Source organism: Phyllobacterium sp. T2-21 (assembly GCF_055378485.1).
Genome location: NZ_AP027913.1, coordinates 57672 through 114846, shown reverse-complemented (window position 1 = coordinate 114846; position 57175 = coordinate 57672). Strand labels below are relative to the sequence as shown.

General features: G+C 56.3%; 52 protein-coding genes and 2 pseudogenes (2 of these 54 only partly in view). 17 read left to right on the top strand and 37 right to left on the bottom strand.

Annotated elements, in window-relative coordinates:
• A protein-coding gene (locus ACZ5FP_RS18680; protein WP_464663512.1) for a hypothetical protein crosses the window boundary here: on the top strand, window positions 1-48 show its 3' end. Its footprint begins 303 nt before the window's first position; 48 of the gene's 351 nt are visible here — the last part of the coding sequence; its start codon lies beyond the left edge, outside the window; its stop codon occupies window positions 46-48.
• An 18-nt stretch (window positions 49-66) separates the two neighbouring features.
• Here ACZ5FP_RS18680 and ACZ5FP_RS18675 read toward each other — a convergent pair whose 3' ends face one another.
• A complete protein-coding gene (locus tag ACZ5FP_RS18675; protein WP_464663511.1) occupies window positions 67-234 on the bottom strand; it encodes a hypothetical protein in 168 nt (55 codons plus the stop codon).
• 101 nt (window positions 235-335) lie between these two features.
• Here ACZ5FP_RS18675 and ACZ5FP_RS18670 point away from each other — a divergent pair.
• Window positions 336-1016 (top strand): annotated as a pseudogene (locus ACZ5FP_RS18670) (NAD-dependent epimerase/dehydratase family protein).
• Between the two features lie 172 nt (window positions 1017-1188).
• Here ACZ5FP_RS18670 and ACZ5FP_RS18665 read toward each other — a convergent pair.
• The 7 genes from ACZ5FP_RS18665 to ACZ5FP_RS18635 form a co-directional block, all read right to left on the bottom strand.
• Window positions 1189-2739 carry a L,D-transpeptidase family protein gene (locus tag ACZ5FP_RS18665; protein WP_464663509.1) on the bottom strand — a complete coding sequence of 517 codons (1551 nt, stop codon included), beginning with the start codon at window positions 2737-2739 and terminating at the stop codon, window positions 1189-1191.
• A gap of 4 nt (window positions 2740-2743) precedes the next feature.
• Window positions 2744-3766 (bottom strand): ABC transporter ATP-binding protein, encoded by a 1023-nt coding sequence (locus ACZ5FP_RS18660; protein WP_464663507.1) that lies wholly within the window; start codon window positions 3764-3766, stop codon window positions 2744-2746.
• Entirely contained in the window at window positions 3759-4739 is a 981-nt protein-coding gene (locus tag ACZ5FP_RS18655) for an ABC transporter ATP-binding protein (protein WP_464663505.1), read from the bottom strand. The genes ACZ5FP_RS18660 and ACZ5FP_RS18655 overlap by 8 nt, the downstream gene beginning before the upstream one ends.
• Entirely contained in the window at window positions 4739-5557 is an 819-nt protein-coding gene (locus ACZ5FP_RS18650) for an ABC transporter permease (RefSeq protein WP_464664003.1), read from the bottom strand. Before ACZ5FP_RS18650 ends, ACZ5FP_RS18655 begins: the two co-directional genes overlap by 1 nt.
• 59 nt (window positions 5558-5616) lie before the next feature.
• Complete coding sequence (locus tag ACZ5FP_RS18645) at window positions 5617-6549, bottom strand: ABC transporter permease (protein ID WP_464663503.1); 933 nt, start codon at window positions 6547-6549, stop codon at window positions 5617-5619.
• A gap of 164 nt (window positions 6550-6713) precedes the next feature.
• Window positions 6714-8315: an ABC transporter substrate-binding protein gene (locus tag ACZ5FP_RS18640; protein WP_464663501.1), complete on the bottom strand. Its 1602-nt coding sequence runs from the start codon at window positions 8313-8315 to the stop codon at window positions 6714-6716.
• Window positions 8316-8354: 39 nt separating this feature from the next.
• Window positions 8355-9257 (bottom strand): serine hydrolase, encoded by a 903-nt coding sequence (locus ACZ5FP_RS18635; protein ID WP_464663499.1) that lies wholly within the window; start codon window positions 9255-9257, stop codon window positions 8355-8357.
• Between the two features lie 126 nt (window positions 9258-9383).
• Between ACZ5FP_RS18635 and ACZ5FP_RS18630 the strand changes: the two genes are divergently transcribed.
• The gene (locus tag ACZ5FP_RS18630; protein ID WP_464663497.1) at window positions 9384-10337 is read left to right on the top strand and encodes a LysR family transcriptional regulator; all 954 of its coding nucleotides are present in this window, start codon (window positions 9384-9386) and stop codon (window positions 10335-10337) included.
• A 176-nt stretch (window positions 10338-10513) separates the two neighbouring features.
• Here the strand turns inward: ACZ5FP_RS18630 and ACZ5FP_RS18625 are convergent, their stop codons facing one another.
• Window positions 10514-11305: an SDR family NAD(P)-dependent oxidoreductase gene (locus ACZ5FP_RS18625; protein WP_464663496.1), complete on the bottom strand. Its 792-nt coding sequence runs from the start codon at window positions 11303-11305 to the stop codon at window positions 10514-10516.
• A gap of 341 nt (window positions 11306-11646) precedes the next feature.
• Here ACZ5FP_RS18625 and ACZ5FP_RS18620 point away from each other — a divergent pair, with 341 nt between their 5' ends.
• Window positions 11647-12555 (top strand): LysR family transcriptional regulator, encoded by a 909-nt coding sequence (locus ACZ5FP_RS18620; RefSeq protein ID WP_464663495.1) that lies wholly within the window; start codon window positions 11647-11649, stop codon window positions 12553-12555.
• Between the two features lie 16 nt (window positions 12556-12571).
• On the opposite strand, the gene ACZ5FP_RS18615 is transcribed toward ACZ5FP_RS18620, so the two are convergent.
• On the bottom strand, window positions 12572-12751 hold the full coding sequence (locus ACZ5FP_RS18615) for a hypothetical protein (protein WP_464663493.1): 180 nt from the start codon (window positions 12749-12751) through the stop codon (window positions 12572-12574).
• A 554-nt stretch (window positions 12752-13305) separates the two neighbouring features.
• Here ACZ5FP_RS18615 and rnk point away from each other — a divergent pair.
• Complete coding sequence (gene rnk, locus ACZ5FP_RS18610) at window positions 13306-13755, top strand: nucleoside diphosphate kinase regulator (protein WP_464663492.1); 450 nt, start codon at window positions 13306-13308, stop codon at window positions 13753-13755.
• Window positions 13756-13971: 216 nt separating this feature from the next.
• Here the strand turns inward: rnk and ACZ5FP_RS18605 are convergent, their stop codons facing one another.
• Window positions 13972-14412 (bottom strand): MarR family winged helix-turn-helix transcriptional regulator, encoded by a 441-nt coding sequence (locus ACZ5FP_RS18605; RefSeq protein ID WP_464663490.1) that lies wholly within the window; start codon window positions 14410-14412, stop codon window positions 13972-13974.
• A gap of 79 nt (window positions 14413-14491) precedes the next feature.
• Between ACZ5FP_RS18605 and ACZ5FP_RS18600 the strand changes: the two genes are divergently transcribed.
• Together ACZ5FP_RS18600 and ACZ5FP_RS18595 are read left to right on the top strand one after the other, a co-directional pair.
• A complete protein-coding gene (locus ACZ5FP_RS18600; protein ID WP_464663489.1) occupies window positions 14492-16294 on the top strand; it encodes a chloride channel protein in 1803 nt (600 codons plus the stop codon).
• Between the two features lie 48 nt (window positions 16295-16342).
• On the top strand, window positions 16343-16645 hold the full coding sequence (locus ACZ5FP_RS18595) for a hypothetical protein (protein WP_464663487.1): 303 nt from the start codon (window positions 16343-16345) through the stop codon (window positions 16643-16645).
• 174 nt (window positions 16646-16819) lie between these two features.
• On the opposite strand, the gene ACZ5FP_RS18590 is transcribed toward ACZ5FP_RS18595, so the two are convergent.
• From ACZ5FP_RS18590 to ACZ5FP_RS18570, 5 genes are all read right to left on the bottom strand, one after another.
• Window positions 16820-17566, bottom strand: a complete 747-nt coding sequence (locus ACZ5FP_RS18590) for a hypothetical protein (RefSeq protein ID WP_464663485.1) — start codon at window positions 17564-17566, stop codon at window positions 16820-16822.
• 103 nt (window positions 17567-17669) lie between these two features.
• Window positions 17670-19184 carry a DUF6212 domain-containing protein gene (locus ACZ5FP_RS18585; RefSeq protein ID WP_464663483.1) on the bottom strand — a complete coding sequence of 505 codons (1515 nt, stop codon included), beginning with the start codon at window positions 19182-19184 and terminating at the stop codon, window positions 17670-17672.
• The gene (locus tag ACZ5FP_RS18580) at window positions 19184-21226 is read right to left on the bottom strand and encodes a glycosyltransferase family 2 protein (protein ID WP_464663481.1); all 2043 of its coding nucleotides are present in this window, start codon (window positions 21224-21226) and stop codon (window positions 19184-19186) included. The genes ACZ5FP_RS18585 and ACZ5FP_RS18580 overlap by 1 nt, the downstream gene beginning before the upstream one ends.
• 146 nt (window positions 21227-21372) lie before the next feature.
• Window positions 21373-22359: an NAD-dependent epimerase/dehydratase family protein gene (locus ACZ5FP_RS18575; RefSeq protein ID WP_464663479.1), complete on the bottom strand. Its 987-nt coding sequence runs from the start codon at window positions 22357-22359 to the stop codon at window positions 21373-21375.
• 172 nt (window positions 22360-22531) lie between these two features.
• On the bottom strand, window positions 22532-23437 hold the full coding sequence (locus tag ACZ5FP_RS18570; protein WP_464663478.1) for a LysR substrate-binding domain-containing protein: 906 nt from the start codon (window positions 23435-23437) through the stop codon (window positions 22532-22534).
• A gap of 105 nt (window positions 23438-23542) precedes the next feature.
• On the opposite strand from ACZ5FP_RS18570, the gene ACZ5FP_RS18565 reads away from it, so the two are divergent.
• Window positions 23543-24943, top strand: a complete 1401-nt coding sequence (locus tag ACZ5FP_RS18565) for an FAD-binding oxidoreductase (protein ID WP_464663476.1) — start codon at window positions 23543-23545, stop codon at window positions 24941-24943.
• 265 nt (window positions 24944-25208) lie between these two features.
• Here ACZ5FP_RS18565 and ACZ5FP_RS18560 read toward each other — a convergent pair whose 3' ends face one another.
• The 3 genes from ACZ5FP_RS18560 to ACZ5FP_RS18550 all read right to left on the bottom strand — a co-directional run bounded on the left by ACZ5FP_RS18560 (window position 25209) and on the right by ACZ5FP_RS18550 (window position 28612).
• Window positions 25209-26120: a nucleotidyltransferase and HEPN domain-containing protein gene (locus tag ACZ5FP_RS18560; protein ID WP_464664001.1), complete on the bottom strand. Its 912-nt coding sequence runs from the start codon at window positions 26118-26120 to the stop codon at window positions 25209-25211.
• 611 nt (window positions 26121-26731) lie between these two features.
• Complete coding sequence (locus ACZ5FP_RS18555; RefSeq protein WP_464663474.1) at window positions 26732-27589, bottom strand: PA3715 family protein; 858 nt, start codon at window positions 27587-27589, stop codon at window positions 26732-26734.
• A 381-nt stretch (window positions 27590-27970) separates the two neighbouring features.
• Complete coding sequence (locus ACZ5FP_RS18550) at window positions 27971-28612, bottom strand: FMN-dependent NADH-azoreductase (RefSeq protein WP_464663472.1); 642 nt, start codon at window positions 28610-28612, stop codon at window positions 27971-27973.
• A 140-nt stretch (window positions 28613-28752) separates the two neighbouring features.
• Between ACZ5FP_RS18550 and ACZ5FP_RS18545 the strand changes: the two genes are divergently transcribed.
• Together ACZ5FP_RS18545 and ACZ5FP_RS18540 are read left to right on the top strand one after the other, a co-directional pair.
• Entirely contained in the window at window positions 28753-29703 is a 951-nt protein-coding gene (locus tag ACZ5FP_RS18545) for a LysR family transcriptional regulator (RefSeq protein ID WP_464663470.1), read from the top strand.
• A gap of 225 nt (window positions 29704-29928) precedes the next feature.
• Window positions 29929-30603 carry a hypothetical protein gene (locus tag ACZ5FP_RS18540; RefSeq protein ID WP_464663469.1) on the top strand — a complete coding sequence of 225 codons (675 nt, stop codon included), beginning with the start codon at window positions 29929-29931 and terminating at the stop codon, window positions 30601-30603.
• A 240-nt stretch (window positions 30604-30843) separates the two neighbouring features.
• Here the strand turns inward: ACZ5FP_RS18540 and ACZ5FP_RS18535 are convergent, their stop codons facing one another.
• The 4 genes from ACZ5FP_RS18535 to ACZ5FP_RS18520 form a co-directional block, all read right to left on the bottom strand.
• Window positions 30844-31470, bottom strand: a complete 627-nt coding sequence (locus ACZ5FP_RS18535) for a class I SAM-dependent methyltransferase (RefSeq protein ID WP_464663468.1) — start codon at window positions 31468-31470, stop codon at window positions 30844-30846.
• Between the two features lie 322 nt (window positions 31471-31792).
• Entirely contained in the window at window positions 31793-32215 is a 423-nt protein-coding gene (gene arr, locus ACZ5FP_RS18530) for an NAD(+)--rifampin ADP-ribosyltransferase (protein WP_464663466.1), read from the bottom strand.
• A 282-nt stretch (window positions 32216-32497) separates the two neighbouring features.
• Complete coding sequence (locus ACZ5FP_RS18525) at window positions 32498-32977, bottom strand: SRPBCC family protein (RefSeq protein ID WP_464663464.1); 480 nt, start codon at window positions 32975-32977, stop codon at window positions 32498-32500.
• The gene (locus ACZ5FP_RS18520) at window positions 32961-33317 is read right to left on the bottom strand and encodes an ArsR/SmtB family transcription factor (protein ID WP_464663462.1); all 357 of its coding nucleotides are present in this window, start codon (window positions 33315-33317) and stop codon (window positions 32961-32963) included. The genes ACZ5FP_RS18525 and ACZ5FP_RS18520 overlap by 17 nt, the downstream gene beginning before the upstream one ends.
• Window positions 33318-33465: 148 nt before the next feature.
• Here ACZ5FP_RS18520 and ACZ5FP_RS18515 point away from each other — a divergent pair, with 148 nt between their 5' ends.
• Complete coding sequence (locus tag ACZ5FP_RS18515; RefSeq protein ID WP_464663460.1) at window positions 33466-34107, top strand: dihydrofolate reductase family protein; 642 nt, start codon at window positions 33466-33468, stop codon at window positions 34105-34107.
• Between the two features lie 248 nt (window positions 34108-34355).
• On the opposite strand, the gene ACZ5FP_RS18510 is transcribed toward ACZ5FP_RS18515, so the two are convergent.
• From ACZ5FP_RS18510 to leuA, 13 genes are all read right to left on the bottom strand, one after another.
• Complete coding sequence (locus ACZ5FP_RS18510; RefSeq protein WP_464663458.1) at window positions 34356-35669, bottom strand: type II toxin-antitoxin system HipA family toxin; 1314 nt, start codon at window positions 35667-35669, stop codon at window positions 34356-34358.
• Window positions 35669-35923 carry a helix-turn-helix domain-containing protein gene (locus ACZ5FP_RS18505; protein ID WP_464663456.1) on the bottom strand — a complete coding sequence of 85 codons (255 nt, stop codon included), beginning with the start codon at window positions 35921-35923 and terminating at the stop codon, window positions 35669-35671. The genes ACZ5FP_RS18510 and ACZ5FP_RS18505 overlap by 1 nt, the downstream gene beginning before the upstream one ends.
• Before the next feature lie 133 nt (window positions 35924-36056).
• A complete protein-coding gene (locus ACZ5FP_RS18500) occupies window positions 36057-37334 on the bottom strand; it encodes an ABC transporter permease (RefSeq protein WP_464663454.1) in 1278 nt (425 codons plus the stop codon).
• On the bottom strand, window positions 37331-38017 hold the full coding sequence (locus tag ACZ5FP_RS18495) for an ABC transporter ATP-binding protein (protein ID WP_464663452.1): 687 nt from the start codon (window positions 38015-38017) through the stop codon (window positions 37331-37333). Before ACZ5FP_RS18495 ends, ACZ5FP_RS18500 begins: the two co-directional genes overlap by 4 nt.
• Window positions 38018-38021: 4 nt before the next feature.
• On the bottom strand, window positions 38022-38486 hold the full coding sequence (locus tag ACZ5FP_RS18490; protein WP_464663450.1) for a hypothetical protein: 465 nt from the start codon (window positions 38484-38486) through the stop codon (window positions 38022-38024).
• 67 nt (window positions 38487-38553) lie between these two features.
• Window positions 38554-40308, bottom strand: a complete 1755-nt coding sequence (locus ACZ5FP_RS18485; RefSeq protein ID WP_464663448.1) for an alkaline phosphatase — start codon at window positions 40306-40308, stop codon at window positions 38554-38556.
• 906 nt (window positions 40309-41214) lie between these two features.
• Window positions 41215-42375, bottom strand: a complete 1161-nt coding sequence (locus ACZ5FP_RS18480) for a hypothetical protein (RefSeq protein WP_464663446.1) — start codon at window positions 42373-42375, stop codon at window positions 41215-41217.
• A gap of 127 nt (window positions 42376-42502) precedes the next feature.
• A complete protein-coding gene (locus ACZ5FP_RS18475; RefSeq protein ID WP_464663444.1) occupies window positions 42503-42934 on the bottom strand; it encodes a hypothetical protein in 432 nt (143 codons plus the stop codon).
• A gap of 147 nt (window positions 42935-43081) precedes the next feature.
• Complete coding sequence (locus ACZ5FP_RS18470) at window positions 43082-43819, bottom strand: hypothetical protein (protein ID WP_464663443.1); 738 nt, start codon at window positions 43817-43819, stop codon at window positions 43082-43084.
• The gene (locus tag ACZ5FP_RS18465; RefSeq protein WP_464663441.1) at window positions 43806-44930 is read right to left on the bottom strand and encodes a hypothetical protein; all 1125 of its coding nucleotides are present in this window, start codon (window positions 44928-44930) and stop codon (window positions 43806-43808) included. Before ACZ5FP_RS18465 ends, ACZ5FP_RS18470 begins: the two co-directional genes overlap by 14 nt.
• Window positions 44920-47769 carry a sensor histidine kinase gene (locus ACZ5FP_RS18460; RefSeq protein ID WP_464663439.1) on the bottom strand — a complete coding sequence of 950 codons (2850 nt, stop codon included), beginning with the start codon at window positions 47767-47769 and terminating at the stop codon, window positions 44920-44922. Before ACZ5FP_RS18460 ends, ACZ5FP_RS18465 begins: the two co-directional genes overlap by 11 nt.
• A 190-nt stretch (window positions 47770-47959) precedes the next feature.
• Window positions 47960-48154 (bottom strand): hypothetical protein, encoded by a 195-nt coding sequence (locus ACZ5FP_RS18455; protein ID WP_464663438.1) that lies wholly within the window; start codon window positions 48152-48154, stop codon window positions 47960-47962.
• A 354-nt stretch (window positions 48155-48508) separates the two neighbouring features.
• Window positions 48509-50179: a 2-isopropylmalate synthase gene (gene leuA / locus ACZ5FP_RS18450; protein ID WP_464663437.1), complete on the bottom strand. Its 1671-nt coding sequence runs from the start codon at window positions 50177-50179 to the stop codon at window positions 48509-48511.
• A 293-nt stretch (window positions 50180-50472) separates the two neighbouring features.
• Here leuA and ACZ5FP_RS18445 point away from each other — a divergent pair, with 293 nt between their 5' ends.
• The gene (locus tag ACZ5FP_RS18445; RefSeq protein ID WP_464663436.1) at window positions 50473-51240 is read left to right on the top strand and encodes an AraC family transcriptional regulator; all 768 of its coding nucleotides are present in this window, start codon (window positions 50473-50475) and stop codon (window positions 51238-51240) included.
• Window positions 51241-51287: 47 nt separating this feature from the next.
• Here the strand turns inward: ACZ5FP_RS18445 and ACZ5FP_RS18440 are convergent.
• Window positions 51288-51575 (bottom strand): annotated as a pseudogene (locus ACZ5FP_RS18440) (ISKra4 family transposase); the annotation flags it as partial.
• 407 nt (window positions 51576-51982) lie between these two features.
• On the opposite strand from ACZ5FP_RS18440, the gene ACZ5FP_RS18435 reads away from it, so the two are divergent.
• The 5 genes from ACZ5FP_RS18435 to ACZ5FP_RS18415 form a co-directional block, all read left to right on the top strand.
• On the top strand, window positions 51983-52450 hold the full coding sequence (locus ACZ5FP_RS18435) for an N-acetyltransferase family protein (RefSeq protein ID WP_464663434.1): 468 nt from the start codon (window positions 51983-51985) through the stop codon (window positions 52448-52450).
• A gap of 24 nt (window positions 52451-52474) precedes the next feature.
• The gene (locus ACZ5FP_RS18430; RefSeq protein ID WP_464663433.1) at window positions 52475-53236 is read left to right on the top strand and encodes an alpha/beta hydrolase; all 762 of its coding nucleotides are present in this window, start codon (window positions 52475-52477) and stop codon (window positions 53234-53236) included.
• Window positions 53237-53492: 256 nt separating this feature from the next.
• Complete coding sequence (locus ACZ5FP_RS18425; RefSeq protein WP_464663431.1) at window positions 53493-54584, top strand: hypothetical protein; 1092 nt, start codon at window positions 53493-53495, stop codon at window positions 54582-54584.
• Between the two features lie 451 nt (window positions 54585-55035).
• Window positions 55036-56793: an ATP-dependent nuclease gene (locus ACZ5FP_RS18420; RefSeq protein WP_464663430.1), complete on the top strand. Its 1758-nt coding sequence runs from the start codon at window positions 55036-55038 to the stop codon at window positions 56791-56793.
• On the top strand, window positions 56780-57175 hold the beginning of the coding sequence (locus ACZ5FP_RS18415; RefSeq protein ID WP_464663428.1) for a UvrD-helicase domain-containing protein. Its footprint extends 1023 nt past the window's final position; the window shows 396 of its 1419 coding nt (coding positions 1-396); the start codon lies at window positions 56780-56782; its stop codon lies off the right edge, out of view. The genes ACZ5FP_RS18420 and ACZ5FP_RS18415 overlap by 14 nt, the downstream gene beginning before the upstream one ends.

Sequence of the window (57175 nt, the reverse complement as noted above, 5' to 3'; positions counted from 1 at the left end):
TTGAGGGAGGTTTGGCGTCTTTTGATAAGCCTGATCGCTTACTCATAAGCAATCCCTATACCGAGTTCATGCCTTGTCGATCCGAAACAGTCCGGTTGAAGGAACAATGCATATCCCGCCGCCGAGAATGTCCACGCGTGACGCGTTGCTGGCTGGCCAGTCCTCTCTGTCAGCCTGCACTAACACCAAAGCTGGATCACCAAAGGCGCAGGCCACGAACAATTCTTCAACCATGCGAAAGCTTAATGGAAGGGGAAGTATATCGCTACCGCCATCAGCGTGCTCCGGACGGCGACCGAGCGGCTCGATAATTTTTCACAAAAGGGAAGCGAAGCATGACGATTCTTGTGACCGGTGCGACCGGCCTTGTAGGAACGCGGCTTCTATCGCGCCTCGCGGAGGCAGGCATGGATTGTCGCGCGCTCGTACGCAGCGGCAGAAACCTTCCTGCCGGCGTGACCGCCGTGGAGGGCGACCTCTTTGACCCTGCGTCGCTCGTGCGGGCGGTGCGGGACGTCTCGGCGATCATCCATTTCGCCGCAGTTTTCCGCTCGCCCGACACCGACCTGATCTGGAAGAGCAACCTCGAAGGCACGCGCAACCTCATTGCCGCGACGAAGGCTCATGCGTCCGGAGCGCGTTTCATCATGTCGAGTACGAGCAACGTCTATAATACGGACAACGCGCACCCCGGTCGGGAGGGTGATGCCCGAGGCAGCGATCAATGCCAAATGGTATCCGGCTCAAAAGATGAGCATGATCCATCATCGCGACATTGCCACGGCCATGACCCTCGCCCTGACCGGGGCAATGGACGGGCGTGTTGTCAATATCACTGACGATGCGCCGACCCCGATCTATGAACTCGTCAAGCTGGCCGGCGAAACGATGGATCCATCGTCCGAACCGCTAGCGAACCCTTGGTACCTCCACATGAATGGTTCGCTTGCCCGTAGTCTCGGCTCCAGCCGACTGTGAGAACCATATTTCAGGCCGTGCAGGAGAGGCTGCTGTGACGCGGCTCCGGCGGCTGGGCTAAAACGTCAATGTCCACAGCGCTAGATGGAGAGCCTCAACAGTTTGTCCCGGGCAGACCGAGTCTGCCCAAGGCACTGCAACTTACGAATGGCCGCATAATCCCGCAAAAATCAGAACGCCAGATCGGAAACTCCCGTCTCGATCATCCCGCTAGTTTTGCAGGCGCTCGCTCGGTTTGCAAAGGAAGCAAAGCTCGCTGTGCAATGGCGCCGTTAGCCCGGCGAAAATGATCGCCCCATCATAGGGCATCAAAATCTCGCTGCCATCGGCACGTCTTCCGATGAGTTCACCTTTGTTCACTGGTTCGCCAGCGGCAAATTGTTTTACCAGATGATCCTCGTCATGATCGGCGAGAATGGCATCGCAAATTTCCAGCACACGTGGTGTTTGGGCTTGTGGCCGCGCATCCGCAATCAGACCAAGAGACGCCATGCCATTGACGACGCAGTCATAACCAACCTGTGGCCCCTTCGGGTCTAGATGCTGGCCGCATTCAACAGTAACCCCATAGCCGCCGGCAAAGCGCATAAACTCAGTTGTGCCTATCCCATGCAGTGACGACAGGCCTTCGGTTACGCCTGCATCGCGTTTTTGCTTTAGTGCTTTTTCATGCGCAGGCAGCCAGCCATGCACAACCAGCGGAAGATCAAGTGCTTTCGCCAGTGTATTCTCTGCCGCTTCATGGGCAAAAGGCTCAAGCGATCCGTTATTATCCCGTGGACCTATCAGTGCGAAAGCTTCGCCTTCCGAGCTGAAAGAATGCAAATCAATCAACACATCATGGGCACGGAGCAGAGGGCACATGATGTTGGCCACGCGATCTTCATTGTCCTGCGGCATGGCACTTTCCGCAAGATTGCGATTAAAATTGCGGTCTCCGATACGGGTATTCTTGCGGAAGGCAAGCCCGTTGACCACCGGCACAAAAGTAACTTTGCCGCATTCCAGTTCTCTTTGACCTGTACGAAACTCACTGATCAAACGGCCGATCGCATAAGGGCCGGCTGGCTCGTTGCCATGGACAGAACCCGTGACAATCAGACGAGGGCCAGGTTTCATGCCGTGAAACGTAACGCTCTCAATGGATTTTGGCGGCGCGCTGACAAAGGGTGCGAGCGGCGTCACCGGATCATCAATTGACGTGATGTCAACGACCATGCCGGGGCGCAGACGCCGTGCCAGTTCCATCAAATGCTCATGCGCGACGACCACGCAGCCGGATGTGCCGCTGTAATCCGGCCGCGCCGTGTGCATGAAAATGGCTGAGCCGCCGCGAGCGTCAGGCAGTGCGTCGTTCCAGCCGACAGGTATGATCAGATCAAACAATCTTTCGCCGCGGCGTGAAGCTTGTGTTTCATCCGTTTCGAACACCAGCTGATTATAGAAGGGGCTGTCGGCATCTTCTATCCAGCGGTAATTTTCAGGCTTGGGCAAAAACGGAAAATCGAAGCTACGAGGCTCGTCACCGAAAACCGTCGGATCATAAAAGCCATAGCGCAAAGGATGACGGCCACGCGGCGTTTTACCGTCGCCTTCGCGTTTCAACTGCGGATCCACCAGCCCGTTACGGCCAATGGCGCATTTGACGGTCCAGTCACCTATGGTCAGCTGACCAATATGCGGAGTTTGCGGGTCATACCCTGTGCGCACAACAATTGTGGGCTGTTCGAGTGTTCCGACCATAAACGGGTTTTGACTCATGGGATTAGCCTTGCTCTAACAAATGGCAACGGGCGCGATGAAAATGCTCACCGGACGAATTGATAAATGACGGGATATCGCCCTCGCGGCATTTATCGAATGCGGAAGGGCAACGCGGATTGAAGGCACAGCCAGGCGGGGGATTAAGCGGCGATGGCGCTTCACCCTGCATCCGGCGCTGGCGCGTCATGGGGGCCAGGGGATCGGGGATGGAAGCGATCAAAGCCTGCGTATAGGGATGCAGCGGACTGGTGAAAATATCACTCCATACGCCCTCTTCAACGATGCGGCCCAGATACATCACTGCGATGCGGTCGCTCATATGTTCAACGACACCCAGATCGTGCGAAATCATCAAAAGCGCGATACCGAGTTCGTCTTTCAATTCCAGCAGCAAATTGATGATCTGTGCGCGGATCGACACATCGAGAGCAGAAACGGGCTCGTCGCAGACAAGCAGTTTCGGTTGAACAATCAAGGCGCGCGCAATGCAAATACGCTGTCTTTGGCCGCCGGAAAACTCATGTGGCTTGCGATCCGCCGCTTCAGGTTTCATGCCAACCTTGGCCAACATGTCCGTCACACGGGCTTCGATCTCCGCACTATCTTTCATACCGTGGAGACGCAAAGGCGCGGCAAGAGCCTCTCGCACGGAACGGCGTGGATTGAGCGACGCAAACGGATCCTGAAACACCATCTGCACATTGCGGGCCTGCGCGAGCGGATCGTTTTTAACGGCTGTCGGCACATCCCGCCCTGCCACACGCACCGAGCCGGACGTAATGGGGATGAGCCCCATAATGGCGCCGGCAAGCGTGGATTTTCCGCAGCCGCTTTCGCCTACCAGACCAAGGCATTCGCCGGCTCTGAGAGAGAGATCGATTCCGTTGACGGCCTTCAGTGTCTTTTTTCGAAAGCCTTCGCGGACAGAATAATGAATGCGCAGATCATGAATGGCGAGCACTTCGGCGGTGTTGCCGTTCTTGTCGCTATCTGTTGGCGTCAAAGTGGTGATCTGTTCAGTCATGATGGAAACACCTAATCGAACCCAGCGCATCAAGGGACGCTGCGGGCGGCATAACCTCCCTGCACTCTTCGGTGACACGCGGACAACGCGAAGCAAAACCGCACCCGATATCGCGCTCCATCAAGCCCGGAACGACACCCTTGATCTCGGTTAATCGGGAGCGGCCTTCCCGCAAACGACGGCCGAGGAGCGGCAAAGAGGCTACAAGCCCATGCGTATAAGGGTGACGCGGATCGGTGAAAATCTCGCTGGCAGGACGCTGTTCGACAATGTGGCCTGCATACATAACCGCCACCCGATGGCACATGCGCGCAACAAGTCCCAGATCATGCGAAATCATCAGGACTGCCGTGCCCCGGGCGGTGCACAGATCAAGTATGAGTTCAACAATTTCTGCCTGAATGGTCACATCCAGTGCGGTCGTCGGCTCATCGGCAATCAGCAATGCCGGGTCGCAGGCCAGCGCGATAGCAATCATCACGCGCTGGCGCATGCCACCGGAAAGCTGATGCGGATAATCCTTGATGCGCCGTTCCGGGCTTGGAACCTGTACCTGCTCCAGTGCCTCTATGGCTTTGATCCGGGCCTGACGGGCGCTCATGCCCCTATGCAGCACGAACATTTCGCCGATCTGGTCGCCAATCGTCATCAGAGGATTGAGCGAGGTCATCGGCTCCTGAAAGATCATGGCCACACGGTCTCCGCGCAGACGGCGCAAATCCTTATTGGGCAAGCGGTTTATATCCTGCCCTTCCAGAAGCACACGTCCCTGCGTGACGTTCATCGGGTCGCGCAGCAAACCCGCAATCGTCAGGGCACACAGACTCTTACCGCAGCCGGACTCTCCGACAAGCCCGAACACTTCACCGGCTCGAATGGAAAAATCAACCTGGTTTACCGCGGGAAAGTTCTGTCCCTTGGCGTGCAGTGCAATCGAAAGATTTTCGACCTGCAGAATAGGATTGTCAGCCATCAGCGTTTTGACCTCCCGTGCGGATCAAGCAGGTCACGCAAGCCGTCGCCCAGCATATTGAAGCCGAGCACGGTGATGAAGAGCGCCATTCCCGGAAAAATCGCGACCCATGGCGCAACCATGAGCTGCTCGCGTGCCCGTGCCAGCATACCGCCCCAGCTCGGTGCAGGCGGAACAACACCCAATCCCAGAAAAGACAGTGACGCTTCTGCCATAATGGCCGATCCGATGCCCATTGTGGCCACCACAATGAGCGGCCCGCCAATGTTCGGCAGGATTTCACGCAGCATGATGTAGAATTTACCGAAGCCGAGCGTGCGGGCTGCCTGCACATAGTTTTGTGACTTTTGCGTTAGAACCTGCGCCCGCGAAATACGGCAGCTATAGGCCCAGTCCGTCAAACCAAGGGCAATCAGCAGACTGAGCAGTCCAGGCCCAAGAACCGCCATGAGAGCCAAGGCGAACACAATGGTTGGAATGGATAGCATCAGATTTGTCAGGCCTTGCACAAACTCGTCCCACCAGCCGCCGAGATAGCCGGCGGAAAGACCAAGCAGAACGCCTATGCAGGTGTTCATCGTCTGCACGGCAAGCCCGATCATAAGTGAGATACGCGCCCCATAGGCAATGCGTGAGAAAATATCCCGGCCCTGCTCATCGGTACCGAACCAGAACCGCGCACTTGGTGCTTCTTCCGCATAGAGAAGATTGGAGTTGGAAACCGGATCGTAATGGGCAATCCATGGCGCAAACAGCGCCACCAGAATAATGGTCACAAAGATCGTGAGCCCTATGACAAGATTGGAGCGGAACATCAGTGCTGCCTGTTCTGTTCAGAATGTTTGCATGATTGCAAAGAACGCTTTTCCATGAGCACTCAGCGATATCGAATGCGCGGGTCGATCGCGAGATAGGCGATATCGACAAGCGTGTTGATGATGAGAAAAAAGAGCACGATCACAAGAATGCAGCCTTGAACCGTTGGTATGTCGCGCATGGAAACCGATTGCGTCAAAAGCGAGCCGATGCCCGGCCACGCAAACAGGTTCTCAATGACGACCGAGCCACCCAGCATGGAGCCGAATTGCAGGCCGATTGTCGTCAGCACCAATACAAAGGCATTGCGCGCTATATGCTTGGTGACAATGCGGAATTCTGAGTTTCCCTTTGATCTGGCCGTGCGGACGAAATCAGCATTCATGGTTTCCAGCACGGCCGCGCGGGTCGTGCGCGCCAAAAGTGCCATAGGGGCAATACCGAGCGTCAGGGCAGGCAGCACCAGATTCTTGAAATTGCCGTTGCCATAGCCAAAAGTGGGCAGCCAGCCCAGTTTGAGCGATATGAAATACATGGCCAGCAAACCGAACCAGAAACCGGGCAGCGAGAGACCGGAAACAGCTGTTATCATGGCGGTTGTATCTAGCCACGTGCCCTGTCGCACGGCTGCCAGAAAGCCAAGTGGCAGGCCGATGATAATGGCAAAGGCAATCGCCGCAACGGCGAGTTTGAATGAGGCGACTATGCGGGTGGATAGCATGGCGGTGACAGGGCGTTGCGTGGAAAAGGACGTGCCGAGATCACCTGTTACAAGCCCGGAAATATATTTGCCGAACCGCTGTGGCAACGGATCGTTCAGGCCCAGTTCCTTTTCGATGCGTTCGGTAACCGCCGGGTCAATGTCGCGTTTGTCGCTGGAGAGCGACGACACAAATGTGCCGGGCATGACGCTGAATAGAAAGAAGATCAGCGTTATTGCGGCAAAAACCGTGACCAGAGATTGCAGCAGTCGCCTGCCAATCACCATCAACATAGGACTATCCATAAATCGTGGTTAGAGAGAAGCGGCCGATGTTGCGGCTGCTCGGAAAAGCACCCCTTGCCGGGAAATGTCGAGCTCAGGGCCTTTCGGCTTACTGAGTGGTGTTCTGGCAGTCCGGCATGGCGCCGGACTGCCAGAACGGATCAACGGCTCGATTAACGGCCAGGCGCGTTAGCGTCGAGCCAAAGCGAATCCACTTCAATGATGGCGGCTTCGGTCACATTGGTATCAACGCCGTGAATCCAAGGCTGGGTTGCCACAACGGCCTTATTGTAATTATTGAACCAGACTGGCGCCTTTTCAAAAATATAGGCATCCGCTTTCTTCAAAAGCTCGATACGCTTGGCCGGATCCGATTCAGCCGACGCCGCATCCAGAATTGCGTCATAAGCGGGGTCCTTGAAGGCACTGCGGTTACAACCCGAACGGCTTACACGGCTGTCGAAGCAGCGCAAGGTGGTGAGCGGATCAGGTCCGGTGCCCGCAGAACGAAACCATGCCATGGCCGATCCCTGATTCATTTCATCAACGAGCGTGTTGGAATCCACGACCTTGGCTTTGGCGGTGATGCCGACCTCTTTGAGAAATGGCATCATGGCTTCCAGAACACCGAGGCTCGACGTACCTTCCGTCACGGATATTGTAACTTCAAAGCCATCGGGATAGCCGGCTGCGGCCAGCAGCTCCTTGGCTTTCGCGGGATCATACGGATATGGCGCGCGGTCTTTGTCAAATGCAGGGGATGTAGTTGGTAGCCAGCCCGTTGCCTTATACGCTTTGTCTTTGAGAAGTTTGTGGATGATGATGTCACGGTCAACAGCATAATTGATTGCCTGCCGCACGCGCACATCGTCAAATGGCTTCTTTTCAGTGTTGAGGCCCATATGGCGGGTGAACACTTCCGAAATTTCAACCAGGCCCTTGGAAAGTTCTGGATCAGCCTTGTAAAGGACATAAGCGTTTTCTGACAGAACGGTGGCATCCAGCTCGCCAGCGCGAAATGCCATATCAAGCGCGCTGTTGTCGCCGGATATGGTGAAATCCACCGCATCAGCATAGGGCTTGCCCTGCTTGTAATATTTGTCGAATTTTTTGCCCGAGATTTTTGAACCTTCGACGTGATTTTCAAAGGTAAATGGTCCAAGACCAACCGGATGGGTAAGGAAATTGCCGCTTTCTACTTCTTCTTTTGGCAGAATGGCTGTGATTGCTTCGAAGAATTGCGTGCCTGGATCGACAAGGTCTTTGAATGTGAGCGAGAAGGTGCGGTCATCGATCTTTTTAATGCCGCTGATTTCTTTGACTTCGCCCTTGGAATATTCCTGCGCACCGACGAGCGTACCGACCTGCACCGCGCCAGGATAGCCCTTTGCCGGGTCCATGATACGCGTATAGGACCAGACCACGTCATCTGTCGTCAGCTTACGGCCATTGTGGAAATAGATGTTGTCAAACAGTTTATAAGTGAAGGTTTTACCGTCATCACTGGTTTTAACCAATTCAGCCAGATCAAGAGCAGGCGCGTTTTTGGCTGAATCCCAGGTATAAAGGGACCGGTGAAACGCTTTGGAGACCACCATGTCCTGCGAGGTATAAGTCGCATGCGGGTCAAGACTTTTGAGGGCGGCGCCATAGGGCGCTGCCAGATGCAGCGTACCGCCGGGCTTCGGCTCATCTGCCCAGGCTGAGCTTGCAGGAACAGCCGCAGACAGTGCGGCGGCAATCAATGCAGCTTTTATGATCGAGCGATAATTCATGATTTTCCCCTTTTTCATTGATTGGCTTTTACGGTCAGCTTATTTTTGGAAGGCATATCGGTAAAAGTGCCGTGCGAAATTGGGCAGAAAACTTTTGTCGTTCGCGGACCATTCCCCATCGCACATCACACAGAGAACAAAACTTTTTCCGTCAGGCGTTTCCCCGTAGACCAGATCGTGCCTGGTCCAGGACGTATGACCCGCTTTCGACCACGTCATTACGTCCCCTGGCAAACCCTCGACCAAAAAGCCAAGGACCTGATCACCTTCAGGATCGCCATCATTTGGATGGCGCTGAAACTCACGGTTCATCAGCCTCATCATCCAATCGGAGCGCGCACGCGCTCCGCGCGCGATATCGTGCATCAAAGCTGCCGCGGACAAGGCGGTGAGAAGATTTCCATTTTTGCCATTGCGGATCTGCTTGGCGCGACCATACGGGCTGTCCTCATATGTGCCATGCAATACGTTGATACCCGCGAATTCTGGACGGTTCTGTGATTCATACCATTGCTGAACACCGTGGCGCGCCGCGCACCATTCTTCCAGCGCTTTTCCCTGCAAAGGGGCGCCATCATCAGCACCGGTCAAACGTCCCACGAGATAAACCGTCGCCTCGTTGGAGGAAATGGCCATCATCTGTTCGGCGGCGCGGTCATCTTCCGCGTCCTCGGCCAGGCGGCCTTCCTCACGGAACGCCGCCAACGCATCGAGAAAAAACAGCTTCACGACACTTGCCGGATAAAGCGGCTTCATTGCCTGATGTCCAAACCATGACGAATTCAGGAATGCGCCGGGATCAACCAGGCGTAAGGGAGCATCGAAAAGGCAGGCAGCCAGGCTGACACGGCTTTCGTCGAGAGCGCCATTTGTCGACAGCAATGCTTCTGATAGTGCGCGTGACGCCGGATGCGTCTTCGGCATTTGGGCTGTGGCGTTCATTTATGTTCCCTATTTTTAAAGCAATTTAGTCATGGAAATTTATTCGTTGATATAGAAATATCATTGGAACTTTATGCGCCTGCGATATGATGTGGTAAAAATCACCGCAATTTCGGAGGGCAAAAGGTGGGATCGAGCAAAGATCATATCGGTTTGCGCCAGGTAGAAATTTTTCGCGCCACCATGAAGTTTGGTACCGTCACGGCTGCCGCAGCGGCTCTTGGTTCTTCGCAACCAACCATCACGCGTGAGTTAGCACGATTGGAGCAACATATCGGCTTTCGCCTGTTTGAACGGCGTCTGCAAAGACTGGTGCCAACGGCCAGAGCGCTCAAGCTTTTTGAGGAAGTGCAAGCCTCATTCATCGGTCTGGATCGTATCAATGACTTTATCGATCGTCTGCGCGATGCTTCGGAAGAAGTGCTGACGGTCGCTTCTCTGCCGGCTTTTGCACAGACGATACTGCCTGAAGCGGTCGCGCGGTTGAATGCCACCCATCCGGATTTGACACTGCAAATCAGTACTGTTGACCCCCGCAATCAATCGAGCATTTCCGGTTTTAATTTTGATGTCGGCCTGATCGAGGGCGTCTATACCGAAAGAGATGCGGAATCGCGGATATTATGGGTGTTCAAGCTCGTCGCCATCATGCCGCCGGATCATCCTCTGGCACAACGTGACTATGTTGAGCCGCACGATTTTGAGGGCATCAACTTCATCAGTCTCGGCTCTCAGGATCCGTACCGGCTGAGCGTGGAACGTATATTCGACACGGCTGGCACGCAAAGACGGCTGTTCCTGTCATCGCAATCGGCCAGCAGCGTGTGCGAACTGGTGCTGAAAGGGTTGGGTACTTCAATTATCAATCCGCTTACCGCGTTAAGCTACGAAAAACATGGCCTCGTATTAAAACCTTTTTTGCCTGCGCAGGATTTTGTGCTGTCCGTTTTACGTCCAATCAATCGCCCTGTCGTCGCCAGTTCTGATGCGCTGGTGGCGCATTTATCCCAAATATGTGCGCAAACGCATCAAAATCTGGTCCAAAAACGCTTGGCTGTTGACGATAAATCACGGCATTGATGATGAGGATTGAACCAGTCCACCCATTCGAGTGGTATAAACTCAACAGCCTCGAAGTTTCGCCACGGCGCATGAAACTGACGGTTTACGCCGGTCGAACAGCAACAGATCGATCCCGCCAAGCGGCGTATGCTTGCAGGACCGCTGCTCGGGATTTGCGATGAAAGCGTTGCTTGTCAGGCATCGCGCCTGAAGGTCGATTTGATGACCCTGCCAGCCAGCTGCCCGCCGTCTACGGGTAGCACCGCTCCGGTTACGAATCCGGATGACGGCGACGAAAGCCAGAGCACCGTGTTGGCGACATCGATGATCGAGCCCAGCCGTCCCATCGGGACTGCCATGGCAGCCATGCGTTGGACATCCGGGCCGGCTTCCTCCAGATGGTGGGTCAGGATAGGGCCCGGGGCCACCACATTCACCCGGATGTTCTGATCAGCATAGTCAAGCGCAGCGACGCGGCTGAGACCGATGATACCGGCCTTTCCGGCGACATAGGCGGAAAGGCCCGAGACGCCCGCGACACCGGCTGTCGAGGCCATATTGACTATGGTACCGCCGCCATTTCCCAGCATGGCTGCAATCTGGAACTTCATCCCATGAAACGTGCCATGAATATTGGTGCGAATACCCTGGTCGAACGCTTCAGCATCTATCTTTGCCAAGGGTGCGGGGCCCGGCCCGTCGGTTGCGTTGTTGAATGCGGCGTCGAGACGGCCAAACGTGTCAATTGTTGTCAAGACAAGAGCTTCCATGCTGCGAGGATCCGTAACGTCAGCCGCAACAGCCAGGGCTCGGCCGCCCGCTGCTTCGATCTGGCGGGTCACGTCTTCAATAGCCGCTTGATTGCGCGCCGCCAGCACCACAGCGGCTCCGGCCCGGGCGAACGCCCTTGCCGTCTCCGCGCCGATGCCCTTGCTTGCGCCCACTACCAAGGCCACCTTGCTGGAAAAATCATGCACTTCTGTCACTTGGGTCTCCATAATTGGCGCGTTTGCGAGGGCGCTAGGTGCCGAACATCCCGTCGAACCGGGATATGCCGGCTCTGGCATAGACTCCGTCCCTCTTCTGCTGGAAGCGGCAGTCGAGCCCCGTCGTGTGGGACATCAACCGAACGACGGTGATGTGCGCTGCTGTGCCGCCCATAGCCTTGGGCTTGAAGTTCGGCAGAACAGCGTATCGCTTCTCATCGGCCGCTGTGCTCGAACCGAACGGCTGGCTTTCGTGACATCATTTAATCTCCGTTTATCCACGCAACGAAGAATTAGCCTCGACAATCACATATAAAAATGGGCACTTTCCTGAAAGGATCATGAAGCAGGACTTAATGATGGACCCAAGCACTCTGGCCGCATTGCCCATCTTCCGCGCCGTGGCCCGGGCTGGTGGTTTCACCGCGGCATCGGGCCGGCTCGGCATTTCCGTTTCGGCTGTTTCGCAGTCGATTCGCCAGCTTGAACGTCGTCTGGGAGTACGATTGTTCAACCGGACAAGCCGCAGCGTCCGCCTGACCGAACACGGCCGCCAGTTACTGGCAACCATTGAGGGGCCCATCGACGTTCTTTCGACAGCCGTCGAGGCGATCAAGGAGGCTGACGGCGAACCATCTGGACACCTCAGGATTACGCTGTCGAGGCTCGCCGCTGAGGTTTGCATCCTGCCGACATTGCCCGATTTCGTCAGGCGCTATCCGGCGATTCGATTGGAGCTATCGACGGACGACCGCTTGACCGACATCGTCAGCAGCGGTTTCGATGCAGGCATACGCTTCCGCGAGACGCTGGAACTGGACATGATCTCTGTCCCTGTCGGTCCGCCGCTGCGGCGTTCCATGCTCGCCAACCCGGACTACCTGTCGCGGGCCGGCGTCCCCCGCACGCTCGACGAACTCAACAGACACGCCATCATTCGCTACCGCTTTCCCGGGAGCGGCCGCCTGGAACCGCTGACGTTTCGCCGCGGCGAAGAAATCATCCACCTCGATCCTCCCGCCGTTCTCGTGCTCGATGACAACAGGCACTTCGCGGTGGCTTCGCACGCTGGTCTAGGGCTGGCGCAGCGCTTTCGACCGACCGAAGAGGATGGTATCGAAAGTGGAAAATTGGTGAGCGTACTCGACGCTTATGAACCAGAACCGCAACAGTTTCGTATCTATTTCCCATCACGTGACCTTCAGCCGGCAAAGCTGAGAGCATTCATCGAATGGTTCAGGGCAGGTTAGACGGCACAAGGAGCGGTCACTGCGGCTTGGTAGTCCAGGCACCTATTTCGGATCGCCCGATCAGCGTGCCGCCGGTACCAACCTCCGAAAGAATACGGTCCACGAGCGTGGAGGGATCGACCTGCGACGCTGCCACAATTCCAAACCTCTCCATGGTCGGCAATTGCGTCTCCACGAGATCGGTAACAAGGTGCACTTAGCCCTGCTGCTGATTGTCGCGAAATATACGCCGTGAAAGCGTTTGTGCGTGACAACAATCCAACGATCCAAGAACTCAGCACAGCTGTTATAAGATCAGACCACCATTTCATCAATCCGGCGCACGGCGCATTCGTTTTTGGCGCGGCAGTTTATGATTGGACGTATCCGGCAAAAGCCGATGTGGGCATTCGGTTCGTCGCCATCCCAAACCGCAAAATAAAAGCCCTGTTCAACCTGGGTACTTCAATTTTTCAACGTCCGGCCAGCTTTTGTCGCGGGTTGACTTTAGGGATTGCTTACCCAACTATATCGCGATGTATCATACCGCCAAAACCATTTGCGATTATCTGTATCGGGTTTTCCCCATCGCGGGATATTAACCCCCGGCTCGGTTGCCCACGCTTCGAGTCGCGGGGCTTCACATTACGACTGCGATCAGGGTGACCGGGGCTTTGGCTCCGACGTCTGTGACACACTCTCAACACAATAATAGCACCGGAAAGCCGGCACTGAATCCCCGAATGAGGACGATGTGCCGATGGAAAAGATATGAGCATTCAAATGCAGCACATGAGACAGGCTAAACGTAAACCCAATATCCGGATATCGGAGACTGATCATTCAAGGTTGACCGCATTGGCGAGTACCTCGATGACAGAAAATCCGGAAGTTTCCGAGGAACTGCTCGATGAACTCGATCGCGCCAAGGTGGTCGCCGATAGTTCCATTGCCGCCGAGGTGGTGCAGATGGGTTCGACAGTCACTTACAGTGCCTCCACCAATGACACCAAAACCGTCAAGCTCGTATTCCCGGGAGAAGCGGATATCTCCGAAGGCAAGATCTCTATTCTCACGCCGATCGGGACGGCATTGATCGGCTTGTCCATTGGGCAATCCATTTCGTGGACTGCCCGCAACGGGCGTCGTCATGAGCTGACGATCCAGGACGTCATTCACCCTCAACATGGACCAACAACCACTCTCGGTAAATTCCGTTAGCCCAACGAGTAGTATAACGGGGACGGCCGCAAGACGAATCCGCCCGGACTGTTCACGTGGCAGTCCGGCAATGACATTTTCACAAAAGCAACACAGATTGTTAGAATGTCAGCATCGCAAATATACTTGCGGGGCAGACCGTATATCCTCGCGCACACGGCAACCGTCAAGAATGGCCAGGATATCATGATCGCCGCAGGCAGGGACGCAAGCCCGTCATTCCTTGTTATGGTTCCATTTGTTCAACATGTCTGCAAGTTCAGGCCCACGACGCCTCAACTCGGAAACATGCGCCCAGGAAAGCTCCTCCAGAAGTTCGTGCGCACGCAGCGTTAAATGGAGGTGCATCTTGCGACGATCATCGGCGGCGACAGCTCTTTCCACCAACTGAGCAGAAACAAGACGGTTGATAAGTTCAACGGCGCTGTGATGCTGAATCATGAGATGAGCTGCCAAATCTCCGACGGAAAAACCTCTTTCCGCCGGCGTGCCGCGAATGGCGAGAATTGCCTGATGCTGCTGTGGGGTGAGGCCAGATTTCTTCGCCGCTTCTTCGCTAAAGCTCAAAAACTCGCGAATGGACCGCCGGAATTGTGCCAGCGCACTATAGTCCGCATCGTCAAGTTTTGATTGCTGCGACATTGATTTGCGCGTCATCGGAAATCCTTGTATTATATCGTAGTACGATATATTGGCATTGATCTACCCCTACCAGAAATTGAAGGCACTGACATCCATGCTCAACAGCGCGCAAGGCCCGCAACCCGCACACAGTCCGGGAGACTTTTCCACCGATCGCCGTGTACTCATACTCATTGGCATGGCTTTGATTGTCGGTACGTGCAGCGTTGGAGCCGCATGGTTGTTGATCCGCCTCATTGCCCTCGCCACAAATCTGCTTTGGTTTCACCGGATCAGCGTTGACGATGTATCACTCGCGTGGATCCACCCGGGCATATCAACCATTGTCATCCCGATCGCGGGCGGACTGCTTGTTGGGCTGATGGCGCGGTTTGGCTCGGAGAAAATCCGCGGTCACGGCATTCCGGAAGCCATCGAAGCTATCCTCATCGGTGGAAGCAGGCTGCAGCTCAAAGTTGCCATCCTCAAACCGCTGTCATCGGCCATATCCATTGGTTCGGGCGGCCCATTCGGCGCGGAAGGCCCCATCATAATGACGGGCGGCGCGATAGGGTCTCTCATCGCGCAGTGTTTCCACTTTAGTGCGGCGGAACGGAAAACACTCCTCGTTTGCGGCGCTGCCGCCGGAATGACGGCGATCTTCGGTACTCCGGTTGCGGCCGTTCTCCTTGCTGTGGAACTGCTCTTGTTCGAATGGAAACCGCGAAGCCTGATCCCTGTCATCGTGGCGTCGGTAGTCGCAATCGCATGGCGGCCGCTTCTGTTTGGAAACGGCCCGCTCTTCCCGCTGCTTTCAAGCCTGGCGCTTTCACCAACAGTGCTCATTGCCTGCGTTGGTGTCGGGATATCGGTCGGGCTTGCCTCTGGGCTTTTAACCTCGCTGCTCTACAGGGTGGAAGACGTCTTCACGAAGCTTCCCGTTCATTGGATGTGGTGGCCGGCGTTGGGTGGCCTGGCCATCGGGCTCGGCGGACTGGTCGAGCCGCGCGCCATGGGCGTTGGCTACGATGTGATCCGCGACCTGCTCGTCACCGACACGAATGCTCACACCGTCTGGGTTCTGCTTGCCGTGAAAGCTGCAATTTGGATCATTGCGCTGGCATCAGGAACATCGGGCGGCGTTCTTGCACCACTTCTGATCATGGGCGGCGCGATAGGCTCATTGGAAGGGCATTATCTTCCAGGCGTCGGAGGTTGCTGGGCCCTGCTGGGAATGGCCGCTATGATGGGCGGAACCATGCGTTCCCCGCTGACGGGCATTCTCTTTGCCGTGGAACTGACCGGTAATGTCGAAATGCTTGTGCCGCTGCTGATCGCCACCGGCTCCGCATACACGGTAACGGTGCTTCTGCTCAAGCGATCAATCCTGACAGAGAAGATCGCGCGGCGCGGCCAGCACATCACGCGGGAATATAGCGTCGATCCATTTGAACTGCTCCGGGTGTCTGATGTGATGGTTGCGCCTGCCGATACGCTGGCGGCAACCATGTCGGTCGATGAGGCAGTCCGCTTTTTCCAGTCCGACGACCATCGGCACAAGTCCTATCCGCTCGCCGACGCGAACGGTTCGCTTGTTGGCATCGTGTCTCGTGCCGACGTGCTGAAATGGAGCAGCGAAGGATCGCACCAGGATCAGACGCTCTTCGAGCTCGTATCGGATAGCGCAATTCTCGTTGGCTATCCCGATGAAGTAGTCGCGCGTCTCGCGGATAGAATGGTGCTGAATGATCTCGGCCGTGTGCCTGTCATTGATCGCAGCACTCGCAAAATTCTGGGCCTGGTATCACGAAAGGATCTTTTGCAGATTCGGCGCTCGGCTCATTCGGCAGAGCAAGATCGGTCAGCCTATATTCGCTCCGGCAGAAAACCGGCGACGCCTCAGACCAACGCAATCTGATGCGCCGGTCATTTCCAAGACAGTGATGCGGTAAATCTGGAGGAAGACATGCAGGACAATATCGTTCGTGACGTCATCGGAAAGCTGGCGCGGTTTGAACAGAGATTCAGGTCCAAGCGGGAAGCGCATATGTCACTCGGCATGCTACCGGCGAATGTCCCAGCCCGGTACGACCGCTTTGACCAAAAGCGCAGGGATATACAATCGAAACTGAAAGCAAGGCTTGAAGGATCGCACGGCATTGACTGGGAACTGCTGAAGCTGGAACTGCAAAACGACATTCTGTTGCTGACGACAAGTTTTGAACACTGGTCGCAACAGCTGGATGCAAAATTCAACAAACAAAAATGATTCCGGATGTTTAGCGCGGCTTCACAAGATATATTGACTGCGTTGCTTGCGGGTCAGGCATCTCTGACAAACTGCTCAAACAGGGCGGAAAGCATACTCTGCTGGTGTTGCCTGCACCCTACAATCTGGAAGGTCCGGTTGAACAATCAGCTTACGCGCAATGACCGGCATTCATCAGATCTTGTCAAAACCGCCGCCTGCCGCGACAAAGCCGCCGGTCACGCGTAACGAGGTGATTGCACCATGCTGTTCGATCGGGGCGACTCCGGCTCCATTGGTCTTGATGCCGCCACTGATCTCGATCTCGCGTGCTGAACCACCCGGCTTGATGCTCAGCGCGATGGCCGAGAGCGTGATGACAACGCCCTTGACCAGCGACGGCCCGGTGCCACCGAATGTTTCAATGCCGCGATGCACGATCAGCCGACCGATCGGCTGGCTGATCTGAACGCCGACTGCGCCGTCCGCGTGGGTAACAACGCGGTCGAACTCCGCGAGGTTGACCGTGCCGGTATAGACATTGAAGCCGCGCGCACCTGCACCGAAGGTTTCGATGGGAGCGTTGACTTTCAGTTCATGGACGATGCCGAAGTTAACGAAGCCGATGCCGCTTGGACCGTGCGAGGTGATCTTGGCCTCGGCGGTCCAGCGATCAACGACGCCCCAATTGTCCAGCACCATGTCGTTGACGCCGTAGGTTACGACCGGACCACGATTGCGCACTACGTCGACATAGGCGCCGTAGACCGTGAAGACCCCGCCGGTAATCTGGTCCGCCGTGCTGGGCGAAAACTGATCCGGACTCACGCGAACATATTGGCCGATCATATGGGCGCACAGCAACGCACGGGTCGGATACGATGCAATCCACAGAACCAGTCCGCAAAGGACAACGGCTTTCGCCGGTTTCAGTCGTTGCACCGTCGCAGGATAGGCGACCGATAGCCGCTACCAGTCCACTACCCTGTCATTATTGATATCCACGACATTGACGGACCGTGCAGCGGCATCGGATGCAGATTTGTTATGGTGTGGCCAACGGCATGACCGGGGCGCACTGCCAGGCTGCTCGATCCGAAAGCGCAGCTTCGAAGCCGTCGAAAATCACGCGGCCGTGTTCCAACGTCCCCCCGCGCGGAAGACGCGAGAAAAAATGAATGTCAATCGGACTGGATAGCGGCTCGGGGAGGCGAATGGTCAACGGGAAGGGCTTGAGGGGTTCAGCAAGTTCAATCCATGCGGTTGAGGCGAGCACGCCAATCCCCTGCTCCGCCTCGTCAGCATCGTGACCGGGGCGCGTTACCGCAAGGCGTACAAGCAGCCGCGTTTTGCACAAGCCATCGTCAATCGTAGCCTGACAAGACACAGCGCTTATGCCTGGTATGGCGGGCAGGCTGATGGACGCCGCCGACGCCGGATTTTCCCGCAACGGGCGCAACAACACCCGTCCTCCTTTTAAATAGCCGAAATAGGGATAAGCCCAGGTAAGTTCTCGTGTCGTCCTGGCCGCAGCCACCGTATGTTCGGGAATCGCCATCACGGGATCTGCCGGCAACGGAGCCATGCTCGAACCAGTGTTTGCCTTAGTGCCAGGAATACCACCCCAGAGTTTGAGGGCGAGCATAGTGTCGCCTGCAGTCTCGCTGCCGGTCGATGTATATGAATATTCGGGTAAAAGACCAACTGGCGAACATGTGAACTTTGGTGCATCTACACCGCCCGTGGCATGAACACGCAGCTCGAGTCCATGCGATCGAAGGGTCAACGCTGCAGGCAATCGCAAGGGCAGCCAGCCTGGTTTGAGTTCGCCATAGGCAATCTCCCAGTGCGCCAACGCCTTTTCCGTCTCACGAACATATAAAGAGACACGAAGATGCCCGTATCCGGAACCAGGAACAGCGACGTGCACATCTATGCCAAGCAGCCCGTGAGCCCCGATAGGCAAGCGTTGACACAAATGTGGTGCCTTCTCACCACCCATTGCTGCCTGCACCGTCTTCGCATCAACCGTCGGCGCGGCAGTCTCAAAGATGAGGCGCGGCGGTGCAAGGCGAAGGTTGGCCAATAAATCCTCAAGCTCCGGCGGAAGTCTGACATCCTGGGCCCAGCTTTCACGCAGCGCTGCCAAGTCCTCGATCAGCAGTTGATTTACCTGCGTCAGACGAGTGACTTCAGCGCGCGCGCGCTCAAATAGCGCTGCATTCAGCTTTGCCGCGTCACCGTCAATGAAGCTTGGCTCCGCTCCGATTCCGCCAGCACCCGCCCACCATTGCGCCAAGCCTGCCGCCTGTTCTTCATCATGCGGATTCCAGACGACCCAGACATTCGTGGGTGGCATGTCAAGCAAATGATGATCGGTTCCGGTGTCAGCGGCACCGGTGAGAATGAAACCGCCGGTATCGGATTTTTCGGCGACAAGCCAACGCACCGTATTCGTCGGAGGAACGAACGTCCAAGGCTGAGCCTTAGACTTTACAATCAAAACTTTGGGATGACCGTCATAGAGTGCGGGAAGCAGATCTGGAGAAACGTGTAGCATTAGGCTGAGACTCGGCTGTGTTCGATTGCAGGTGTAGTCGCTTCGGCGAAGGCCATGGCATCGGTGCCGTGCCACGGACGCAGCTTTCTCGGCGGGATACCGAGACCGCGGCAAAGATGCAGCATGTCCCGTGTTTGCGGGAAGATCGCATCATAGGCCTGCTCAAAAGCAGCGCAGGCTGTGATTGTATCGGCGGCGGAGCGTGTGTCGTCTTTGGCTAGGAAAGCCCAGGTTTCCACCTTCAGTCGCCGCAACGCGCCGGCAAGCAAATGCAGGACAGTGCTTTCGGCAGAGACAACCAGTGAATAGCCCGCAAGCGTAGCGACCGCCGCCTGCCTGTCGCGCCAATCGAGATGAGGCAGGCTCGTTCCAAGATATTCTTGACGCATGGTCTTGGAGGTGGCGCGAAGGGAGGCCAGCGGCAGTGAAACGATTTCGGCAAATGCGTCGAGATCATTGGTATTGCCTGACAAGTGCCAGGCGAAGGTCACAAGATGCAAAACAGTTCCTGCTTCACGAAGCGTGTTGGCCAGCCGCGCGGCAAGCGCGATTGAAGCGGTCGTGGCATCGTCAACAACAATTGCTATGCATCGGTCTGTCACGGGCGTTGGAAAGACCGATGCCGTGTTGAAAAGCTCCGGATAGAAATCACGCGGATGGGTGGCCTGAGCACGATAGCGATCGCGTTCGATGGCGTGCCAAAGGGCACGCTGCTCACGCAGGGCCAACTGCTCCACGGCCTGGAGTAGGGACGCAAAGCCTTCAGCAAGCGGTTTGAATGCTTTGATTTCACCGGGGCTGCTTACTTCAAGATCAAAAAAACAGCCACCAAGCGATTTCGCCATGTGCCAGTGATTGCCGTAGGCAAAGCCGCCTTCAGCAAATTGCTGTGCAAGCAGTTCGCCGGCTTCTATAGCGATGATCTGCGCTTTTTCCGGTATTGGCGGAAGGTTGTGTGCACTCGTCCGATTCACGGAAAGTGAATCCCAATGGAGCATCCGTTCGTTTGAGGAATGAATGGTGAGCGAGCACGTTGCTATCGCTGCGTGCATCACAGCGCATTCAAGCGTCCACAGCACACCCTGGAGCAGACGTTCCGTCACCAGCATATCGTGGAGTGCTTGATCCATAAGGATCAAATGACCGGGGCAAAGGCCATAGCCGGGGCGCTCGGCAGCGCGAAAGAGACGAACAAGGTAGTCGTCAAGCTTCACAAGCTCTTCAATACCATGAACTGTCATGCACCGCACAAAGCCTGTGTCCGGATGGTAAACAGCATACCGTGCCCGTGCCTCAATCTCCATCCGCAACACGGCTTTAACATTATAGAGCCGGGAATGCTTCTCGCGGATGTAGGTGAGAATTGGCGCGAAGTCCCGTTCTGCTTCCACCAGCATGCTTTCACCACGGCGCCGGTAGTGAAAGCCCGCATCCGGCACATGAACACCGCGAAAACCTTTGTCGAGCCCTTGCAGCCAGAAGTCCCAATCTTCGACGCCTTTGCGCATCGCCGTGTCGAAGCGGATGCCAGTATCGAGCATTCGCCGTGAGACCATGCTACCCGCTTCGCAGAAGCTGCGAAAAAGGTGCTCCAAAGGCGAATAGATACCGGAGGTGTCATGAAAACTTGCAAATCCGAACTTGTCGACATCAGCATAAGCCCAACCGACTGTTTCGTCCGAGAATCTCAATGCATTGACAAGTCGTTGCAAGAGAAGGGGGCCGATGTGATTGTCGCAATCGAGAAAATAAATCGCCTCCAGCGCGGGGAAAGAGCGCAGAGCAAACTCGATACCAGAATTTCTGGCGGCGCTAAGGCCCCCATTCGCCTTTTTCAGATAAAAGACCTTCCCTTCATATGTTGCCGAGAAATTGAGACAAATCTCGTGGGTTTCCGGTGAAGGGCAACCGTCATTGACGACCACAACAGCAAAATCAAAATCGGTTTGTTGTGCCACAGCCGTATGAAGTGTCTCGGCTGTGAGCCACGGCTGCCCGTAGGCAGGTATGAGAATGACGGCGCGTACATCTGTCGTTGTCATGGCGCTCTGGGTCTCCTTTTAGTGGTCGCACCAGATGTGCAATACCAATCGAACAAATTTGATGCGCTGCGTGATGACTCCTCGGATGCACCCGCAATTAAGCGACCGACACCATAACAGTGGCAGGGAACGCCGCATATGAGGATTCAGTCTCCAGAAATCGCTTCCATCGCACGCCTGCCATAAGACTGATGCCATTGAGCCGTGCGTTGCAAACCCGCTTTGAATGGCACCTTTGGTTGAAAGCCGAGGACGTTTATTGCCCGGTCTATGCTGAGTATATTGATGGGCACATCGAACTGATTGCCCGCAGCATGCCGTACACTGACTTTTCTGTTCAGGAGAGTTTCGATTTCATTGACGATATCCAACAAGGACAGCCCACGTCCTGAGCCAATATTGAATATTCTTTCGATGCCCGCATAGTTTGCCACCTTGATCAAGCCGTCCACTGCGTCAGCAATGTAGAGATAATCCCTAACAATCGAACCGTCTCCCCAGATTTCGATTGGTTTATACGTTAATGCCCGATGCAAGAAAACAGAAACTGCTCCTTGGGCGCGGTCCGTCGCCTGGGCCTCGCCATAGGGATTAGACAATCGCGCTATTCCGTATTCCAAACCATGCAGATTGAAAAAGAGCTTCATATATTTTTCAATGGCAAGTTTGCTAATCCCATAGGAATTATTAGGTTCAAGCGGGTGAAATTCCGCAATCGGGATGCTCTGCGGCACTCCATAAATAGTCCCGCCCGATGAAGCAAACACCACCTTGCGACATCCAGATGCAAGCGCAGTTTCAAGCACTCTGATGGTACCGCACACGTTCGACGTTACGTCATGGATCGGATTTTCGTTGGAGGATCGCGGGAGCGTAGTACAAATCAGGTGGAAGCAGATATCGGCACCAGCCATTGCTTCTGTCAGTTTGCTTTGATCATTCCAGTCGCCGACAGTCCATTGCACCGATTTCGTTGGAAACCTAACGCGCGCGACATCCGGTTCACTTCGGCTCAACACAGACACAGCGTAGCCAAGCGAGATCAATCGCTCAACAAGGTGTTGGCCGATGAAACCAGTCGCTCCCAGAACACAAACATTCACGGTAATACTCTCTTGCAAGACAGGCGTCATGATTAGGTATTTGCAGATGTATGCTCAACCACTCCTCGAACAATTCTAATGTCACGCCGCAATAATGAAGATTCATGCAAGCGTCGAACGCAGTCAGTGGATCAGCGCGAGATGGCAACGCCAAGTTCATATTGCAATTCCGACACTGACTCAGCCTTTGCCATGCAACCCGTCAGCGGACATCTTTAATCCAGACCGAAAAAGCCTCTATGACCGCCGCCCGGGGACTGTAAGGCATCGAGACGATGTAGAAACCGTAGCCCGGCAACGATAGCGGATGCGCTTTGACGAGCAGACCGGTTTCCAACTCATGACCGACGATGACATCGCTGCAGATCGCGATTCCCTGCCCTGCCAGGACCGCGTCAATCGCGTGCAGTTCTTCCCGAAAGCTCAGATCCCACGCCTTGTCCACCTTCAGATTGGGATCGATCGACCGCGCTTTCGACAGCCATTGCCGCCAGGTCGGGGCCTCGGGATCCTTGTTCAACCAATCAAAATGGATCAAAGGAAAACGCAGAAGATCCGAGAGCCGCTGAGATGCATGGCCGTCCCGCTCGAGTAAATTTGGGCTGCACACCGGAAAAAACGTATCGCGGCAGACCTCCTGTGCAGGAAAGTCCGAAGGCGGCCTGCGGGCATAGCGGATGGCGACATCCGCTGCCCCGGCGCGCAGATCCAGCACCGCATCGGTCCCGATGATCTCCAACGGGACGGTTGGGTTTGTTTCCCGCCACTTTGGCAGGCGTGGGACGAGCCATCGACTTGCAAAGGCATTCGGGCTGGTAACCCGCAAAGGCGCCTGCTCGTCCGTCTCGGCAACGGCAGCGATGGCACCTGCGAGGGCATCAAAGCCATTGCGCAGAGCGGGAAACAGTCGGGCGCCGGCGCTCGTTAACACGAGAGGTCGCGGACGCCGCTGAAACAGTTGGCAACCGCACGTCCCTTCCAGCAACCGGATTTGATGGCTGATCGCCGTCGGTGTAACGCCGAGCTCCTCTGCAGCCGCCTTGAAGCTCCCATGCCTCGCAGCCGCCTCGAAGGCGTGCAACGAGCGAAGAGGTGGAAGCTTTCTCATGTGGACAATGTAGATGAATTTCTCTCATCCAGCACCTGAGATCTTCGACATTGCAGTTGGCTGCGGGCCTATGAGACCATACCAAAAGCTGGGAGGTGTACAACGATGGAGTTGAAGCGGCCAATTGACCATCCAACGGGCACATATCCGCCCGGCCCTGCAGCCATTGAGAAGCTTCGGCAAGGCCTTCGGGGCGACTTGATCATTCCAGGAGACGCCGTCTACGATGAAGCGCGCAGGGTCTGGAACGGGGCAATCGATAGGCGGCCGGCCCTGATTGCCTACTGCGTCGACGCCAACGACGTGATCCTGGCCGTGACCTTCGCTCGGGCGCACAACTGTCTTGTGGCGGTTAGAAGCGGCGGCCACAACGTCGCGGGCCTGTCGGTCTGTGATGCCGGCATCGTCATCGATCTCTCGCGCATGAAGCGCATCGCGGTCGATCCCGTCAGCCGCGTCGTCCATGCCGAGGCTGGTCTGAGCTTGGGTGAGTTCGATACGGCGACGCAGGCTTACGGTCTGGCGACGACGATGGGTGTTAATAGCGACACCGGCATCGCCGGGCTCACGCTGGGTGGCGGTTTCGGCAAGCTCGGCCGCAAATATGGTTTGACTTGTGATAATCTCATCGCGGCCGACGTCGTCACGGCTGACGGGAGGCTGCTTAGGGCAAGCGCCGCTGATCATTCTGATCTGTTCTGGGGCTTGCGGGGCGGTGGGGGCAATTTCGGAATCGTGACGGCGTTTGAGTACGCGCTTCATCCTGTCGGCCCGTCCCTTCTCGTCGGTTCGGTGCTTCACCATTACGATCAGGCCCGCGAGGCGATCCGCTTTTATGACGACTTTGCCCGCAAAGCGCCGGACGAACTAAGTGTCGACGGGGCGCTTGTGACGATGCAATCGGGTGAACGGTTCTTCAGCGTTTCAGCCTGCTATGTCGGACCACCCGAATCTGGCAAGCCCATCCTCGCACCTCTGATGGAGTTCGGCACACCCCTGGAAAGCAGCCTTGGAGCCGTCCCCTACCTTCAGATCCAGTCGAAGGGCGACACCATTTTCCCGCGCGGACGCCGCTATTACTGGAAAGCCCAGTTCCTCAACGAAATCAGTGATTCCGCTATCGATGCGCTGCTCGAGGCTTATGCCGGCGCTCCCTCTGCCACCTCGCTCTTGGTCTTCCAGCAGGTCGGCGGCGCTATCGCCCGCGTGCCAAAATCTGAAGCACCTTACGCCAATCGTGACGCGCTTTATGACTGTTTCCCGATCGCGATCTGGGATGATCCGGTGGATGACGAAGCAAACATCCAGTGGGCTCGCGCGATGTGGAGCGCCATCAGGCCATATGCGACCGGCGGCGTCTACGCAAACAACCTCGGCGATGAGGGCGGCGACCGCGTGCGCCAGGCCTATGGCGAGAACTACGCCCGCCTGGTGGCGCTTAAAACCAAATATGATCCGACCAATTTATTTCGGCTGAACCAAAATATCCCGCCGGCTGCATCTTGATCATTGATCCGCAGCGACATCGGCAGAATAAAGTGTTGGAGCATTGAGATGGATGCGGGCGTACTGTCGCTGGGCCAGTCTTGCCGCTGCCAGGCGCAGGCCTAACCGGTTCGAACGCAGCTTGGAACATTCAAGGAGCCCAAAAAAACGATCGTCTGTGCCCTTAGCCGGAAGGTCTACGATGGACTGGCTATTTCCCTTGTAAACACCGGCGCTGTGGATGACCGCAGCCTCCACGACGGTAGCCTCTGCCGGAAACATTGAACTAGACGGCGGCTTTCGCCTCGAGCTCACCGAGATGGTCCCTGCAGATCGTCTCGACAAGGTCATGCAGGATGGCGGTCCGCTCGCCCAGCCAGACAAGCGCTTCCTCGCTGATCGCGTAATGCTTGGAATAGCGCGATTTGACATAGGCTTCGTTGACCGTGTTGAACCAGGCGCGATAGCGCTGCTGATCGCGCGGCCAGGCCTCGGCAAGGCGCCGGTCCCGGCCTTCGGCCAAGGTGCGCAGAAAGTTCAGATTGTGCGATGCCGGGCCGTAATTGGTGAGGGTGAGAAGCGCGGTCGAATAGGCCTGTTCGATCGATTGGTGAAGCTCGAACGCAGCCAGATTTAAATTCCCCTCGTCTAGGTAGAATTTCGCACCCTTGGCAAAGTCCTTTGCATAATGAAAACGAATCTCAAAATGCTCCCTTGCCACCGTGTACTCGTCGGCCGGGGTGAGCGGGCGGGGCTCGGCCAGCGGCTCGTCGTCGAGTTCGTAAAGCACAATGCCCTGACGCTGAATGTCGGAAAAGAAATACTGGCCTTGCCGGAGCGCCGTGTTCACCTCGCGGCGCGAATGGACGATGAAGCCGACCTGCGTGTGAACGCCCTTGTCGTGGATCAGCCGGTCGGCGGCCTTGTACCAGTAGCTGGCAAAGTCGGTCAGCTTGCGGTTGTTGACAAGGATGAGCAGGTCATAGTCGGACCGGTACCCCTTCATCGTGTGGGGCTCGTCCACCCAGTCCCCGCGCGCATAGGAGCCGAACAGGATCACCTTCAGGATCCGGCCCTTCTTCTTGAAGTCGGCCGTCGCATCCTTCAGCGCATCCTCGAATTCCTCAAGGAGAAGGTCGACAATGCGCATGAGTTCCCGCTGCTTGCGTTCGGGCAGATGATCAAGACTGGACTTCATCATGCGGTGCTCTGTCTCCCGGCCGGTTCTTTCCATCCTGCAGCGCAGGCGCCAGCTGCCCCGGTGTGCCATGTTTGCCGGCAGGCAGCAACAGTCTCTGCACTCCCCGCTGAGATTGCCCTGCAAAAGGGTCGCTTTCAAGATCGGTTACCCGCAGCGAAAGGCAAGCGCGCCCAGGCGTGGCCGGCCGTTCATTTTCAATGGAGATGAGGGGGGGGATTTGTCTTGGCAGGATAGGACTTCTCGTTGAGAAGCCCGTTTCGCCCGCGGGGCAATAGCCAGTGAACGCCAATCAAACACGCGCTGATTGACCCCTTTGATGAAAGCCGCAGACGGCTTTGCATTCCCGCCAACCGAGGCCGGGAGAGCTGCCAAAGGCTTCCTTTGAAAAGGCCGATAGCAGCCAGCTTTATGTTATCTCGATTAATGACGAATATTCCGCAATCGCTCGCCGAGGCCTTCGACATCAGCGACGTTCAGAGGTCTTATCGATATATCGAGTCACGTCGACTGACGTGCAGAAATCCAAAGACCCGATGATACGAGGGGAATGTTGATGGCGCGTCCAAAGTACGCTCAACCGACTTGCGAAATACGAATGCGAGACACTGTTAGGGTTTGTCTGCTCCTACCGTGATGCTGGAGAATAAATCATCGTCGACATCACCATTGTCAGAGCCGACGTTAACACGCGCAACCGGGCGATAGCGGCCGTCTCGATAGGCCAGGCTGAAGTGCACAGGCTGGTCGAAGCGATTGCTGGAATGGCATTCCGCGGCCGTTTTGGTTGACGTCTCGTGCATCACCGTCTGTTCGACCCGCAGTTCGCGATAGCCTGGTTCCTCTTTGGGAGCAATTGTGAGCGTACGCTTGATCGTCGTCGAGCTGCCGCTACAGTCCCCATCATTTTCACCATTCGTGCGCTGTACAATCAGTCCATCCAGTACCCGTTCAATGCCACCATTGTTAAACGTGTAGAGCCAGAGCGCATGTTCGTCGTAGGGGTTAACGCGCGAACTGCCATATTGCGAAGTGCGCAGACCAAAGGCGCGCAGATCGCCGCTCACATCGTAGCGGGCCGTATCGAGTTCGAGGCTGCTGAACCGAATGGCATCGGAGAAGGCCATGCCTGTCTCAAGACGTCTGGCGAGCAGCTTGCCAATGGTGCGATTGAAGACAATGATCTCCACATCTCCCTTGTTCTCGCCCTCGGCTGGCGGGAGGGCCTCGAGTATCGGTATCGCGGCCAGGGTGAGTTCCGGCCTGTAGGGCCAGGCCTTGCACACCACGTTGTCGGGATTGATCACCTGAGCATAACCACCACTTTTGACAGCCAAACCGTCTGCGGCCTGCTCTGCCATAGGGTAAGCCTGCTTGAGCAACGTATCTGTGATATCGCAATCCGCAAGGGCTTGGGTTGGCAACATCATGGCGAATGTTGTGATGCGCAGTGCTGCGGTGAATTTCATCAACTGATCATTTGGCCTTTTTAGACAAGGATCGCGTCTGAACAAGCTTTCTCAACGGCACCGTAACCTTAGCTTTCATCAAGGTAAAATACTGTTGTTGAGTTTCAGCACCAGTTGACCCATTTTTCCATCCGCGATGACCACGGTCGATCGAGAGACTATTAGCCGGAACACCATTGGGCACCAAGGCGTGAGATAGTGCTCCTCGCTGACAGCACAATCTATGAAACGGTGCAGCGCGCCGAATTTCCGCGACCGCGAAAATCCCGTCCAACCGGCCGCGGTGGTTCGACCTCACCATCCCATTTGCAATGGAAGAAGCCGTCGACTGGATTTCGCTTGGCATGAAGCAATCCACTGTCTTCGATCTTCGGTCAGTTATCAGGCGGCCGCCGAGCCCACCCCGAAAGCAGCACTAGCAGCCTCGATTTCACCCTGGAACTTGTCCAGGAAGTCATCTCGCCCGATCTCGCCCAAATCAACTGCCTTTGCTCCACCTGCCGCAATGAACGTCACGTCGGTGATGCCGATGACGCTCAGGATCAAGCGCAGATACTGGGTCGCGATGTCTCGATCGCGGATTGGCGAACCTTCGGTGTAAACACCACCGGAGGCCATAAGCACAGTAGCCCTCTTACCGCTGACAAGGCCTTTGCCGTCCATCCCGAGCGTCGACCCCTTGCGGACGATGTGGTCAACCCAAGCCTTGAGCGCCGCCGGAATGTTGTAGTTGTACACGGGCGTGGCAATGACGAGATGGTCGGTCGCCAGCAGCTCCGCGACAAGTTCGTCCGACAGCCGGAGCACGTCTTTCATTTCGGTCGAATGCTGCTCGGGCGGCGTGAAATAAGCCCGGAGCCACGGCGCGCTCACAAACGACAAGTCCGTTTCCATCAGATCACGGGTAACCACCTGCCCACCGGGATGTGCTGCCTGCCATTCGGCGAGGAAGCGACCGGTGAGATTGCGCGAGATCGAAGAATCACCGCGCGGACTGGTTTCGACAACGAGAAGGTGGGGCATGAATGGTATCCTTGGATTTGAGTTGGCCGAAGCGGAAGCCGGAGTTCGGCGCGCCGAGAGCATGACTGCAGCTTACGCGCTGGACGATCATCATTAAAAGGGATAATAATCCGATTATCTCTATCGATATGGATGATGGAATGTTGGGCAGTTTGACCCTGGACCAGTTGCGCGTGCTGGTAGCGATCACCGAAACTGGCAGCTTCTCGGCTGCCGGTCGCAAGCTCCACCGTGCCCAGTCTGCGATCAGCCAGGCCATTGCAACGCTGGAAGACGTGCAGGGGGTGATCCTGTTCGATCGGAGCAGCTATCGCCCGCACCTGACGGATGCAGGCCGCGCGCTGGTCGCTCAGGCTCGCGTCGTCCTGTCGGGCACGGCACGTTTCGAGGCGATGGCCGCCGCCACGCGCAATGGACTGGAGCCCGAGCTTGCAGTCGCAATTGATCCGCTGGTACCCACTGCTTCGTTTATCGATAGCCTGCATGCGCTCCGCGATGCGTTTCCTCACCTGCCGGTGAGCTTCTCGGAAGAGGGCCTCGGCGGCGCCGAGCGACGATTGCGCCGGGGAGATGCTGCACTCGCGTTCTGTGTGCTTCTACCTGATGTGCCTGAGGATGTTGTAGCTTTGCCATTGCTTGACGTGCGCCTGCTTCCGGTCGTGTCGCCAGCCCATCCGCTCGCCCGGCTCGGCCGACCGGTAACGCGCGCGGACCTGGATGAGCATGTCCAGCTTGTGCTGTCTGATCCGTCCACACCGGACAATCCCGGCTATGGAATTCTTGGGACGAAGGTGTGGCGTTTCGTTGAGCTGGGGCGCCGACTGGATTTCCTCCTCGCAGCGCTTGGCTGGTGCCGGATGCCCGAGCATCTGGTGATGCCGCTTCTGGTCGAGGAACGCCTCGTCCCGCTGCAAATTGAGGACGATCCTGCCAGCGCTCACAGCCCTCTGACCATCTATGCAGCGCATATGCGAGATCGCTTCCCGGGCCGCGCAGGCGTATGGCTCCTCGACAATCTCCAGGCCCGGTTCATTTCAGTTTCAGCGCATCCTCGCTCAGAAGCGGACATAGCAATTTCCACCCATCGCTGAGTCCAAGACCACAATCGCCGGGATCGTGCGACAGAAAAAGATCAAGCTATGGGAAGCTCTTAGCGCTAGCTAAGGCATTGAGTACCTCATGGTCGAGCAGACGTTCCAAACTCATCATCTGCAATGTATCATTCGGAAGCGCATTGGGCGCGATGCTCGCAAACGCCTCAGCGAGAACACAGGAGCCGGTCGATGACGAGCACACGAAATTCACGGGGGTTCTGAATGGCAGCGACCTCTCGCCTGAGAACCACCGGCCTGCAACAATTCCTTGATCTTGAGCAGCAGCGCGATTGGATAGAGGGCGAGATCGACTTGCCCGACACGGGCGACCGCTTGGAGTCCCTGGAACAGCGTTTCAAATATGTGGCGCGATTTGAGAAGCTGCTTGGTCGCCCGCAAGCAGGGGAAGTCCTGGAGATTCTCGGGCTGTACGGTCCTAGCTGCATTCCGATCCCGCGCAAGACCGAGCGCTCCTACTGGTCTGTTTCCTGTCTACCATCGACATCGGACAAGCCGCTCGTCCGCGTCAATGCGAGCTGGATGGAGCTTTTTACGCTTTATGCCCAAGACGAAGACATCCGCGCCAGATTCATCGTGCATCTTTCGGATTTCACGACAGATCGCTCAGCCACGCCGAGCCGGGTGGACGAACCCTTTCTGGAGCAAAGTGTCGCGCTGCCAGAGCACGTCAGTTATTTCTTCCCACGTGGCGCGGACATTTTCGGCATCAATGTGCGCGGCTCAGTCTCGATCCGCAAATTCCTCACGAGCCGCCGCGTGGTGCGCGCCATTCGGACGTTCAACCTGACACACATGAACCGGGGGCGGAACGCCTATCAGGCGAGCCATTGCTACAGCGTCGCCGATTACATGCAGGCAGGTGGAGGGGTTCTTTAATGCGCGCCATCCTGGCGAACTCTCCGGCGTCATCGCGGCCCATTTCGCGAGGTCGAAAAGACAACGGAAGCGCACTTGTACGTGACTGTTTCGGCCCAACCACGGCGCCAACGTCGACAGGTATGCACCCGCATACCTGTCGATAGGTAACTGTGCCTTCGACCGGAAGCTGACATTGCAGTGACTGCCTAGAGCTCATAGTCGCAACAGAACCGGCCATTCCCGCAAGTTCTGTGTGGGTCACGCCCGGCTCGCCCGAACGCTCAGCCACCGATCATGGGGCTTTCCAACGCACCGACGTACCTCGCCGACGATCCAGCCGGCGTCTGTGAGTGCGGACCGCAGGGCAGACTCGCGCCAGTACGTCTCGACGTAGCGCCGGGGCGCTGCAGCACTGCCGTGTGTGGACACATCCTCGCCGTCGCCCTCTCGAACGGAGGCGTGCAATCGGCCACCCGTCCGGGTCGCCTCGGCAAGCCGCCCAAGCACCGTGCCGAGATCCTCGCGCGCCACATGAATCAGGCAGGCACAGGCCCAGATCCCGTCGTAAGGCGTACCGGGACGCTGCGGGTCGGCCAAGTCTTCGGTCAGCGGATCCAATGTGTCGGCCTCGAAGCCACTTTCGCGAAGCAGTTCGACGAAACCCTTTGAAATGTCGGTGCGCCGGACGCTAATTCCCCGCTTCTCAAGCTCAAGTGCATCGCGTCCGCCACCGCTTCCAATCTCCAGCACCCTGCCCGCGCCACCCAGCGCGGTCACGAACACATCGATCTCTGTCGCGACCCATTCGGGCATCGCCGCGGCCTCTGAAGCGTACTCCGCCGCGACCATATCATAGGACCGCACGGTATCCAGGTCGGTGCTCATCCTAGCGCTCCTCCTTCAAGACAACAGGGCTCGATGAGCGACAGGCCCATCAGTCCGATGCGCCCGTCACACTTCGGCAGTTGGTGACTTCGCGGGCGATTTTCTTCCCAGCTTTAGCAGAAATGCGGTCACAGACACCACCGACCGATTGCCAATATGCCGGGCGGCAATGCGCGCCCTATTCGGCCGTTAAACCAGACTACGACATTTCCTCAAAGCTGCCGTTCTGCGCGCGGGACCTGGCCGTCCAGTCCGGGGCGGAAAGCTGATCGTCTCCTTTGATTCGATCGCGGAATGAGCACACGATGCGTGTCGCCTCGCATCAGTTGATGATTTCGCCTCGTTCGTCTGAGCGCAGCGCGGTCAGTCGTTCTCTCCATACCTGTAGTGCTTCGGGCGTCAATCTGGTCCAATGCGTGATTTCGCCAATGACCTTGAGCGGTGCGCTGCTGCGATACGACCGCGTGGGGTTGCCGGGAAATTTCTTGTCGGTCACGTTCGGGTCGTTCTCGAATGTCCCGGTCGGCTCTACGGCGTAAACGCGCGGGACTGCGCCGCCTTCGGTGAGTTCAGCCGCGATTTCAGCGGCAAGCCCGGCACCGTCCACAATGGCAGTGAAGTAGATATGGTTCATCACCACTTCGGGACGATAGTTCGACCGGTATCCTGCGGTGAGGAAATCACCCGCGCGCAAAGCCGCGATTGTGCCGTGAAAGAAGGGTCCCTCGTCCAGCGCTTCGGTCATCGTGATCGTCCTTATCTTGTGAGTCTGCTTGTGGTCCGCGAGCCAAGCGGTACCAACGTCCGAAATGGCGTCAAAGCGGCGTGGGAGGATGCCGCTCCTCCCATTTCTGCCTCGCGCCCTTCATGCTGTCGTGCAGATCACGATAGCGGCCGCCCGAACGCAGACATCGTGTGCGGCTATCCTGTTCCGTCAAGCTATGATTTGCGCGATCAACCGTCGCTCGATCTGCACGCCGCCTCGGCCATCGCCAACTGACACGAGCGGCACTGAGCGGCCAAGGGCTCACCCATCCAGCCAGGCGGCGAGGCCCTCCAGCGTCTGCAGTCCGTATTCCACCGCACCGAAGCCGATGACCACCTGACGCCGTTCGCGGCTGGGATGGAGCTGGCGCATGGTCAGCACCGTCTTGCCGTCAGTCTGCTCGTCGAAGGTCACTGTGGCGCGGAAACGGTCGGGGTCGTCAGGATCCGGCGTGCCATAGTCCATCACGATCCGCTCGTTCGGCACGATCTCCACAAAGCGCATGAGGCTTGGGAAGCGCTGCTGCGCGCCTTCGAATACGCCCACCATGTCGAACCGCCAGACCCCGCCCTCGCGGATATCGGCTTCGTGGGTTTCGATGCTGAAGCCGGCCGGGCCGTACCATTCGCCAAGTGCCTTGGGGTCCATCCAGGCAGCAAAGACCTTGTCGCGCGGATGGTTGAGCAGCTTCACTAGCACGATTTCGCGGTCGAGCGACCATGTCTCAAACGGGTTTGCCATGTCCTTCACCCTCCTCTTCCGTTTTATCCAAGTAGACTTCCAACCGGTCCAACCGCTCGGTCCAGCGCCGGCGCTCGGCTTCCATCCAGTCAGCCGCCTCATCGAAGCGCCCCCGTACCAGCTGGCACCAGCGGCTGCGCCCGCGTTTCTCGCTGACGATCAGTCCGCAATCTTCCAGCACCCTGAGATGCTGGGCGAAGGAGGGCAGCGCCATGTCGAAAGGCTCGGCCAGGGCACTGACCGGCAACTCGCCCTCGATCAGCCGCGACACCACGGCGCGGCGGGTAGGATCGCTGAGAGCGTGAAAGGCGAGGTCGAGCGGGGTCGAATGATAAGGCATAGGCGTCAGTAAAGTGGTCCGGGGCGCCGGTCAAGGATAAAAAGGTACTTGCCTTAGTATCTAACTTTGAATACAAAGGTGAATACCTTAGTAACAGGCTTCGAATATTGGGACAGTTATGGTGCAACCACGCGCAAGGAGGACTCCAGTGGCAGTTCGTGTCGATCTCATTATCTCGCTCGATGGTTTCGCGACAACGACGGATCAGACGCCCGAAGCGCCGTTTGGCGAGGACTGGCCGCGTCTCGTCGGTGCATACACTGCAACGCGAACGTTCCGTGAGCGTGTGCTAAAGGATACCACGGGAGCAGGGACCACAAGTGTCGACGACGAATACGCGAAGGAGTACTTCGCTAATGTGGGTGCCGAGATTATGGGCGCTGGCATGTTCGGACTCCACAACTTTCCCGACGATCCGAACTGGCATGGCTGGTGGGGCGACGAGCCACCGTTCCGGGTTCCGGTCTTCGTCCTCACCCACAACCCGAGGCCCTCGATAGAGATGGCCGGTGGCACCACTTTCCACTTCCTCAACACCACCCCGGTTGATGCGCTTCAGCAGGCTGTCAGTGCAGCGCGCGGCAAGGATGTGCGGGTTGGCGGTGGTGCGACTGTCGTTCGCGCCTTCCTCAAGGCGGACCTTGTCGACCGTCTTCACGTTGCGATCGCTCCGATCTTGCTCGGACGCGGCATCCGCCTGTGGGACGATCTGCGGGGCCTAGAAGCTGGCTATACAGTCAGGACAGAAACGGCACCGAGTGGCACTATCCATCTCACCTTCCGACGCTAGCCGCTGCCCCGTGACTTGAAGCGATGATGGGCTGGCTACAGGTGGTCTATAACGTCGGATTCTCGAGTTCCAATCTAGGCGCTGACAGTTTGCTTCCGGCCCCGAAGCGGCGGCGTCCTGAACTGCCGAACGTGATGGGATCGATGATGATAATTGTTCCGATAGCGCAGACTAGGTAGAGTGGCTTAGCAGTGAGACTTGGCCAAGAATGGCAATGCGGGTAATTTCTTGCTTCAGACATGAGACGCTCATGAAAGTGAATCGGCGACGAGCTGGACGCGGTGGTTGATGGCCGCCATGGTGGACGTCACGAGCTGGTCGGGAAAACCGTTGGGCAGCTTCGTGATAGCGGCCTCTGCCTGCTGTTCGGCGTTCGCGGTGATGTCTTCAAAGATCGCTTTCATCGCCGGGGTACCCACACCGGAAAGGTCCGCCGACTGCATGAAATGGCGGGGTACGATGTCATGGATGGCATAGTGGCGGTTTCTGCCAACCGACATCGCAAGTTTGAATTTCTTGCGGGAGATCTGGCCTTCGTCGAGGCTCGGCTGTGCGGTCAGCACGTCGTAGAGAGGTGTCATTCGGAAGCGTCCGCCGGGGCCAAGAAAAATACTGAAGTTTTTAGCGTGACCGTCGGTCGCGCCGAGCAGCCAGAACAGGATACTGGCGCGCATGAATATGGCGATATCGGCGTCGGGTGTGTCACTGCCTTTCAGCAGGTTGATGATTTCCCGCATTCCAGGGCCACCGTCCGACTGATATTTTCTGGTGGGCGGGATCGACAGCGCCTGGCAAGTGTCCTCCTGCGGCAGACGGAGCAATCTTCCATCCTTCGCCCAAAGGCGGTCGAAACGTTCCACGATTAGTGTACGGCGTTCCCCGAATTCCGCGATCTCGACGTTGGCGGTGGGGACGCCCATTGCTTCCAGCAGCTTCAGGCAGAGATACTCATTCTCGACGCTGTTGGAGAGGTCGATGCCATTGGGAAGCTGGCCGATCTGCGGTTTGAGAATATGGGTGGTGGCGGTGGTGGCGGTGGGTTTAAACCACTGGCCGTCCTTGCGCAGCAGGGCGGTTTTTTCCTGTGCCCCGGCAATCGAGATTCGAAAATCTTCGTCTTCGCCCATACCGAGCGGCGCGGCGGCGAGATTCTTGATGATGTCTGCGACCTCGTCGTCGCTGACCGGCTTGCCGTCGGTATCGCCGGCAGTGCCGGGATCAGTGCCGTCGGGCAGGAATTGCAGGGCGCCCACGCAGTCCTGGCCCAGAGCGGTTAGCAGGCTGAAGGCGTCAGTTCCTTCCGCGCCGACGCGCTCGGCGAGCCGGTTGCGGATTGCGTCGTTGTCAGGCAGCAGGTTGTCGAACACATTGATAACCAGGTTGCCGATATAGCGGTCCTCGCGCAGGGGCAGTGATAGTGACACCGGGAATGTGCTACGCCAATCCAGCCAGCCGTGTCCGTACTGGAAGTCGATGGCGCCTGTGGCCTCGCGCCGCAGCACGCCGACATGACGACCGTTCAGGAAAACGTTGAGGGGGACGTGCGCCCGCCTTCTTGCCATCAGAACAAGTCCTCGATGTCGGCGGCGCTGCCCTGGCTGCGTGGTCGAACGACCAGTTCCAGATTGAGGGCTGAAAGGGCCTCCATCAGGGTGCGCAACTGGACGGCCGGCTCCCCGGCTTCAAGGCGCGAAACCGTGCCCTGCCGCATATGGATTTGTTCGCCGAGCGCGCCTTGACTCAAGTGCGCCTGTTTGCGGGCGCGGCGCAGAATGGCGCCGAGTTGTTTTTCTGTGCGGGCGATCTGTTCATTCATGGTGGCCTCCGATCACCAATATACGCGGTAACGTATAATCTGTCAATATACGCGAATGCGATTAAAGTAATGATATACGCGGAAGCGTTTAAAAAGCCATTATACGACAATACGTATAAGGACGCAGATGCACTCAGCCAGACGCACGCAAAGCGGCAGCGGGGCTGGAACGCAAAGCGGCAAGCGCGGGAACAATGGAGACGAATGCCGCAACAGCGAGAAAACCAGTCACCAGCCAGAAATCGTTCGGCGCGAAATCAACAGGCAGCCGGACGGCCGTCGATGCGGTCAGCCGCGCCGAGATCGTCGATGCTGCGGCGTAGCCGAGGGCAATCCCCAATGCGATCCCGGCGACGAACAGCAGGAAAAGCTCTCCCCACACGAGCGCGATAATCGAGCGAACCGGTGTGCCGAGCGCGCGCAAGGCGCCGATCTGCCGCCATCTCGATCCCACGTGCATGATCGTCACCAGCACGATCGCGGCGATGACGATCGCCTGTGTACCCAGGGCAATTGCCAGAAGCAGGCTGCGGGCGTCCCCCAACGTCGCGTAGAGCCGCGTCAGCACCTCCGCCGGAAAAACGCCGAGCGTTGCGCCTGTGCGGTATTCCTGCCGCAGGCGGTAAGCGTCGGCAACCGTCTTCGGCTTGACGAGAATGGCAGGAACGCCAGGGGATTGCGCATCGAAATACTCGTCCAGGGGCGCATCCGCATCAACATGGCCATGCTCGTGCTCATGGCTGTGATCTTTCGGCCCGGCACCGTGCGACTCGGCTTCCCCACCTTCATGGTCATGATGTTCTTCACCATGCATGCCGTGAAGCTGCCATACGGCCCGGATCGGCACCAGGATGGCGCGATCCCAAGCGGTTCCCGTCGGCGCCATACGGCCAGTCACCTTGTAGGCAATAGCCGTATGGGTTTCACCGCCCGTTTCCGCCGTGCCGTGCATCGGTTTGATTTGCGCTCCAGGCGACAGCGCCACATCGGAACCAACCACCGCTTCGCCGAGGCGCGCGAAATGCGCCCCTTGCGCCAGGTTCGGAGACAGCGTCGAAATCAGGCTTGTCGTGGTGCCGACGATCGGAAAACCGTAAGCGGAGTCACCAAAGCCAACGGGCGCCGCCAGTTCGACGCGCGGATCGTTGGCGAGGCGGCCGAGAACGCCACCCTCCATCAGCGGCAGCGGCGCCGGCTGCAGGAAAACGGCCGAAAGCGCAAGCTGGGTTTCACTGCCGGCAGCTCCGACCAGCAGATCGAATTTCTCGGCCGCACGCGCGCTGCCGAGCCGGACGGCCCGCTCCTGCAACGTCACGGTCACGCTTAAAGCGACGGACAATGCAATGAGCACCACAACGGCCAACGCGCCGCTCCAGAATCGCCGCAGGTCGGCAAAAATGAACTTCATCATTGCGCGGCACTCTCTCCACTATCCTCGTCGACACGCCCGCTCTCCAGGCAGATGCGGCGGCCGAGACGCTCCGCCAGGAAGGCATCATGCGTGACCACCACCAGTGTCGTGCCCTGCTCTGCGGAAAGCCGCAGCAGAAGCTCGGCAACCTCGTTGCCCGCATGGCGGTCAAGACTGGCCGTTGGCTCGTCAGCGACGATGACGCCGGGACGCTGCAGCAGCGCACGGGCGACGGCGACACGCTGCATTTCACCACGCGACAGTGTCTCGACCCCCTGCCCGACGCGGTTGATCCCGGTGGCTGAAAGCAGCGCAATCGCACGCTCCCGCTCCTCGACGGTCAGCCGGCGCGCAAGCCTGACCGGGAGAACCACGTTGTCGAAAGCGGAAAGCCCGGGGAAAAGATGGAAATCCTGCATGACAAGGCCGATGTTGCGTGCGCGAAAAGCATCGCGCCGGCCGGAGGAAAGACGGGTGATGTCCATACCATTCCAGGAAATTTTGCCTTGCGTGACGTTTTCCAGGCCGGTAATCGCGTTGACGAATGTGCTTTTGCCCGAGCCGGAAGCCCCGGTGATCGCCAGCTGGCCACCGGCCGGCAGATGAAATCGCTCGATGGCGAGGACCGGCGCAGCCAAGCCGGGAAAATGCATTTGAAGATCGGTAACGTCGAGCGCGAGCATGGTGTCAGACGGTCCTGAAAGCCGCGTTCCGAAGACGCAACTGGCTGATGAAGCCGGTTTCCGGATCGGTCCAGGAGCCGAACTCCAGCACCCCACGCGCGATGATCGGCGCATTGAATTGCACGAAGGTCTGCTTGGCCGAGAGATAGACGACCATGATATTATCCGGCCAGTCGGCGTCTGAGGAACAGAACGGGCAGAGCGACATCGGGATTTCCGTCAGGACGAAAAATGCGGCCTCCGCCTTCAGTGGCGGCGCCATGAAGCCGCTGATGGCAATCTCCTGACCACTCAATTGCTTCACCTTGTCGGAAAATTCGAGACCGAGCGGACCAAAGCTTTTGTAGAGCTCGCCGAAGCCCAGTTTTTCGGCAGCGCTTGCGCGTGCGGCAATGCCCATGAAAGGCAAGACCGCAGCGGCCGTGAGCAGCGCCCGACGACAAATAGCAAAGGTCTTCTTCTCCGTCATCGCAATCTCCTTAAACGGGAGGACAGGCGGCTTTCGGCCGCCTGCCCTGTTCGTCAGCCGGACAGATTTACATCTTTGACGCGCCGAGTGCGAAAGCGTCGGCGAGGACACGATAGACGTCGCTCTGTTCCATGTAACCACGGAAGCCTTCCGCACCCGGGCCAACGGCCTGCAGCACGACATCGTCCACCGCATGAACGCCACTATCCTCATCGCGCGGGATGTTGCCCTGGACGAAGACGGCGCCCGGCACGTCCTTGTAAGCTTCGTTGGCGACGTATTCCTTCTTCTCGTTCTGGATCGCCGGAACGAAAGGACCATCGAGCTTCGGACGGAAGGTCTCGTAGTGGTCAGGACCGTTGTTGGCCGCGATGAACAGACGGCGGGAAACATCGATTCGGTCCGGATAGCCATCGCCGTCCTTGTCTTCGTAGTTCGGGAAGCCTGCGGCGGCATAGGTGCCGACCTTGTCGCGCATTTCCGTGCCCGGCTTATCATCATCGACAGTGCCGATGATCGAGACGCCGTGCGTATGGTCACCAGTGACGACGATCAGCGTATCCGGATTTTTCGCCTGGAATTCGCGTGCAGCCGCGATGGCCTTGTCGAATTCGATCGTATCGATCAAAGCGCGATCCCAATCGAGGGGATGGCTCATCTTGTCGATGGACGCAGCCTCCACCATCAGGAAGAAGCCATCCGGATTCTTCGACAGCCTGTCGAGCGCCACCTTGGTCATATCAACCAGGCCCGGCTGGTTGGGAAACTTATCGACGGTACCCTTTTTGAGGAATTCGCGATCGAGCGTGACGTCGAGGTTGCCTGTGTGGAAGAGGCCGAGCAGCTTGCCCTGGTTCGAGCCAGCCGCGGCGGCCAGTTCATTCTTGTCGGTGGCGAGGGCGTAACCGGCCTCCTTGAAGAGCGCGATATAGTCCTTGTCGTCCTTGCGCTTCGAACCGGGCACGTCCTTGGCCAGGAAATAGGCCGAGCCGCCGCCGAGCAGCACGTCCGGCTTGACGTTGTACATCATGCCGACGATGTCGGCCTTGTCGGCGCGCTTGCGCGTATGGGAAACGAGCGCGGCAGGTGTCGCGTCCTGCACTTCGGATGTCGTCACGATGCCGAGCGACTTCTTGCCGGTGCGGCGCAGAGCCTCACCGATCGTTTCGACCTTGGGGTCGTCCTGGCTGGCCGGCGTGCGGTCAGCATAGACGCCGAGTGCGTTTACCGCGGACTTGTGGCCGGTCATATAGGCCGACATGGTGTTGGCGCTGTCGGTAGCGATCGCCGAGGTCGAGGAGGTGCCGATGAAGGCGACGGGCGGAATGTCATCCATGGCAAGGCGGCCATTGGCCTTCCCCTCGGTCATGCCCTTGGACATGAGGCGGGCGCCGGTGCGGTGCGCAACGGAAAGACCGTCACCCAGCAGGAAGATGATGTTCTTGGCTTTGGGCGTGTCGGACGTTGTGTATACATCCCAGCCGACCGATTTCTTCTCGTCGCCAGCCGATACCTCGACCTTGTACTGGCCGGGCTTCGCAAGCTTGATGTCGCGCAGGATGAGCGCGGATCCGAGCACCTTGTCTTCAGCGCCCTTCTCCTCGGCAACGAATTGGGCGGCCTTGCCGAAAACAGCGTCGTAGCTCTCGCCGTTGATCGTGACTTTCACGTCTTCCGGCTTCACGACCTTGCTGAATTCAACCTTGAAATCGAATGGCGAGCCTGCAAGGACCGTGGCCCGGTCCAGCGGATAGATCGTTGTCGCATGGGCCGCCCCGGACAAGAGTGCCGCCGACGCCACCACAAGGAAAAGTTTACGCATTTCATACCCCCAACTTGGTTAGCTTCCCCTCTCCTTTATAAATCCCGGATGACAGCCAGATGAAATCGCGCCAGTTTTTACAACCCGTAAGTTCACAGGATGCAATGATCGCAGCAGCTTTATTGCAGAACTTGCGGTGGGGCGTTGTCATGTCTGAAGTCCACGACCCCGCATCTTTGCGCAGCGCCTTGAGACTCTGAAAAGTCTCAAGGCGCTGCGCGTTCATCTGCCACCAACGGGTAAATGGCCAAACCGATTCAGGCTGAATTCAATCGTTCAAACGGCCGATTCAATGATTAGGGGTGGAGGAGAAACTTGTAGAGGGATCCGCGAAACCCGCTGATCAGAGGCCAGCTGCATAAAATCGCCAGTGATCGGAAAACGATCGTTTGCATGTGCCGCTAAGGACCAGTAGATCTTCCTTTGAAAACGCCGATAACAGGCGAGTTTAGGACATTTTTGATTGTAGCGTGAATGTCTACAATCCGGGGTTCTAAGCCCGAAACCGCGGAATTTCTAAATGATTGCGGAAACAATAAGTTAGAGAATAAAAGACGCAGCAATCCGCCTCAAAACCCTTGGGGCTGAGACCGACCAAAGCGGGTCATTTGCGGAAGAGTGCGGAATCCTACGCCAACGAGAAAGCCGCGCTAATCCAAGGCATTAGCGCAAAGTTTTGCTCAAACCACGCTTTGACGAACGTCTGGAAACTTTGCAATACGAAGTAAAATGCTGCACGATTAGCTGCATCAAAATCTAAAACGTTCAGCTAGCATGTAAGATCACGCCGTTATCAAATCTAAACGCAGGATTCCGCACTCTCCCGCAAATGGCTCCATGCGGGTTAGATGGGAGAGGCGGGATTGGGCGAGCGATATTCGCGCACATCAAGCCGGCTCGCCATCATCAAAGGAAGCCATATGTGCCGAGCAGAGGACGGATGGTTTCTGAGGTTATTTCATAAACTTGCCTTGAAACGAGCGCGCCGTCAGGATGCGCTTGGATGTGCTCACCGCTTTCAACCTCGTAATAATTGAGAGCGACTTCTGCGGGCCATGGGAATTTTGGGTCAAACGGCACCTCTGCATACGGATTGAAATAGACCTGAAGCCCATCCAGATGGGTTTCACGATGAAACGACGAATGTTGGATAAGCAAATCTGCACCGCCGATCTGGTGGCCGCTTTCTCGTCGTTGCGTGAGGAGGTAGTTCAACGAGGCGAGCTGAAACCGGTGCGTCCCGACCTGCCAGAGCTTCGAACCGGGCTCAATCTTGTCCTTATCAATCAGCCTGTAGCGCGTTGCCCGGACGAGCCTATCAATTTTACTTTCAACGACGGCCTTTCCGAAGGTCCCGACCGTAGAGAAGAAAACGGCGCTGATCTCTTTGAACGAATCGTTCGTGAAAATTCCCATCTCAACCGACGCACCCGAGGCTTTCTGGAGAAAGGTTATCCTGCCTTGTTTCCCTAGGTCTAACTCTTCGAGAACCGGCGGTGCCATGCCAAAAAGGACCATGTTGATGAGTTCGTTGTTTTGAGTGAGCGAGAGGTCGCTGTCGAAAGGAGCGATAGCGATGACAAATGGTCGACCACGCACATGGCTCATCGAAGAATACGGATGCTTCTTTCCATTGCTTCCGCGGAAAAGATCAAGCTTGTCCCTCATCTTTCCAGCAAGTTTCAGCGCACCACGCGTCTTGAAATCCTGCTCGCTAAAGATCTTCCACTGCTTTGCTGTCGGGGGCTGATCAGAGACGACAGCCTCTATGTTGAACTCGTAATTTCCGGGTCCTTTGATGAAGAAATCCGGTGCCGACTTCGAAAAGTCGACCCTGCATCCCAAGTCGATGAGCGCTCTGTTGAGATACAGCTCCCACATCGAGGAATTGAACGTCGATTGGAATTCGTTGATGAATTTTCCGCTCTCACCCCTTCGACCCAGCAGGCCTGTCGCCCAGTTTTGAATGACAGGCTTGACCTTAGCATAGTCAGGGTGGGCGGTGATGAGACGAAAGTGATCGTGAAGTTTTGCTTCAGGGATGCGGGGATCAAACAGGTCCAACATTCAAAAACCGTTCGTGAGTTTTCATTCGTGCAGCCAGCTGGTTATGCAGCAACAGATTTACCGAGATGAGCTTATCAATATGGCCTGTGGTCTAGGCGGCGCAAAAACAGTCTTGCAGTGACCAGATTTATTTGAAGCCTGAATGTCGCGTCTTCTTCTTCGGACAGCCCATCCTGACGAGAGTCGCTGGTGCCTTTGAGGCTCGTCTCCCCCACACGTCGTCTTCTTCGGCTGGTTCAATGATCTCAAAGCCGTCGAACTTCAGACCTGCTTTCAGCTTTTGCCAAGACGTCTTCTCTTTGGCAGTCGACCAGTTTGCGAGCGCTTTTTCGATCATGGCCCGCTCCAAGCTGACTTGGCCGAATTCCGTGTAGACCGCCGGGCCACCTTCGATTGCAGCCTTGGAAAGGCTGACGACCTTGGCTGATTTGCTGCCACCTCCGCCCCGATCCTCAATTCCCCATTGCACTTCGAGAACGTCAATCTCGCTATGAGAATAGCTATCTGAAACAACTTCAGCAGCAGCTACCACTGTCATCCGATTGAATTCGCCCATCATTCTTTGGCCCCCAGTCTCGCTCAAGATGCAAGTTCGTCGAACTTGCGTACAACGCCGTTTGAAGATCAGTTTCGGTGAGTAGTTCACGGCCGCATCTAGTTCCCTATGAACCGACCCCGATTAGTCGTGCCTGCGGCAAACGCTTAGCTAACCGATCACAAACGGACATAGAAATCCTGAGACGATAGATCGTGGTTTTGCCCAGCTGCCAGCCACGCCGTCGAAGTATGGCTTCCAGAACCTTTCGAACTGCGGAACGATCAAATTCGCGTATTGTGTATCCTCTCGGAGCGATTTCCAAATTTCGCCTGCATAATTTGCCAGTACAAAATCGACCGCTAGGATGCCGTCCATTGGTGGATGCATGAGGCGGGGTGGGTCAAGTAAAAGAGTTTGGCCGAGCTGATCGGCGACTTTTGTCATACGGGCTCCCCCGAACTGAAAATGGTATAGAGGGTGGATGTCTTCCGTGACGTGGGGGCTGTCTTTCTTTGTATCAATGATGTGACGGTCAAAGTGCCATGCAGCCTTCAATTCGGCACCGGCCGGCCCCTGAGCATACTTTTCCACATTTATCTCGAGCTTCGCGAACTGATCATCGGGCTCGCCTTCGAAGCGGCCGATCATCGATATATTCAACTCGATCCGGAAGCCGGTTGTTTTGGCCGGAACGGTGCCCTTAGGTGAGATGAGCTGGAACGTCAGGTTGGTGATATCGTAGCCCCAAGCCTTGTCGCCATGGGCCGACGCTAACGAGCATTGTTCTGCCGCGGCGTTCAGAGGACCTACATCTGAACACACCCGTTTTCGGCTTAAGATCGTTGCGAGGGCTCTCAGCGCTGTTGCGGATTTTTTCCGCTGGTCAGAAAAGTTATTTTTTGTCATTGCGAAGGCTGACCATGAGTTCGTCTATCCGCGCCCGCTCGAAGGGATGGATCTCATATCCGTGCGATTTGTGCATTCGCTCCAAGATCGCATTCAGAGACCCGTAAATGCCGTCCTGCCATTCGCGGCGATCTACCGACAACTGGACGGCGTCAGTGGGAGATATTGGTACGTGAAGCAGTTTGCACACATACCAATACCGGCGGTCGTATCCTGCAACTAGAGGCTCTGCGGCTTTCAGCTGAGGTAATCTGAGAGCCTTCTTCAATATTTGGACCCTTTCTTCAGCCTCAAGGCGCTGCAGCGCGGCTTTGGGATGAATTTTGTTCCATGCCGAATTCAGTTTGAACATCCACCAACGCGACCACGCCTGGGAGAACACTCCAGTATAGGCCGCCGGCGTGCAGAACTTTGCTTTTAGTTTGTCCCAGTCTGGCGATTTTTCGATGTCGACGCCCAGTCGGGCAGCGAGCAGTCGCTCGTCTATTAGCGGCCCGCTGCCAAGAATCAAATTCTGCAAGACAGAGCGTGCAAATACATGCGCTGGATAGGACCGATTTTCGGCAATGTCGCCGGCAATGCGCGCATCCAGGATGTCAAAGGCGTCAGGAAGGTCAATGATGCGACTGTAGATGCCCTTCACTGTTTTGGATTTGAGGCTATTAATCGTTTTATAGCCATTGGCTAACGCGATCATCTCCCGTGCGACTAGAGCCTTATTGTCTGTAATTGACGCCTTGTAATACTGGCGATCAAACAGGTCATGGCTGGTTTCATCCTTATCGTAAGAGACCTTGAAATTGTCGTCTACCGACCACAGCACAATCGGAAACGACGAAATCTCAGACTCTGTCATTCTGGTTCTGAGTTCCTGTGCAAGCGACAGGGCACGATAGTTCACGCGCGCCCCGTCTTCGTTTGCGGCGCGGTCTAGACGCAGGTCGAGAAGCAGGCCGTCTAGCTTCAGCTTGCTGATTTGGCGAATTTCTTCGTCGAATTGCACCGGCGCGCGGACATCGATTTTAAGATCTGCGCTCGCCTGCTCAAGCAACTGAACAATCGGTTTTACCTTGGTCGCCTCGTCGTCAATGCAGACGTAGTCAATAGGCATTATCTGGCAGCTCCTCATCTGTTGCTTCAGGCATCGTCACGCGAAAACAGGTGGAGAAACCGGTTCGCGGTTTATGGAGCACCACATCGCCGTTTGCCGATTCGACGATATCCTTCACTATCTTGAGGCCCATCCCCATTCCGGCAAATGTTCCGTCCTCCTCCGAGGCGCCGCTGGCCGATGTCGTTGTGAAAAATGCATCGAAAATCCGGGCTGCACTCGCCTTCGGAATGCCGTCACCGTTGTCCATAAAATCGAGGTAAACCTTGTCACCCAAGCGACCGCATTCGATGCGGATATGTCCTTTTGTACCTGCCCTACGGATGGCCTTAATCGAATTCGTGAATAGATTTATCAGTATTGATGCCCATTCAGATCTATGCATGGGACGAACGAACAATCCAAATCCATCAAAATGCTTTTCCAGGATAAGCTCGTTGCGGTTAAGCTTTGGTGAGACAACTTGGATGAATGCATTGACGACATCTCGTATCTCTAACGCACCTACCTCTCGACTGACGTTGTCACGAACTGTGGCGTCGAAATACGTCAGATAGCCCTCAAAGTCAGCGATCTGATCAAGAAGGTAGTCAGCCTGTGGTGCGCCCTCCGACTTGGCTTCCAGGCGAGATGCCAGCAGCGCGGCAGATGCTCGCACAGCCTCCAGGGATAGTCGGATCTCATGCGTAAATTCACCAATTGTTAGTCCTAGGCTCGCAAGCACCCGCATCATGCCCAGTTCTTCTAGAAGGGCCTCTCCTGTGTTGCCGATTTCCAATACCGACTCCCGCACAGAGTCCACGACGTGCGATAGGGCCGCAGCATACTGCGGGTCGTCGCTGGCACTCTTCTGCAACGCCGCAAGGCGCCCGAGAATGTCGTCGGCCTGCCCCTTAGGGCTGCGCCTCTTCTGGCGCGTGTCAGTGGTCGTGAGTCTTCTATCGCGAGCTTCGGCGATCGGGAGGATAGCGGTCTTTAGGACCGCAGACACAAAATCTTTCAGCTCAAGAAACGATTCATTCTCGAGGAGGCCCTCACGACTAGACGTTTCTTCGAAGTGAGCGCCATCGACGTCGTTGATTTCGACGAAGCCAAGGAAGTTTCGGTTGCTGTGCGGCGGGAGCACTTTTCGAAGCAGATTTGACGCATTTAGTTTCAACCAGTCATCGAAGCGCTCTCCATATGGAAGCACGCGGAACCCGTTGCGATAGAGACGAATGCCTCCGCTGCTCTGCAATTTTTCGGCGACTTTCGAGCGGAACGAATGCTGCGTTTCCTTGTCGATGTAGTAATAAGCTTTGAAGCGGACTGCCCGAAGATGGGGATAAGACTCCGATGGATGGTCGCGCCGCGGTCCGATCGGCGTCGATCCGCTCTCTATGTTGAAGCGTTCCGAGCGGATGCTCCAGCTGGCAAATCCGCTGTCATCAACCTGACCCTCAATTTCTGCCAGAGCGTGCTTGAAATAGAGTGACCAGTCGTCGGCTACAATCTCCAGGTCACCATCACGTTCCCGCGCAAAGGACGCCTTAAAACCGGGGTCCTCGTTTGACCCTGACGCAGTTGCAGAAAGCGGAAACGGTTGGATAAGCTCCGCAATGTGGCGGTGCGAACGTTCGATTTGAGCATCCGACCAACTGTCCCGAAGGTCCAAAATTGTCAGTCGCGTGCCGTGCGAGAACGGCTTCTTGATCCGGGTAATGGTGCTTGGGACGGATGTCAGGTTGAGTTCCGCTTCGAACTCATCCCAGTTGATCTCCAACCTTAGTCCATAATGCAAATGAGACGTCGTTGTTTCCAAAACGAGACGGCGGCCGAGACGCTGGGCGGCAAAGCGTCCGATCCCCTTTCGGCCAGCCTTCTGCCTTTTGTAGAGTTCCGAGCGGGGTGCGACAACCTTGTTTGGCGTGGACAATCGCATGAAGCCGGCTTCGAGCTGCGCGACATCCATTCCAGAGCCATTGTCGAAAATTTCAAGCGAAGTTTGCTGACCACTTCCAGTGTTGAAAATCAAATCTACGTTCGTGGCGTCAGCGTCATAGCCATTCTTGACCAATTCCGCAACGGCAGTCTCTTGCTTGGCAACCAGCTCCAATCCTAAACGCGAGATGTGGCTGGCATCAACGGAAAAATAGAGGGTTCCCTGTCCACGCTTCAGCAGCATCCCGTCGGCGGCGCCGACGGTCTCTATCAAAGTCTGGGCATGCTCATACCCATGCCGTGTCAGTCCAAATCTCGGTACGCCAACCTCTTCTGAAGGTGCTGCAGCTATTAAGTTCTCTGCCAGCCATTCGGTGGTAGCTCTGTCGATCCACCCGGGCTCGGGGAATAAGTCTAGGTGATCAGCCACGACAAAAAGATTGTACGAGATGGGCGTCGTCGGGTCGCCGCTTCGGCCATCCTCGGTGATATGGTCCTGGGCCATTCCAGCGAGTTCGAAGAGGAAAACGTCCCGGAATTCATCATAATCCAGCTTGAACCCAGCTGGCTTGTAGTACTTTTCTTTAAGGAGTTCTCCGATCCGGGTGATGCCGCTGTTCAGGTAGACCCAGTTGCCATCGTCCTCCTCGTCGTCAGGAGCGCCGTCGTGAGATGCAATAGCCTCGATGCGGTTTTGCAACGCATAGCCGACGTCGTCGATCCACTCGGTTTCATACGCCAGGCCAAGATTGTCGGCCACTCGCTTATAATTCACCATCCCGTCGACATGGGCAGGCTTGCCGCCGTTCATAAGCGGATCGCTCAACCCCACCATGCCAATGATGACAAGGTCGTAAAACTCATCGAATGAAAGTTTCTGGCCTCGAAAATCCTTTTGGGGCAACATTATCAACGACATTTCTCCCCCAAATGGCTAACCGCTCCCTTGCAATCGAAGTGGTACGACATGATTGTATTCACGGATTTCTCGATATCTGCTTGGGGTTGTACGCGTCCTCCGACGCATCTAGCAACATTTTCCGCTCGGTGGTGGCGGATAATTACAAGGCTAGACGGTGATACAACCCCAAATATCATTTCAGTCCCGCTTAGAAAAATCGATCTTGTTCAATACTTAACGGGTGGATTACCGAATCAGCAACCAATAAGGTTCTCTCGACGTCCATCGCTTTTCCAGCAGCGTATTTGCCCGCACTCCAAGTATTGTGAACAAGCCAATCTTCAGCAAGAAAGAATTCGCCGCCGAGCACTTCGGCTCCCTCCGTCACAAGACGCCGTTTCATGGCATCTTCATCGATGATCGCCACCCGTGCGTTAGAATAAGGTGCAGCACCGGGAATTGGTTGAGGGTATCTCACAACCCATTTGAATTGCCCAGCAGGGTAGGCGCTTTGAATCTGATCTCGACGGGCCGATGGGCTTCTGAAAAACCCCACCTTTACGGAGACCATAACGTTTTGTGGGGCAGACCGCATTATGCTTCATTTCGTCGATCTCTTGCTTAACCTAAATCGACCTGACTCAAGCCCGTTTTCCAGGCTGCCCCACTATTCCTCATGGTCTCCTATAAGCCATGCTTTCTCGCAGCCATGTGACGAGCAGAACCAGCGACCCAAGGCGAGAGCGAAGGGTCTGCATCAGCCGTTGCAGGCAGCGCTCAGTACCGCCTTGATCGAAGCCGTAGCGACGTCATCATCGATGCCGACTCCGAAAATCTTGCGGCCGTCACAGGCGCGGCATTCCAGATAGGCAACGGCCTGGGAATACACGCCGCGTTTCAACGCGTGTTCGTGATAGTCGGCAACCTCCAACAAAAGGCCGAAGCTTTCTTCCAGGGCCGCGACAGCGCTGGAAATCAGTCCATTGCCACGACCGGAAATCGAGACTTCGCGACCTTTGTGACGGATGCGCCCGGCGAAGATACGTTGGCCACCGGCATTGCACGAAATTCCATCCTGATAGCTGACCAGCTCGAATTCCTGCGGGCCGGTCAGATGATAGGCCTGTTCGAAGATCGACCAGATCATCCCCGCAGTGATTTCCTTGCCGGTGCCGTCGGCGAATTCCTGCACACGCTGGCTAAGATCGATCTGCAATTCGCGCGGTAGTTTCAGGCCCCTGTCCTGCTCGATTACCCAGGCGACGCCGCCCTTGCCGGACTGGCTGTTGACGCGGATCACGGCCTCGTAGGTTTCACCGATATCTGCCGGATCAACCGGCAAATAGGGCATTTCCCAAATGCCGTCATTGCGCTGCCCATGAGCGGTGAAACCCTTCTTGATCGCGTCCTGATGCGAGCCGGAAAATGCGGTGTGCACCAGTTCCCCAGCATAGGGATGACGGGGATGCACGGGCAGTCCATTGCAATGTTCAACGGTCTTCACGACCTCACGGATCGCCGGAAAATAAAGTTTCGGATCGATCCCCTGCGTGTAGAAGTTCAATGCGAGCGTCACCAGATCGACATTGCCAGTCCGCTCGCCATTGCCGAACAAGCAGCCTTCGATACGATCGGCTCCCGCAAGCAATGCTTGCTCGGCCGCCGCCACCGCCGTTCCACGGTCATTATGTGGATGGACGCTGATAACCACGGCGTCGCGACGCGAGATATTGCGGCAAAACCATTCGATCTGGTCTGCATACACGTTGGGCGTCGCCACTTCGACTGTCGCTGGCAGGTTAAGGATCGCCGGGCGTTCGGGTGTCGGTTGCCAGACATCGAGTACCTGCTCACAGATTTCCAGCGCAAATTCCGGCTCGGTGAAACAGAAGGTTTCCGGCGAATATTCAAAGATCCAGTCCGTGTCAGGCCGCTTCAGGCTTTCCTCCAGCATTGCGGTGACGCCGGTAACGGCCAGATCAACGATCTGGTGTCGTTCCATTCCAAAGACGACGCGGCGAAACAGAGGAGCCGTTGCGTTATAGAGATGGACAATCGCTCGCCGCGTGCCCTCGAGCGATTCAAAGGTGCGGCCGATCAGGTCCTTACGTGATTGGGTCAGCACCTGGATCGTCACATCGACGGGAATGCGGTCTTCCTCGATGAGTGCGCGCACGAAGTCGAACTCAGTCTGGGAAGCCGATGGGAAAGCGACTTCAATTTCCTTGAAGCCGATGGCAAGCAGCATGTCGTAGAAGCGCAACTTGCGCTCCACATCCATCGGATCGGCGAGTGCCTGATTGCCGTCGCGCAGGTCCGTCGACAGCCAGCGGGGCGCTTTCGTGAGCCGGTTGGACGGCCATTTGCGATCATGCAATTCGATAGAGGAAACAAATGGGCGATATTTGATTTCAGGATTGGTCAACATGGGGTGATCCGTTGCGATGTGGTGTAAGAAAGAATTCGACACAGCTGACTACGGTCGCCGGGCAGCCGTCAGCCCCGACGACCGCCAGTAAGTCGCAGCGCAACGGAAAGCGCCGGGCAGGAAAGCGGATGTGGTGCGCCCGTGCACGCAACGACCACACCAAATGCTGCGGAAAGCGGCATATCGGTTGGGTCAATGATGCGGATAAGGACAGACACCTGGCTAGAACTTCCTGCTGTTGGATAGTTCTACCTTAGTCACTCCAAACCTGATATTCTCTCGCAGGGAGCTCAATGATCGTCGCAAAAGGATCAATATTGAAGAACGGCATAAGCATTACCGACGAGATCGCCGTAATTGCCCATGACAGCCATCGCTTTTCGGGACCAAAACATTGTCACGAAGAGGCTCAGCTTCTCTATGCGGTGAGTGGAGTTGTATCCATAACAACGGATAATGGAACCTGGATCGTACCGCCAAGCCGGGCGGTTTGGTTGCCGCCCAAGCTGGAGCATGAAACATCCAGCCACCGGGGCGTTCAGTTCCGTTCGCTCCTGATCGATACGAGCGGAATCCACGGCCTTCCCGACGAATGCATGGTCGTGGAGATCACACCACTCCTGCGAGAGCTCATCCTCAAGCTAGCCAGCCTCGCCGAAAGGCCAAGCGGACTGGACAGGACAGATGCCGTGCTCCGGCTATTCCTTATGGAATTGTCATTCCAGCAAGCCCAGCCACTTAACTTGCCGACACCTGAGCACCCTGAACTCGCGCAGTTGTGTACGCAAATCCGCGAGGATTTAGCGGTAGCCATTTCCGTCGAGAACGCAGCCGCCCTGCTCCATATGAGCAGGGCGACCTTTATGCGGCTGTTCAAGCGTGAAACCGGCATGAGCTTCGGTCATTGGCGACAGCAGGCGCGGATACTCGATGCATTGACACTGCTGGCCGAAGGCCGAAGCATCCTCGATGTGTCACTCGAATGTGGCTACAACAGCCCGAGCGCTTTTTCTGCCATGTTTCGCCGATCTCTCGGACGGGCCCCAAGCTCCTATTTTTGAGCCGAAATCCATATTTGGGAGGAGACCATGAGGAATTGTGGGGCAGTTCAGGCTGTTAGCCGCTTTTCGTTCCAATCGTAATTGTCGTTTGCCATGCCGGGGTACCATTCCTCAAATGTCGATCTGAGCGAACCGTCTAGGGTTTTTGTTCTGGTTTGCAGCAGAAGATGCGCACCACGCTTGGTCCATTGCATCTGTTGTTTCTTCGCGAAACGCTTGCTGATGACCGCGTTCACAGTCGCCTCGATGAAGGCAGACGATATCCGCTCGCCGGCACGAAAGCGTTCCCCATAATTGATCAGGCTGCTTTTGTTGGCAGCAATATAGACCCGAAAGTTGTTGAATATCGCATGAATTTGACCCACTTTTTCATCTTGAAGGGATCCGCTCACATCGCAAAAAGATGTTTTCAGTCAACACTCTGGATGAGATTAGGTGGCACAAGGCGAAATGGAAAAGTGGCGCAAATCCTGCCGAAACTCAACAGACAACACATCATACTGTCCATCATATTGATTATCCCCTTGTCGCGAAGCGGTGCGTCTTCGGCAAAGCGACCAGGGATATTTTGTGAGCGTCGCAATATCCTGAAATCACTAAATGATGTTTTGCTGCTGGCTCATGCCGATTGTGAAGGTTGTTCTATCGATGAGTACGCGCAAATATCAGCAGCCATACAGACCCGAGCACCTAAGATGATATCTACCCAATTCGAGCCCTCACAAACCCGCAGAGATTTCAAATGAAAATTCGAACGGCCGGTAGCGAAGATATCCCACAATTGCTGCAACTCTATCGTCAGCTCAATCCAGATGACATAGATACCACAGTGGATGACGCCCAGAAAAATTGGGAGTTGCTGCAGCGTTACCCTGGGAGCAATGTTTTCATAGGCTGCGTGGACGATAATATCGTCACAAGTTGCACGCTTGTCGTCATTCCGAATCTGACACGCGGCGGCGCTTCCTATGCACTCATTGAAAACGTTGTGACCAGTACTGCCCATCGCAAGAAGGGATATGGGAAAGCAATTCTCAATAAGGCCATTGACGCTTCATGGCGTGCCAATTGCTACAAGGTCATGTTGCTCACTGGTTCAACACTGCCGGCCACCCTGAATTTCTATCTCGACGCAGGTTTCGAACAAACCAAGACAGGTTTCCAGATCCGGCGGATCCCCGCACGTCTTGAGGCAAACAGTGGGCCGTAGAGCCAGCTCCTGGAAGGGGACAAGATGCGATTATTGAGCCGAACTTTGAAGCTATTCAGTGTCTCTCTGGTACTGGCGATCACCGCAGGGTGCTTTGACGACGGATCACAGGCCCAAATTGTAACCCGATATTCTGTTTCAGATGGTAAAACGGTTTTGATTGACGGGGTCGCCAATATTCTGATGCGCGTTGAAAATCCGCAAGGCAGCCTTCTTCTTCTAGCCGGTGGAAGCCAACGCCTGAATGTAGGCGCGAATGGCACTTTCACGGATCAGGCTTTCAGTCCGATTATTCGAAATAGGGACGCGTTCGCGGCTAAGGGCTTCAATGTCCTGCTTGTCGATAAAGCGACCAGTCTCAGCACAGCGGTCGAATACATGGCTGGCTTAAAGCGCCCGGTGACCATCGTTGCCATAAGCAATGCAACCAGGCGGACGGCGAAGGCACTGGCTGAAGGAGCAAAACCGGATAAAGTGGTTCTCGCATCTGGTGAGCTAACCGCCCTTTCTGGACCGCTAGAGGGCGTGGCTGATATTCTTGGCAAGCCCGGACTATTGCCTCCAACATTGGTGATCCATCACCGCAATGATAGCTGTCCTTATACGAACCCGGCTGGCGTGACTGCGTTTCAATCCTGGGCGGGAGATCACGTGCAAGAGGTTGTGTGGTTCGAAGGAGGCACTGGAACAGCGAGTGGCTGCGCGTCCATGGGGCATCATGGCTTCGGCGGGCAAGATGCTGAACTGATCTCGCATGTGGCCGGCTTTGCCGCTGCCAAGAGATAGTTCCAGGATTGGCCCAACCCGTTGCACGTCTTAAATGGACAGCCCTACTGAGCCCGGTTCTCGTGGACGCAACGGCCGTGACGCGATGTCGGTATCGCCTTTCGCCGGCACCCCTAGGCGGCATGATGGACTTAGCTGTAACTAGATTCTATCAGCGTTTGGGTAACAATTTTGAAGCTTAAGCTGCGGTCAGAGATGTTGCGCAACTGCAGAGCTTTGTGAAGAAGAATCGTTAGTGATAGGCAAGTGCTGATAAATGAAAGACCTTGGCAGAATGACGAGAAAGATGCAGACGCGTGGTGAATCAATAGTCCACGACGCAGAGACGGTTCTCGACCGCACGAAAGCCTTGGGCCAAGAGACATTTTCACGTTCAGACTTGGCAGAACTGATCGAGCCATTCACGTCCCGGATGGAATTCTTTCTGAAAACTGTAGTGTTTCCAACCGCCAGTCGGCGGACGAAATTATATCAGTTGATCGAAAATCTCGGCGACCTCGGTGCGCAGCCGTCAACTGTTACCGCTCTCCATCTCCTTCGAGAGCTCTACAACGACTCCAAGCATGATCCTGACAAGGAACTGAAATGGCGCAGATCCGTCGACACGCTTTCGGGCGCCGTTGATGCTCTGAAAGAGCTTGCTGCGCTCAGGCTCGCGACGGTAGACGCCGCGTTCGAACCAGATCTCAGCTCGGTAGTCTATGTCGGCTTCTGGGACCATTATACTGGCGGCGAAACGGAGGTTGGGCTTTTTTTGCCTAGCGATCACTGGCTCGGGACGTCACCGACGATCAGCACATTTCATCTGCCTATGTCGTCTTGGGAGAAAGTGAAGCCATTGCTTGCCGGTCATCCCCGTTATGCACGCGGCGAACAGGCCTTGGGGCATAGCCTGTGGAAATCATTTTCAGACGAAGGTGATTTTCTGGATGCGGGTGTCTGGGAGGGGGATGTCCGTGAGTTGCTGGTTCTTTTATCTTCCTTCAATGACGAGTCGCTGGAGAAGGCGGTCATCCCATCAATCGCGCGTCGTAATAATTTGCTTTCCGTTGGCATTGCTCTCGTGTCTGCAGCGGTAGATGTTGCCCGCGGTGATTCCAACCATGTCGGCCAAGTATGGAGAAAGCGGGTGTCGGATAGAGCAAAGTCTGAATACGCCGCCGAGGGGGAAACGCCGTACGCCCAGACGGTTCTCGATAGGATCATTGAGCTTCTTGAAAGCGTTCCGGCTGAAGAGCGCGTTTCTATGGCAGGTCCGGCCTTTCGACGGGCAAAAACCGAACAAACGGCTCAAAATGGAGTTCCGTTGCTCTTGGACGGTACGACATTCATTTGGCTGATCGACTGAAACGCGGAGATTTTGCGGCTAGATTAAATATGCTGAAGCACATCGATTGCAAGAACTTCTGGGACGCTCAGGTCTCGATGAAGAATTCTCGCTTCGCTTTCAAAGCAGGCGCTCTCGGCAGCAATCGAAAAATGACTTTGACGGGGTCGGAAGCCGCCAAGCAGGAATGCGCCCCTTGTCGGTCATAGCCGTAGTCCGGCCTTTGCTGAAGCAGACATTGTACTGATGACAGCGTGAAGGCATATGCGCAGTAGACAGCGGATCCCAACTCGACCGCGATAAACGTTCGATTTTGGTCAGAAATGGCGAGTTCCTGATCTATTCTTAGATCATCGCCGGCGCAGCCATCGGGCATAGCCGGCTGAACAGATGAGAAGCATCAAAACTCTTGCGGCAATTTGGTTTGACCTCGCTAAAACCTCAACTTAACCTGTAGGTGAGGGGGAGAAATATGCGCGTGGGCTATGTAGAAATTGAGAATTTCCGAGGGATAAAGCAACTAAGGTGGGCGCCTGCAGGCGGAGTCAACTGTCTGATCGGTCCAGGAGATTCGTGTAAGACTACCATTTTGGATGCTGTCGAACTGGCGCTTTCACCGCGCCATACGCTGAGCTTCGACGATCTGGATTTCTTTGGAGGCGATTTCAACTACGCCGCCAAAATCATCGTGACTTTAACCGACCTTCCGGATGAATTCATATCAGATGCTGCGTATGCTCCGTATCTGAGGGGCATCTCCGACGACGGAAAGGTTATCGACGAACCTCCCTTACCCGAGAATGGCCAACCCGCCCTATCAATCATGCTCAGCATTGACGAGGCGCTCGAGGGAACGTGGACGCTTTGGAATGAGCGTGTTGCTGCTGGCGAAATGAAGGAGCGTTCGTTGACTTACGCGCATAGAGCGAGCGTCGCCCCGGCCCGATTGGGTGTCTATGCCGACCGGCATCTAAGTTGGGGCCGAAATTCCACCCTGTCTCGTATGAGCGAGGGTGCCGCAGGTACGCAAGACATCCTTGCGCGCGCCGGCCGCCTTGCTCGTAGTCACTTCAAGGCAGAAGCCGCTGAACTCTTCAAGAGCAGCCTCGAGAGCGTTACACTGGCCGCCAAGAAAATGGGTCTGGCGCTGCCCAGCACGATCGCTGCAGGCCTGGACGTGCAGAACCTGGCCATCACCAATGGCAGCATCGCCATTCACGACGGGGAAATTCCCCTCCGGGCGTTGGGTATGGGGTCATCAAGGCTGCTCGTCGCGGCCCTGCAGGATCATTCTAAGGCATCCTCATGCCTGACGATCATCGACGAAGCGGAGCACGGGCTCGAGCCTCATCGCATTGTACGCTTGCTCAAGCATCTGAAATCAACCGATCGCTTAAGTCCGCAGGTTTTCATCACGTCTCACTCTCCCATTGTGATCCGCGAGCTAAGTGTTCATGACCTTCACGTTGTGCGCCGAGCCGAGGACGGTAAGGTAACGGTTCGGCGTGCTGACAAAAAATATAGCAAGCGGGATCCGCAGGCTCCCCCTCGTTCGATGCCTGAAGCATACTTGGCGCCGACAGTGCTGATATGCGAGGGGAAAACCGAGGTGGGCTTACTGAGAGGACTGGATGATTTTTGGGTCGCGCAGCATCTGGATAACCTCGCTCTGAAGGGCATTGCGCTGGCCGACGGAGGAGGCGTTGACAATGCCCCTGCGTTGGCGGGACAATTCTGCGGGCTAGGCTACAAGGTGGGCTTGCTTTTGGATTATGATCAGGATCCGGCGGACACCGAGATTCTGGACAAGCTGGAGAAGGCTGGTGTCACCGTGTTTCGCTGGGACACGGGTTGCTCCACGGAAGATGTCCTGTTTCGCCAACTGCCCCTGGCCGCTGTCGAGATGCTCTTTGATTATACGCTCACCTTCCTCGAACCGACAGCTATCCTCAACGCGGTCAACAAGTCCCGGCAGCCTGCTGATCACTTCAATTCCACCGATCAGGTCAGGACCCACCTGAATGACGCGACCGTTCTCGACGCCTTAGCCGTACGGGCGAAGGGAAAGAAGAAAAAGGACAGCGAGGACCTGCAAGGAGCCTGGTATAAGGACATCGTGAAGGCAGAGCATATAGCGCAAAAGATCCTCGGCCCTCATCTGCAGGAAGCACACAAGGGATTGCAGGAAATGGTGAGCGCTCTTCGGAGCTGGATCGATGGCCATTCCTGACAATATCCACAAGGCCCTGCAAGAGAAAGTCAATGGCTCGGTGGTGGCACCCGCCGGCTACGGCAAGACGGAAACCATCGCCGACATCGTCGCGGGAACGTCGGGCCGCTGTTTGTTGCTTACCCATACCCTCGCCGGTGTTGACGCGCTTCGAAAGCGTCTCCGGGAAAAAGGCGTGAGATCCCACCGCTATCAGCTGGAAACCATTGCCGCCTGGTCTTTGAGGTACGCTGCCGCCTATCCGGTGACTTCAGGTTTCCCCCGCTTGGCAACGCCGCGGGGGCACCAATGGTCTACGGTCTACACGGCCGCGCGGCAGCTGCTTGGCGGTCGATCGGTCGACCGGGTCATCCAGGCTTCATATGGTCTGGTTCTCGTCGAC

Bases quoted from the DNA above. Each gene is read 5' to 3' on its own strand.
- ACZ5FP_RS18675 (WP_464663511.1), bottom strand. From the start codon at position 234: ATGGTTGAAGAATTGTTCGTGGCCTGCGCCTTTGGTGATCCAGCTTTG.
- ACZ5FP_RS18665 (WP_464663509.1), bottom strand. From the start codon at position 2,739: ATGAGTCAAAACCCGTTTATGGTCGGAACACTCGAACAGCCCACAATT.
- ACZ5FP_RS18660 (WP_464663507.1), bottom strand. From the start codon at position 3,766: ATGACTGAACAGATCACCACTTTGACGCCAACAGATAGCGACAAGAAC.
- ACZ5FP_RS18655 (WP_464663505.1), bottom strand. From the start codon at position 4,739: ATGGCTGACAATCCTATTCTGCAGGTCGAAAATCTTTCGATTGCACTG.
- ACZ5FP_RS18645 (WP_464663503.1), bottom strand. From the start codon at position 6,549: ATGTTGATGGTGATTGGCAGGCGACTGCTGCAATCTCTGGTCACGGTT.
- ACZ5FP_RS18640 (WP_464663501.1), bottom strand. From the start codon at position 8,315: ATGAATTATCGCTCGATCATAAAAGCTGCATTGATTGCCGCCGCACTG.
- ACZ5FP_RS18635 (WP_464663499.1), bottom strand. From the start codon at position 9,257: ATGAACGCCACAGCCCAAATGCCGAAGACGCATCCGGCGTCACGCGCA.
- ACZ5FP_RS18620 (WP_464663495.1), top strand. From the start codon at position 11,647: ATGAAGCAGGACTTAATGATGGACCCAAGCACTCTGGCCGCATTGCCC.
- rnk (WP_464663492.1), top strand. From the start codon at position 13,306: ATGAGCATTCAAATGCAGCACATGAGACAGGCTAAACGTAAACCCAAT.
- ACZ5FP_RS18605 (WP_464663490.1), bottom strand. From the start codon at position 14,412: ATGACGCGCAAATCAATGTCGCAGCAATCAAAACTTGACGATGCGGAC.
- ACZ5FP_RS18600 (WP_464663489.1), top strand. From the start codon at position 14,492: ATGCTCAACAGCGCGCAAGGCCCGCAACCCGCACACAGTCCGGGAGAC.
- ACZ5FP_RS18595 (WP_464663487.1), top strand. From the start codon at position 16,343: ATGCAGGACAATATCGTTCGTGACGTCATCGGAAAGCTGGCGCGGTTT.
- ACZ5FP_RS18585 (WP_464663483.1), bottom strand. From the start codon at position 19,184: ATGCTACACGTTTCTCCAGATCTGCTTCCCGCACTCTATGACGGTCAT.
- ACZ5FP_RS18580 (WP_464663481.1), bottom strand. From the start codon at position 21,226: ATGACAACGACAGATGTACGCGCCGTCATTCTCATACCTGCCTACGGG.
- ACZ5FP_RS18575 (WP_464663479.1), bottom strand. From the start codon at position 22,359: ATGACGCCTGTCTTGCAAGAGAGTATTACCGTGAATGTTTGTGTTCTG.
- ACZ5FP_RS18570 (WP_464663478.1), bottom strand. From the start codon at position 23,437: ATGAGAAAGCTTCCACCTCTTCGCTCGTTGCACGCCTTCGAGGCGGCT.
- ACZ5FP_RS18565 (WP_464663476.1), top strand. From the start codon at position 23,543: ATGGAGTTGAAGCGGCCAATTGACCATCCAACGGGCACATATCCGCCC.
- ACZ5FP_RS18560 (WP_464664001.1), bottom strand. From the start codon at position 26,120: ATGAAGTCCAGTCTTGATCATCTGCCCGAACGCAAGCAGCGGGAACTC.
- ACZ5FP_RS18555 (WP_464663474.1), bottom strand. From the start codon at position 27,589: ATGAAATTCACCGCAGCACTGCGCATCACAACATTCGCCATGATGTTG.
- ACZ5FP_RS18550 (WP_464663472.1), bottom strand. From the start codon at position 28,612: ATGCCCCACCTTCTCGTTGTCGAAACCAGTCCGCGCGGTGATTCTTCG.
- ACZ5FP_RS18545 (WP_464663470.1), top strand. From the start codon at position 28,753: ATGTTGGGCAGTTTGACCCTGGACCAGTTGCGCGTGCTGGTAGCGATC.
- ACZ5FP_RS18540 (WP_464663469.1), top strand. From the start codon at position 29,929: ATGGCAGCGACCTCTCGCCTGAGAACCACCGGCCTGCAACAATTCCTT.
- ACZ5FP_RS18535 (WP_464663468.1), bottom strand. From the start codon at position 31,470: ATGAGCACCGACCTGGATACCGTGCGGTCCTATGATATGGTCGCGGCG.
- arr (WP_464663466.1), bottom strand. From the start codon at position 32,215: ATGACCGAAGCGCTGGACGAGGGACCCTTCTTTCACGGCACAATCGCG.
- ACZ5FP_RS18525 (WP_464663464.1), bottom strand. From the start codon at position 32,977: ATGGCAAACCCGTTTGAGACATGGTCGCTCGACCGCGAAATCGTGCTA.
- ACZ5FP_RS18520 (WP_464663462.1), bottom strand. From the start codon at position 33,317: ATGCCTTATCATTCGACCCCGCTCGACCTCGCCTTTCACGCTCTCAGC.
- ACZ5FP_RS18510 (WP_464663458.1), bottom strand. From the start codon at position 35,669: ATGGCAAGAAGGCGGGCGCACGTCCCCCTCAACGTTTTCCTGAACGGT.
- ACZ5FP_RS18505 (WP_464663456.1), bottom strand. From the start codon at position 35,923: ATGAATGAACAGATCGCCCGCACAGAAAAACAACTCGGCGCCATTCTG.
- ACZ5FP_RS18500 (WP_464663454.1), bottom strand. From the start codon at position 37,334: ATGATGAAGTTCATTTTTGCCGACCTGCGGCGATTCTGGAGCGGCGCG.
- ACZ5FP_RS18495 (WP_464663452.1), bottom strand. From the start codon at position 38,017: ATGCTCGCGCTCGACGTTACCGATCTTCAAATGCATTTTCCCGGCTTG.
- ACZ5FP_RS18490 (WP_464663450.1), bottom strand. From the start codon at position 38,486: ATGACGGAGAAGAAGACCTTTGCTATTTGTCGTCGGGCGCTGCTCACG.
- ACZ5FP_RS18485 (WP_464663448.1), bottom strand. From the start codon at position 40,308: ATGCGTAAACTTTTCCTTGTGGTGGCGTCGGCGGCACTCTTGTCCGGG.
- ACZ5FP_RS18480 (WP_464663446.1), bottom strand. From the start codon at position 42,375: ATGTTGGACCTGTTTGATCCCCGCATCCCTGAAGCAAAACTTCACGAT.
- ACZ5FP_RS18475 (WP_464663444.1), bottom strand. From the start codon at position 42,934: ATGATGGGCGAATTCAATCGGATGACAGTGGTAGCTGCTGCTGAAGTT.
- ACZ5FP_RS18470 (WP_464663443.1), bottom strand. From the start codon at position 43,819: ATGACAAAAAATAACTTTTCTGACCAGCGGAAAAAATCCGCAACAGCG.
- ACZ5FP_RS18465 (WP_464663441.1), bottom strand. From the start codon at position 44,930: ATGCCTATTGACTACGTCTGCATTGACGACGAGGCGACCAAGGTAAAA.
- ACZ5FP_RS18460 (WP_464663439.1), bottom strand. From the start codon at position 47,769: ATGTCGTTGATAATGTTGCCCCAAAAGGATTTTCGAGGCCAGAAACTT.
- ACZ5FP_RS18455 (WP_464663438.1), bottom strand. From the start codon at position 48,154: ATGAAACGGCGTCTTGTGACGGAGGGAGCCGAAGTGCTCGGCGGCGAA.
- leuA (WP_464663437.1), bottom strand. From the start codon at position 50,179: ATGTTGACCAATCCTGAAATCAAATATCGCCCATTTGTTTCCTCTATC.
- ACZ5FP_RS18445 (WP_464663436.1), top strand. From the start codon at position 50,473: ATGATCGTCGCAAAAGGATCAATATTGAAGAACGGCATAAGCATTACC.
- ACZ5FP_RS18435 (WP_464663434.1), top strand. From the start codon at position 51,983: ATGAAAATTCGAACGGCCGGTAGCGAAGATATCCCACAATTGCTGCAA.
- ACZ5FP_RS18430 (WP_464663433.1), top strand. From the start codon at position 52,475: ATGCGATTATTGAGCCGAACTTTGAAGCTATTCAGTGTCTCTCTGGTA.
- ACZ5FP_RS18425 (WP_464663431.1), top strand. From the start codon at position 53,493: ATGAAAGACCTTGGCAGAATGACGAGAAAGATGCAGACGCGTGGTGAA.
- ACZ5FP_RS18420 (WP_464663430.1), top strand. From the start codon at position 55,036: ATGCGCGTGGGCTATGTAGAAATTGAGAATTTCCGAGGGATAAAGCAA.